Here is a 57671-nt window from a genome sequence, read left to right as displayed (position 1 = left end):
CCTAGCTGGATTAAGTATGACAGGTTTAATTGCTTTTTCTGCATCTCTGTCTCCTTTTATGCAAAAAGGAGCAAATTGGGCCAGGATGACGCATATATTGTTAAATTTCGCTATTTTAGGACTTTTTGCCTGGCAAGCTTTCTCTGGTATCGAAATCATCCAGAGAATTTTAACTAATGCTTAGATTATCATTAGTCATGGGTAATGGGTAATGGGTAATGGGTAATGGGTAATGGGTAATGGGTAATGGGTAATGGGTAATTGACTGATTTTCATTGCACCATGCACCATTTCCTATTCCACTGCGGTCAACTTCCCGATTCCTGTATCTGACTGAGATGGGAAATGGTATATTACTTGCATTTCCTTTATTTCCTTGGTGGAAACGGAATATTTAAAGATTTATAAAAGTCTTTTTTTACCTGGTGTGTGAGACGACGGGAAATTTGATGAACAATTTGATTTAGGATGCGATCGCCTGTAGACTGAATTAAAGCATGAGGTAATCGCTGAATAAATTTGGGAAAGTGTAACTCAACTACCAAATCTAATTCCCATTCCACCCGTGTAATTCCATCCACACCATCTATTAACCGTGTTAATGATTTATAATCTACCTCATAACCAGGAGCTTGATAATCAGGTAAAGGAATAGTCCGAATGTGGTATTTTCGATCTTGAAGGGTTGATAACTCCAAACCAATCTTAGGTTCTACATCATAACCAAAAGCACCGAATTTACCCACAACTAAAGCATAACTATTTTCACTCAAAGGGTTTACCTTCATAGGTTCCGCACAACGGCTAAACCATGAAGCATGATTGTTAAAATACGCCTCTACCTGCTCCATGCTTGCATATACTTCCATGCAATTTTGATAACTCCCATAGAATCTAGTTTGACTTATGTTCTCTTGTATTAATACATTATCATTAGCTGATAAGTTTCCATTCATACTTGAAATAGCCTCTTGTACTTCCAAAGATTGATATTTCCTGTTGTTTGTCACCATAAATTTGTTTTTTGTATATTTTGAAGTTTGTTTATTTTTCTATATTAATGATTTTCAATATGGCTAATGCTATCTTAGCCTACTGAAAGTTTCTCAAATATCATTAATTCAAAGGAGTTAAATTCTGAAAAGCTTTGAACTAAAAGGTGTAGAAAAACTCATTGCTCCCATAGCCTCACTTTTGGGATTTGTGTACCTGTTTCAATGGTATATTTATGGGGATATCCAATCATCCCCCGAACCTGTATTTACTAGAAAACAGCCTCCTCTAGTTATGCGGGGTGGAGATCCTTATATCCGGGCATTAATGCGAACTATTTCTGCCAGTGAAGCCAATAGTAACCGTCCCTACTCTATTCTATATGGTGGTGAACAAGTCCATGATCTGAGTCGTCACCCAGAAAAATGTGTGACTATCGTTACTGGACCAAATACAGGTAACTGTTCCACTGCTGCTGGCCGCTATCAAATTATTAACACAACTTGGCATCAAATTGCCCCCCGCTATCACCCAAAACCTCAACATAAGATATTTTGGACTAACTATAGTTTTGAAGCAGAGTATCAAGATACAGTAGTTTACCGTTGGTTAAATGACTCACGAGTTTGGGGTGTGAATATTCCGGCACTATTACGTCAGCAAAAAATAAATGACGTTTTCCGAAAACTTTCCCCGACTTGGACAAGTTTAGGATATGGTATAGAAACTAATTCTGTTAGTCGTTCTCTACCTAAGATATATCAGCAAGTCTTAAAAGAAGAATTACAGCAAAATTGAGTAAAGGAAAATTGACATACTCACCGACCTGAAGGTGCGATGATTCTTGACACTTCACTGGAACACGCCACAAGTGGTCTTATCGTCCCTCCATGTCCGTTTAAAGTCTCCCAATGCCCTATGGCGACTATAACCAAATTTTAACATAAAGCCGTCCTAAAAGCGATGCACTGAGCTTGCCGAAGTGGACGGGGCTTGTATCCCAGATTTTTGGTCAAGGTTTTTGTGCCTTTTTACTCAAAACATTAAATTAATCTATAAGAACTTTGCTTTTCGCTTTTACTGATATGGGTGTAAAAACTTTGGCATTAATTGGTTTTAGCAATTGTAACCTATTTAAATTCTGTAAACAGTCTAAAGCTGCTTCCCGAATTATTACCTCTTGTTCTTGACTGAGGAAAATTTGCAAGCATTTTATAACATCTTCTTGCAATGCTGTGTCAAGTCGCTGACGGGCAATAAACTTATTCAGCTTACCTACAGCAATTAACCGTTTTAAAGGATCTGTTTCTGTTAAATCGCTTAACAACTTATCAAGATAATCTTGCTGTTGACTTCCCTGAAAACTGAATATTTGCCACACCAACAAAATTAAAGTCAATAATGTACCTATACCCTGAATAATAGCACCAGCAGCCAACCAAGGACTAGGGGAATCAACCCAAATTGCTGAAGCCATGTAAGTGATCACAGTCGCAACACCACCACTAGCGATAGAATAAGCTAAACGAATGTTAGGACTACTAATTAACCTTCGTATTTCTAACCAGTGTAATTGCCAATTAAATTTCGGTATTAAGTAAGTAAATACCATCATACCAATACCAACAATCAGCGCTAACAATAATTGCCAATTCCATAACAACATAGCCACAATTATTGTTAATAAACCCAGGAAAAAACCCGGTTCAGAGAAATGTTTAAAAATGCGCCCTTCTCTGCTTCCTGTCTTGATTTCCGAAATTTGATTAATGAATTGTCTCCAAGAAGACGAAGCCTGTATCACAGTATTTACCCACTTGATTACAAAATTGTCGAAATTGTCAAATTCTCGCTTTTATACCTTGCTAAATCCGCCATTTTGCAAAGCCGTTTTTTACTAATTTTTTACTAATTATTACTAATTAATACTAATTATTGAGGATGAAATCGGGGAAATTTCACCTCTAACTATAATCTTTTTTATTTATCTTGTAACCGAATATCAATTACAGACGCATTGAAATTATAGTTAAAACCTTCTAATTCAAAAGTCATACCGATTTTCACCTTGTTATTACCTAAAACAGGTCCATCCTTAGTGACTGTAGCCTTATCTTGTAAAGTTAAGATAAAATCCGTGCTAAAATTATTCTTTCTAGGATCTGGTAATTCCTTCACAGAACCATCTGGTTGAGGAATGGTAAGCATTCTATCTAACTCTTTAATAGATTTAATCCCAATTTGACCATAGGGTTGATTGCGGATAATCACATTAGTTTTACCACCATTTGTGAATCCTTGTTTAAATAATTGTTCAGGGTCACGAACATTAAGGCCACGTACCACTAAATCTACCTCAATTGGTACTGTTTTCGCACCCACTTGAGCCACAGAACCGGAAGTACCAGGAAAAATAAAAATACCTACTACTACCAGCAAAATTACTAGTGCAGCGCCTAAGTCTAAGAGATTGATTTTACCAAACAAGCGACCTTTGGAATCTAAAATAGCCATAACCAGTTTTGGATAAGTTTTGGATAAGTTTTGGGTAAATTTCAGTTAAGTTTTCAGCTAAGTAATTGATTGTACTAAGAAGTTTTTTGCAAATGATCCACAATCTTGATCACTGAATCGAAATTGACAGCAGGTAAGGGTTATGGTCATGAAATAGTCTAACATGATAGTTTAACATGATTGTAGTAAGTTATTTCCACCTGATATTACAGCATCTTACATCTGTATCAGATCCAAAATTTTTCCACAAATCCATCCCAAATAAGGATTTTACCCCCAACCCCTGCTTGAAGTGGAAAATGCAACTTACTAATCTGAAAATCCGTCCTCTGATTTTAAGTTCTCGTACAAATCTCATTTGACTAGATTATGATTAACTACCAAGGGTTTCGGACAAACTACCGTTTATGGCAACGACGCTGTTTATATCCGTTAATTTCTGTAATTGTTTTTCTATCTGTCTGTTTGAGTACACCCTTACCAAGTAAAGCTATAGATTTATTACCGCTTTTATTTCAAGGGGTACAGATATTTAACTTATCTAATATATCCGATCGTCAGGAAGTTAATCTTGGTCAACAGATGAATCAGCAATTACAGCAAGAAGTCAAAATCTCTGATAACTCAGAATTAAATGACTATATTAACGAAGTAGGTAGACGGTTAGCGGCTAATAGCGATCGCCCAAATATCCCTTATACTTTTCAAGTAGTCGAAGACTCTGCTGTTAATGCTTTTGCGACTACTGGTGGTTTTATTTATGTGAATACAGGTTTATTAAAAGTCGCAGATAATGAAGCCGAGGTTGCTAGTGTATTAGCACATGAAATGGGTCACATTGAGGGTAAACATTTAATTAAACAAATCCGACAACAAGCGATTACCAGTGGTGTTGCTACCCTAGCGGGTTTAGATAAAAATAAAGCCGTAGGTATTGGTGTACAACTGGCACTAAATCTTCCCCGAAGTCGCAAAGACGAATTTGATGCCGATAAAAGAGGACTAGCAAACATTACCCGCACCGGTTATGCTCAATCAGCTATGGTTTCTTTTATGAAAAAGCTCCAGGGTAGTAGTTCAGTACCTGCATTTTTAAGTACCCATCCAGGTGCAAGCGATCGTGTTATTTCTCTTCAGCGTCAGATTAATAATCAACCAAGTAATCAAAATAACGGTTTGGATAATTTGGCCTATCAATCTAAAATTAGATCATTTTTGCACCCGTAAGAGCAATTATAATACTTCTGGCTTTGCTTAAAAACCCCCAACTTCTTTAAGAAGTCGGGGTTATCTGGGTGTGTGTTTTCTTTTTCACAGCACTCGTAATACACTAGGAATACTGTCTATAGACTCCATAGCTTGAATTTCTGCTAAAGCTTGTCTAAAGTCCCCTTCCCGGACATCATGGGTGACAACCACAATTTCCGCTAGTTCTCCCTGAAAACCAGTTTGGACAACTGACTCCAAACTTACCCCATAATTGCCAAAACAAGTCCCTAATTTCCCAATAACTCCCGCTTGGTCTTTACTCAAAAAGCGGGTATAAAACCGCGTCACTAACTCAGAAATTGGCGTAATTTGAGAGTAATGTTGATGTCTACAAGCTAGGAGAGGATTTGGTTTATTGGTATTAGTTTTGAGAGTAGCCACCAGACTTAATATATCTGATGATACAGCACTCGCGGTAGCACCAGCACCAGCACCAGGACCGAATAACATCACCTGGCCAATGGGTTCTCCTTCCACAAGAATGGCGTTATAAACACCATTAATACTAGCTAAAGGATGGTTTTGCGGTACTAAAGTAGGATGAACCCTAACTGAAAGTTGGGAATTATCTGTATCTAAGTGTTGGGCTATCCCTAATAACTTAATCACAAATCCTAACTTAGCAGCATAAGTAATATCTGTTTTTGTGACTTGGCGAATTCCTTCACAATGGACATCTTCTCGATTAATTCGCCCGTCAAACCCTAAAGATGCTAAAATGGCAATTTTATCTCCCGCATCCAAACCATCAACATCAGCAGTGGGGTCAGCTTCAGCATAACCCAATCTTTGAGCATCTGCCAAGACATCATCAAAATCACTACCTTCTGTTTGCATCCTGGTGAGGATGTAATTGGTTGTGCCATTGACAATACCCATAATAGCATTAATCCGGTTAACGCTTAAAGACTGTTTTAAAGGTTGAACCACTGGAATACCACCACCAACAGCCGCTTCTAGCATGACATAGACACCAGCTTGATTCGCAGCCGTAAATATTTCCGCACCAAATCGAGAAATTACAGCTTTATTAGCGGTGACAACGTGCTTACCATTGTTAATAGCTGCGAGAATTAATGTTCTGGCTGGTTCTAATCCTCCCATTAACTCTACAACTATATCCACCGCTGGATCATTAACAATGGCCTCTAAATCCGTCGTGATTACACCTGGAGATAATTCTACAACACGAGGTTTAGTTAGCGATCGCACCCCCACCCGATATATTTCAATTTCCTGTAACAGTGGGTGACGGCCTACCTTGTCTTGTAACAGTTGTACTGTACCCGTTCCTACTGTACCTAATCCGAGTATTCCTAATTTAACAACCACAGATTTTGCACCCACAATGAACTTATATAGAAATATAGAATAAAACAATTGTAGGCAGAGCATAAGCCCTACCTACTAATTATCTTCTTTTAATTGTCCAATGACCAATGACTAATAACCAATGACCAATGACCAATGACTAAATTAGTATGTTTCCACGTGCCAGCGGTGAGCTTTTTTCATGTCTTTTTGGTAATCACTCCAGCTTACACCTTCTTTGGCCGCCGCAGCGCTTAAAGCGGCATCAATGCCATCTTCCATACCGCGCAAACCACAGATATAAGTGTGGGTTTTGGGATTTTTAATCAATTGCCACAATTCATCAGCGTGTTCCGCTACACGGTCTTGGATGTACATTCTACCACCTTGGGGGTTATTTTGTTCCCGGCTGATAGCATAAGTAAGACGGAAGTTTTGAGGATATTTCTCCTGCATTGCTTCCAATTCTTCTTTATAAAGAATATTGGGAGATGTTGGTACACCAAACAGCAACCAGGAAAATCCTTTAAATTGATATTCTGGGTTAGCTTTTCTTTCTGCGTCCTTAAACATCCGCCACAAGTAAGTCCGCATAGGCGCAATACCTGTACCTGTTGCTAACATAATTATATTAGCTTCTGGATCTTCAGGCAACAACATTTCTTTACCAACAGGACCTGTGATTTTGACATCATCACCTGGTTTGATTTTAGTCAGATAGGTAGAACAAACACCATAAACTGTTTCACCAGTTTCGGGATGCTTGTACTCTAGCTGACGAACACACAAGGATATTGTTTTGTCATCTAGATTATCTCCGTGACGAGTCGAAGCAATCGAGTAAAGTCTTAGTTTTTCAGGCTTACCGTTTTTATCCAGACCAGGAGGGATAATCCCGATACTTTGACCTTCTAGATATCTTAAGTCACCAGTAGATATATCAAATTTGAGGTGCTGAACAATACCGATTCCGCCCTCTTTAACTAATGTTTCATTAGAGATACACTTACCAATAAACGGAGCGTTAGGACGATAAATGTTCACAGGAACGTCAGCATGGGCATCTTTTTTTGCTTTTGCTTGAGTCATGGTGTTGCTTTTTTTCTCCTTGGCCGATGATTTAGCAAAGCCTTTCGCCTCACTAGGATTAATCACAGGTGTGGCTTTACCATGTTCCTCGTTATTAGCATTCACCTCAGCTTTCACTTCTGTACTAACTTTAGTTTCGGCAGTTACCAATTCAGCTTTGTCATTGACTGTCTCTGAATCTGTACTAACTGCAACATCAGTTATACTAACCGCTACATCAGCCGTACTAACTGCAACATCATCTGTTACCAATTTAACTTGGCGATTGACTTGCTGTAAAGCTGTAACAGGTTGAATACTAACAATTTTACCACCTAAGCGAGTGATCCGTCGCATTTCTTGATTCATGCGGTTGTAAGGTACTCTGATGAATACACTGCCACTTTCACGAATTTGGTAGTTGGTTTGATCAGTTTCTTGACTCTGACGCAGACCTATCACTTCGTAAACGAAGACGCGGCTACCTGATTCTATATTGGCAGCACCCTCAACAGCACCTTGATTGTACATTCCTTCTACCACTCCGATATTTACTTAACCGTTTATCAAAAAATCATTCCCATCCTGATGCGAGCTTTAGTTTACCGGATTTTCGGATCACAAAACTGGCCATCTGGGAAAACGACATCATTATTAATTTTAATTAATTGTGATGCCGGCTCACACTCGCCCAAGACCAGTAGGCATGGCAAAAAACACACCTGTTCACCTTCTAAGTTAGAGGATAAGTCCGGGCGAGAATGTTAATAGTGAATCACTTTAATCTTTTTTTCTCGAACTATATAGTTTTAGGTTGATGAAAAAACATTTTACAGCATCTTGATACTGCAAAAACCCTGAACATGAGGACAAGCCCCTGCATTTGTTAAAATGTCCCTATGGCGTACATTATAACTTTGTCTGGATATTCCCCTAAAACCACTTATCCTATCCTACCATGACAGTGTTAACATACTTCATGATTATAAATTTCTAGAGATTTTTTCTAGAGATCTTTTGATTTCTGATTAAGTCTCGAAAAAATTGTATCATCTATGGCAGAATGTTAAGCAGACAACTGCTAAGGGAACTAGATTCTTTCTCAGGGTAAATCTTGTGAAAGTACACTCCCTTCTGTTAAAATCTAGTGCAACACTAAGATTAAATACTTACCAGCGATAAAACTAGGCTCATTCGGACGAGTAACTGCCATTAGCTTACACGTTATCCGTTGAAAGAAAGTCATCGTTATCCTGGATAGCCAGAACCTAAGGGTGTACCATAAGTGTAAGCCCCTGGATTCAAAATCTGTTGTGAGAAAAATTATTGATTGACATTTAGTATTTAGAGAGGATTTATGACAAGTAAGCCGGAACGTGTGGTACTAATTGGAGTAGCAGGAGACTCTGGGTGCGGTAAATCTACGTTTTTACGTCGCTTGATTGATTTATTTGGTGAAGAATTTATGACAGTTATCTGTTTAGATGACTATCATTGCCTAGATCGGAAACAGCGTAAACAAACAGGCATAACCGCCCTTGACCCAAGAGCAAACAATTTTGACTTGATGTATGAGCAAATTAAAGCTCTCAAAGAAGGTCAAACAATTAATAAACCGATTTATAATCACGAAACTGGCAATATCGACCCACCAGAAATAGTCAAGCCAAACCATATTATCGTAGTGGAAGGGCTGCATCCTTTATATGATGAAAGAGTTAGAGAACTCCTGGACTTCAGTGTTTACTTTGATATCAGTGATGAAGTCAAAATCGCCTGGAAAATTCAACGGGATATGGCCGAAAGAGGCCACCGCTATGAAGATGTTCTCGCACAAATCAATTCTCGGAAACCTGATTTTGAGAAATTTATCGAACCACAAAGAGAATTTGCAGACGTGGTTCTACAAGTATTACCCACCAACTTGATTAAAAACGATACAGAGCGTAAAGTTTTACGGGTACGGATGTTACAACGGGAAGGAAAAGAAGGCTTTGAACCAAGTTACCTATTTGACGAAGGTTCAACAATTCAGTGGACTCCTTGCGGACGCAAACTAACCTGTTCTTACCCAGGTATGCAACTGTACTATGGTTTTGATGTTTACTATGGTCGTTACGTCTCAGTTCTAGAAGTAGACGGTCAATTTGACAACCTCGATGAAGTAATTTACATCGAAACCCATTTAAGTAAAACTTCTACCAAGTATCAAGGTGAGATGACTCATTTATTACTGCAACACCGCGAATACCCCGGTTCTAACAATGGTACTGGTTTATTCCAAGTATTGACAGGCTTGAAAATGCGTGCTGCTTATGAACGCTTAACAGCTAAAGAAGCAAAACTAGCTGTTGAAGTCTAAAGAAGTTTAAAATAGTAGTATTTGCGTGATAAATAGGGAGGGACATTTTAAATTGTTTCCTCCTTGATCAAAATCTTACCCTGGGCGCCTCTGCGTGAGAAAAAATCATACTTTAATTTACCAAAGTCCAAAGTCCCAAATACCTAAGTCGGGACTAATTCACCAGGACGCAATTTAGACCATTTACCTATTTCGGGTTGGAAACTAAGACAACCAACAACATCCCATTCCATTTCAATTATCTCTCCCTGTGTGCGAATATTAACATTAATGGTGGGTTCGTGAGGATCAAAATCTGGTGTCTCCGTCAAGTGTAACTGTTGGTGCTGGGTTTCTACGGCGTTGTAGGTAACACAGCGGTCTACATAGTGGCAATTCACACAAATACACATATTAGAACCAACTCTCAAAACCTTTATAGTTAATATATATAGTTAATATAGCTCAGTCCAAAATAATCAGCATTAGTTATAAGGTTGATTTTGATGACAATATCCGAATTAGTTGCTTCTCGTCTATCTCCTGAAAATTGGCCTTTTAGTTGGGAATATTTGCCACAACCCGTTTATATGGTTGGTGGTGCGGTTCGTGATGGGATTTTGGGTAGAATGCGGGAATATATGGATTTGGATTTCATTATCCCATTAAATGCGGTACAGGTGGCAAAAAAGATTGCTCAACGTTATCAAGCTGGTTTTGTGTTACTTGACGCTGAAAGACAAATTGCGCGTGTCGTGTTTCCCGAAGCTACCGTTGATTTTGCTCAACAGGAGGGGGAAAGTCTCATTAATGATTTATATAGGCGAGATTTTACTATTAATGCGATCGCTTTTAATCCCCATACACAAGAAATTATTGATCCTCTTACAGGTTATAAAGACATAGAATCTGGTATTTTACGCATGATATCACCTGTCAATCTGCAAAATGATCCTTTGCGGTTAATGCGGGCTTATCGTCAAGCTGCTCAACTGGATTTTACTATTGAACCAGTTACTCAAGATACTATTCGCAGTTTAGCAACAAGTATTAGTCAAGTAGCAGCGGAAAGAGTACGGGTAGAAATTGGTTATTTATTAGCCAGTGGTCAAAGCACATTTTGGTTAAATACGGCTTGGAAAGATGGTGTTTTAACTAATTTATTCAAAAATGCTACTGATAAAAGTTTTATTAAATTAAATGCGATTGATACAGCATTTGCTTTAATTAGTCAAAAATGGCAGAAACTAGGCCAAGAATTAACTAAATATGTCCGTAATACAGTCAAAACTTCTTGGTTAAGTATTGCTAAACTTGCTTGTCTTGTTCATTCCCACCCAGAAACCGCTGAAATAGAACTACAAAAACTTACCTACAGTCGCGCAGAAATTCGCGCGGTAACAACCGCATTAAGATTATTTCCAGAAATAAAAGCAGAAAATATGTCTTTGCGGAAACAGTATTTTCTCTTTCGGGAAATGGGAATTTTATTTCCGGCGGTGTTAGTATTAGCTTTGGCAAATGATATTATAGACAAAGGTACGTTTTCCGAAAGTATGTTTCTTACTTATGAACCTTTAATCAAACGTTATCTTAACCCGAATGACGCAGTTGCACATCCTATTCCTTTACTCACTGGTAAAGAAATTATGACAGAATTAAAAATTCCCGCTTCACCATTGGTAGGGGAATTATTAATGGAAATTGGTGTTGCTCAAGCTCAAGGGAAAATTTCTACAGTAGAAGCAGCTATAGAATTAGCCAAAAATTTAGTTTAATTTAGTTTAGTTCAGGTTTAAATTTGATTTGTTTAAGTTCGATGGGGTAAAAAATGGGTTTGATTTGGCAGGCTGATTTTTATCGTAGTCCGCTGAAAAATGCTGAAGGGCAGATACTATGGGAATTATTAGTTTGTGATCAAACTCGCAGTTTTGAGTATATAGCGAGTTGTCCCCAATCACAAGCTAATTCTACTTGGGTTACTCAACAATTACAATTAGCAGCTAAGGAAAATGTACCAGATATCATTCAAGTATTTCGTCCTCAGTCTTTAAGTTTAATAGAAACTGCGGGCAATAATTTAGGTATCAAGGTTGAAGCTACTCGGAGAACTTTGGCGTTAAAACAGTGGTTAGCATTCAAGCAATATCCTATAATTGTAGATAAACCACCTCCAGTACCATTACCAGAAAATCTCTGGGGGGAAAAATGGCGTTTTGCGACCATTCTAGCTGGTGATATTGTAGATGAGTTTATAGAACGGCCAATTCCTATTTTCCAAATACCAGAATTTCTCAAACCGATAAATCTAGGTTTGGCTTCTACAGTTCCTATACCTGGTGTAATTATCTATGGTGGAAGACACTCCATGAGTTTAGCACGGTGGTTGCACAAAAGCAACCCTGTCTCATTAAACTACATGAATGGTACACCTGATGGTTTGATTTTAGAAGCTAGTTTAGTAGATAGATGGATTTTAGCGACTTTTGCAGATGAGGAGGCTAGTGCTGGGGGGAAGTTGTATGAAGAACGTAAACAGCTAAGTCAGGGCTTACATTTTTTGCTAGTGCAACCAGATGATTCGGGAATGACTTACACTGGTTTGTGGTTATTGCAGCAAGAGGAGTAAACAGTTAAAACTGTTTTCTCTGGGAAACTAGACCAACAAGAATGTAGTCAAAATAACCAGTTAATTTATTTAATTTATTTAGGCTAGAAACAGATGAGCGAAATTAGTCAGCGTAGGGTTATTATCGGTGATGTACATGGACACTATCAAGGTTTGATGTTATTGCTAAAGCAAATAGAACCCGCATCAGCAGATCAAATATATTTTTTAGGAGATTTAATTGATCGTGGTCCGCAAAGCGCGGAGGTAGTAGATTTTGTTAAAGAAAATAACTACCCTTGTTTACTAGGTAATCATGAGCAGATGTTATTAGAGATCATGACAGGTAAAAATACTCAGTCAACCAGTATGCAAGGATGGTTATATAATGGAGGACAGGCTACGGTTGCTAGTTATCGGTCTGGGAAAATTCCCCAAGGGGATTTAGATTGGTTTGAAAGTTTACCCACATATCTGGATTTGGGAGATTTTTGGTTAACTCATGCAGGTGTTAATCCTAACAAAACTGTAGCAGAACAAACACTTAACGAACTGTGTTGGATCAGAGGAGAGTTTCACAGTATGAATAAACCATATTTCCCAGATAAAATGATTATAGCCGGTCATACTATAACTTTTACCTTACCTGGTGTTGTTCCCGGTAATTTAGCCCAGGGACAGGGTTGGATAGATATTGATACTGGTGCTTATCATCCTCGTAGTGGTTGGTTAACTGGACTGGATATTACAAATAAATTAGTGTATCAGGCTAATGTATTTAGTCACGCAGTACGAACTCTACCATGGAAAGACGCAATTACAATGATTGAGCCAAAGGAATTAATAAGTAACCGTCGTCATAGGTAAAGGACTTTCCTGCTTTTCCTGCCTGGCGCCTAACCTTAGGTATCTATAAGAGAAATTGCGCGAAACAAAAACCGTCCTTCATTTACCGGCAAAATCGCTGTAATGTGTTTAATGGTGACTCACCAAACATTTCCTTATAATCTTTAGCAAAATATGCAGCATTCCCAAATCCCCACTCCTGAGCCACCTCCATCACTGTTTTTGTATTCGTGTTAGGATTCATTAAAGCGTGGCGTACCCCATTCAGCCGTTGAATTTTGATATAGGCCATGGGACTGATACCAAAAACTTCCTGAAACCCACAAGATAAGGCAGTACTGCTAGTTTCTAATTCGTTACATAGTTTTTGTAGTGTTAAAGGTTTATCTTTATAGGACTTAGAAATTTCTTCCGCTTTCTTAACCAGAGAATAACGACGAAAGGGTTTTAATATGCGTGGTTTTTTTTGGGCATTCCTACCGAAGGTATTAATTAGCAATGGCAAGAAATCCTCCCTTATTAATGATTGCATCTGTGATTGCATTAACAATGCTGGTTGATTATTGAATACATGAGTAATTTCTTGATAGAAAGCCTTGAGAGGTCGCAATGATGCAGGGTGTAGACGCATAGCATTTTGTTTGAGAGCTTTTTCCCCCTGTTGGTATCCCATTTGTTCGTATAAGGTATGAAAAGCCCGCGCATTCACACTAGCTATGACCAGATGAACATCTTTGCTAACAACTACATCTACTTCCCTAGTAGGGTCAAAACCAAATATATCATGGTTTTGAATAACGCAACCGTGAGCGCTTACTTGTGTCAACTTGGGTTGAAATGCCAACGAAAAGCCGATATCATCAACAGATTTCGTACCAGTAGCTTGAGTAGATTGATTTTGATGCAGGTGAGTAAACTTCAAATCTCCAAAGTCCGCAAAATTAATAGTTCCTAGAAAACCTCCTGGGCTTAATTGACTACCTTCTTTGATACTCAGCGGTTTTATGGCTTGTGCAAATTTATATGTATCATCAAACTGGCGAGTAAAAACCAGCGAATTACCATGAAGATTCTGTTCAGACATAGATTTACATCTCTTACACCTCCCATAATACTATAACTCCCAGATCCCCGATTTTTTAGAGAAGTCGGGTTGGAAACGATTTGATTATTGCAAATTACCTCGCAACGTTTTTGATGGTAACTCACCAAACATATCCTTATAATCCTTAGCAAAATGTGAAGCATTCCAAAATCCCCACTCCTGAGCCACATTCATCACCGTTATTGTGTTCGGATGATCACTCATTAAAGCCCGGCGTACCCCATTCAGCCGTTGAATTTTGATATAAGCCATGGGACTGATACCAAAAACTTCCTGAAACCCACAAGATAAGGCACTACTGCTAGTTTCTAATTCCTCACATAGTTTTTGTAGTGTTAAAGGTTTATCTTTATAGGATCTAGAAATTTCTTCCGCTTTCCTGACCAGGGAATAACGACGGAATGGTCTTAATATGCGTTGTTTTTTTTGGGCGTTCCTACCGAAAGTATTAATTAGTAATGGTAAAAAATCTTCCCTTATTATTGATTGCATCTGTGATTGCATCAATAATGATGGTTGGGTACTCAATATATGAGTAATTTCTTGATAGTAAGCCTTGAGAGGTCGCAATGATGAGGGATGTAAACTCAGAGCATTATGTTGGAAAACCTTTTGTCCCATTTCGTATCCCATTTGTTCACATAGGGTACGGAAAGCCAGTCCATTCACACTGGCCATGATCAGATGAACGTCTTTGCTAACAACTACATCTACTTCCCTAGTGGAATCGAAACCAAATATATCATATTTTCCAACAGCACAACCATGAGAGCTTACTTGTATCAACTTGGGGTGAAATGCCAACACAAAGGAGATATCATCAGTAGATTTCATGCCAGTGGCTTTAGCAACTTGATTTTGATATACGTGAGTAAACTTCAAATCTCCAAACTCCGTAAAATTAATAGTTCCTAGAAAGCCCCCTGGGCTTAATTGATTACCTTCTTTGATATTCAGAGGTTTTATGGCTTGTGCAAACCTATCTGGGTCATTAAACTGGTGAGTCACTACCACAGAATTGCCATGGGAATTTTCTTCAGACATAGATTAAGGGATTAACGCTGAGTAATTTAACGTGAAATGTAGTTTGAGTGAGTATCAAGCAGATAAATTTAATTATACCACCAGTAATAGCGTTTTTTTTACATACAAAAAAGTGGGAATTTTGGAATATTCATTAACAATAAATAACTATATAGTTGTTATTGCTGAGTAAACAATACCAGAACTTACACAACTAGCACATTGGTAAAGTGTATCAAAGGGCAAAAATCTGGTAAATAAACGGATTATTGATATCTGATGCACCCTACAATAGATTTTTGGTGTGACACTTGCGTAAGTCCTAGTTTAATCTGGGCATATTTACCCATAAATTTGGCATCTAATTTCACAATAACTAAACTATGATATCAAACGGAATACTATGGTTAACATCCTTTACGGGTGGTACCGTCATGTTGACAGCTTTACCCATGGGGTTGGCATCCCCAACACAATTTACAGCTAATTTAGTCAAGGATCAGGATCAATTTTTGACAAATGCTCAACAACATAAAAATGCTTGGCAAAAAATCTTCATATCCAAAACTCGCTTCACTTTTGATTGGATAAATAAACAATTATCATCACATCGAGATACCGCCACTATCCCAGATTTGACAACATTCAAGGCCAAAGAAACAAAATTTTGTTCCCCTGTGCCAGAAAATATAGCTGCACAAACTCCCTGGAAAAATATTACTAACTCTGTACTAGTTAAATTCACCCAGTTTAGTGTTCCCAAACTCGATTTTTCACCTCCTACCCTTGTGCGATCGCTCCAAAGCTTCTTTAATGTCATTAACAATCCAGTAGAGCAAAATGGCAGTTACGATTATGCACCAGTATTAATTGTCAAGCGTAGTGTATCCAATTATGAAGTATGGGTTAATAACAACTTTGTTGCTAGACTCCCTGATCGCATTACAGCTAATGCTTTACAAAACCGCTTACAGCAATTAGTGAAATCACCAAAAGTAGAACCTACAGAAATACAACCCGGTTTAGTGGATAAAACTCCGTCCCTCATGGTAGGTACTCGCTTACTATTTGCAATTGAACGAAAACTGTCCGCTCAACTTGGTCGCAGTGGTGACATATTAGCCCTGGAATGGACTAACAATCTCCGCATAGCCCTGCATACCGAACCCTTGACGCTAATACAAGGACAAATGGCAATGTATGGATTAGAGTCTTCAACCACAAAACTTTCTGGATTAGCTTCTTGGTATGGCGGCTATTTTCATGGTCGCTTAACAGCAAATGGTGAAATATATAATCAAGATGATTTCACAGTTGCCCATCGTACCCTACCTTTTAATACATACTTAAAAGTCACAAACTTAGAAAATAATAAATCCGTAATTGTGCGTGTTAATGACCGTGGCCCCTACATTGCACCCAGAAGCCTAGATTTATCTCGAACAGCGGCTCGTTGTCTCGATAGTGAACATACTGGAGTCGTAGCTTATCAAGCTGTGGTTTTACAACAAAACGCGCCACAAATGACTTTAAAACCATTGTCACCAAAAACCCAAGATCTGGCTAATACAAAAAGCGAGATCTTGGTTTTTCAATTTTAGTAAAAATCATCCTCAGATCCCCAACTTATTGAAGATGTCGGGGATCTATTTGTTGATACAGCAGTTCCCGATCTTATGAAGTACAGATATTAACAATAAAACTCTTGTGGTGCGGGCATCTTGCCTGCACAAAGTGTACTTCACTCAAGCTCAACTTGCTGTATCTGATGTACCCGGCAATAGATTTTTGGTGTGACACTTGCGTAAGTCCTACTGATGAGGAAATATTTTAAGAAATATTTATAGCCAGACTTATAGCAAGACTGATAGCAAGGCATAGATTAGGGGATTAAAGCCGAGTAATTTAACGTGAGCTGTAGTTTGAGTGAGTATCGAGCAGATAAATCTAATTATTCCACCAATAATAGCGTTTTTTTACCTACGAAAAAGTGGGAATTTTGGAATATTCATTGAAAGTACATAACTATATACTTCTAGATACTTAGCAAACAATAGATTTTAGGAGTTACGCATTGACAAAAAAACTAATCCATATCCTATGACGATGATTAATACCTTCTTTAGTAAAAGTATCAATTATTCTATTCTCACCCAAGCTAGTATGTACATAAGTAAGCATATTTTGGTGGATTTTCATGGCACTTGCAAAAAATTACGAATTTAAGGAAGTTAATGACATTTATGCCAAGTTAATTTTTTTTTCACAAATGGCTACAACCAGTTCATAGCATGATTTCCAGAATTATTCTTGATGAACTTGACTTAACTTTGTTAAATACACACATACTGTGCAGAATTGGACTAATAATATAAGGACTATTTAAGTAGGTTGGCGTTAAAAATTGTCGTTATGACAAGGGAACTCTTAACTGAGAACAGGGAGCAGGGAAGAGGTTTTGGGCAACTTGACTTTTCGTTACTTATGTCGGTTTTTTTCCGTTCACCTACTTATAGTTGATACAGATGATGGTTAATTTGGGTAGTGCGTAACGTAAGTCATAGATTTTTTTATCACAAAGACAACTAAAATTATGGCTGACCAATTTGAATGGCAATTCCATTTTCATAACTTTAACGAACATAATCTGCACGTGCGAGTGCATCATGACTGTGGTACAAAAGATCCCTGGCATGATGGCCGTCCTGGTTGTTGGGAATATAATTTACCCTATTCTCCCACAGGTAGCCTTGAAGGAGTATTTAGACCCGGTAAATGGGTGAGAAACTTTCATGACTGGTGGGATATAATCAAAGACGGGCTAAAGCTAAATTTAGATTTAGGAATATTGTTCACCGTACCTGAACCAAAAATTGATGATCTAGCTGATGTAGTATCCAATGTTTTTGGCATCGAAAGGGACATCATTGAGGCTTTGATTCGGGATATGAACGACGAAGAGATACAGCAAATACTAAATACTGCTTACCAATCCCTCGACCAAACCTGTAAAGATAATTACATGGATCCTGCTATTGTTCGACAAATGGCTAAAGACATGGATCTAGATCCCAACGCTTGGGGAATTATCGCAGGAACAACCTACAGACACTATATTTGGCATAACAGTAGTCCTCTAGTTAATCATCATGGTTGGAGTGTATTTCGTAGTTGGGGACAAAAAAACACAAACAAGAACAACTTGTTTATAGCTGAAGCCTGTTTTATTGATAAAGGACACCTCATTTATCCCTGTGATGTTTATCCTTGTGATGGAGGTGATCACCCTAAATACGGAAATACGTTCTGGCAATTTTGGAGTGGTTACTATAAACACTATAAAAATGTCTCTTTTGGAAATGTTATGGTAATTGAGGATTGCAAAACCATGACAACTTTTTCAGCAGACTCTAACTAGTTTGTTGAGTTTGTGTTTCTACTTTCTGTCCAATTTTCGGTTCTGTACCCGCAATTAATCGCTCAATATTACTGCGATGACGGATAATTATATATAAACCTCCAGCAAGACCGAGAATAATGTAGGCTAAAGGTTGATGAAAAATTACCATAAAAATAGAAACAGCCACAGCCCCAGAAATAGAACTTAAAGAAACAATTCTAGAAATAGCAATGACGACAGCAAAAACTCCCAATGTTGATAATCCTACTTGCCAATTTATCGCTAATAAAATTCCCACACCAGTAGCCACAGATTTACCACCCGTAAAGCCGAGAAAGACTGATTTACTATGTCCTAAAAGGGCAGCTAACCCAGCCAAAGTGACTAAGTAAGGTTGCCAAATTTCGATATTTATAGTTGGTGGTATTGGTATTAAATTACGAACAGAAGCAATATTAAATAAAGCGTAAACTAGATTTATTGCTAATACTCCCTTCAAAGCATCAATTAATAAGACAAATGCCCCTGGACCTTTACCCAAAGTGCGTAAAACATTAGTTGCACCAGTTGAACCAGAACCAACTTCTCGAATATCAATACCTTTTAATAGCTTACCCGCTAGATATCCAGTTGGAAAAGAACCAAATAAGTAAGCTAATAAAACCACTACACCACACAAAGTTAACCACATAAACATAAAATAACAACTAACAACTGACCACTAACAACTGACCAATGACAACTAACTAAAAATCATCATCAAGATCCCTATTTTTCATAGTTTTCGGGTCAGGAGCAAAAGCCAACCACAAAGGAAATTGTAGCAGACCTAAACTAATTTGTTCCTCAGAATCATCAATAATAATTAAAGGCATTTCATTGGCTTTAACTAATCTATCAGCTTTCTGAGCTAAGGCATTCGGTGCTTCAAATAATACCACACCTCTATCCGGTCCAAAATCAGAACGACCAATACCCAAACAATCTTGTAAACCCCTTCGCCATTCGCCTAAGCGTTCCGGTGTATTAGCTAAAATCAAAGTTCGTAAGCGATCGCCATATAGTTCATGTAATATGGAAATTGCCGAAGAAGCAATTAAAATATTTTGTAAGCGGCTACCCATTGTCCGCAAAGCACCCCGTCCCCCCAGGGTAAACAGCCAATTTGACAGTTTTTCCGCGTGAATTGGTTCAAAAGTGCGGCGTAACTGCCAAGGTGGTCCATAATAGTCTGGTTGGTTGCGATATTGGTCAAGTAAGCGGCGGATTTTTTTCGTACTATCCTGAAACTGCTGTTGTCCCAGTTGTGGAACTTCTAACTGTTCCTTCATAGATTTTACTTCCTTGGGTGCCGGCTTTTCCCGTTCCTTCACAGGTGGCAAAAGCTGCATTTGTTCCGCTGCTGCCGCCAAATCTTGTAAACTACCTGTAAGATAGTCCTTAAAACCCTGTACCCGAATTGCTATATCTTGAGATGTACCAGCAAAACTAGTCCGCATTTCCTTGCGAATTCGTTCTTGACGACGTTCTAATTGTTCTACAGAAATCTGTAAAACTTGTTTGCGTTGTTCCAACTGTGATAAAGATTCTTGGACAACCTGGGAAAGTGCGGTTTGAGTTACACTTATTTGCGTCTGAAGAGTTTTATATGTAACTTCCAATTGACCAATTTCTGCTTTTAAGTCCGATTTAACTTGCTGCAATTGGTTTACTTGTGCCGCCGCTTGTGTATTTAATAAATTTAAGTTTTCCGCTGTTAATGTTGTTGAGTCAATAGTATCTGAATTAAAAACAATTTCCTGTGTTGATACTTGAGCTTCTAATTCTAAATCAGCCAGTAGGGTTTCTGGTGGTTCATTTCCAGGAGGTTGAACTGGTATTTGTTCCAACCACTCGTCTATTGGCTCTGGAGTTTGGGATTCCTCTAAGTTCATAAAATAAATAATAATCTAAATTTTCAGTCTTGGCAAATGGAAACATATAATTCCGTCAAAAAAGTATTACCTTTGTGTCTTTGCTCCTTTGCGCCTTGGCGCGAAAAAAAATTAATATAATTAAAATATAATTAAATTGATTAGATTAATCAATTCGTGGACAACGTTGTTCCAAGCAAGATTTTAAGGTTTTAGGGTCAAATAAAATTGGTAAAAAGTGAATACTATTAATTTCCTTAAAATATAACAAAATAGGCACAGGATGCCAAAATATCCGCCAATTTTGCCATTCTTGGTAAGGAAAACGACGAATTAACTTTTCTCCTCTATACAGATCGAAATCAGTAGCAGTAAATTTAAACTTGAGTGTTACAGCTTGCAACATCAAAAACAAACCCAATAGCGTTAATATAGCCCCTATCCAGGGTTGTATTAACAGCATAGGAATAGCAACAATGACCAAGACAAGAGGAATATTGTAACTTGGTTGTAATTCTACCGTTGAAGTGGCGTTAGGCGTGAATGAACTGGTCAAAATCTGTTCTCCTTATTGACGTTAACCCTGCTCCCTGCAAATTATGCTGAACCCTGAAACATAATCCAAGAGAGAAAGAAGTTACTAATAAATATAACTAATAAAGCAGTGACAACAGCAGTTGTAGTTGATTGTCCCACACCTTTAGCGCCTCCGGTGGTTGTTAGACCCCAACTACAGCCGATAACAGCAATTAAGACCCCAAAACAAGAGGCTTTAATCATAGCATTGCCAATATCCCACATATCGAGAAAGTCACGGGCTGAGTCTAGGAATACCGTATCTGAAAGGTTGTAAATACGGGTAGCTATTAACAAACCTCCAGACATTCCTGTCACCAAGGATAGTAAAGTTAAAATAGGCAGCATAATGAAGCAAGCCAAAAGACGGGGAATGACGAGATAATCAATAGGATCTGTTTTTAACATTAACAGCGCGTCTATTTGTTCTGTAACTTTCATAGTTCCAATCTCAGCCGCAAAAGCCGAACCCACTCGTCCTGCTAAAATTACTGCTGTTAATACCGGAGTCAGTTCCCTAGTCAATGCTACCGCTAAAACGCCACCAACGAGGTTTCCCGCGCCAAAATTAATAAACTCCCTTGCTACTTGAATTGTAAATACAGCACCCACAAATATAGCTGTTAATAAGGCAATAAAGAAAGAGTCTGGCCCAACTATTGCTAATTGTTCTAAGGTATTGCGACGGTGAATTTTGCCTCGGAGGAGGTGAACCAAGACTTGTCCACCTAAAAAAATCGCGGCCAGCAATCGCTGACTCCATGATTCTAAACTGGATTTAGCCATATATATCTAAAATAGTAAATCCTGATATAGTGTAACGCAGCATTGTCAAGGATTCTGTGCGTTACGGATTTCATCAATCACGCACCGGTACAAAAAAGCTAACTAATGCTAACAATAGTCAGTTTTTTCTTCCTGCTTCATTCTAGAAGTGTCGGCACTATCTAGTCCACAGGCTAACACGGTCAACCTGACCGCTTCTTTTTCTAAATTAATCGCAGCATAGTAGAGATGTTCCATGGAACGTCTCTACAAGGGTTTGAAACTGGTTTTGGTTTTGGTTTTGGTTTTGGTTTCAGGTAACTTGTAGTACGTAAGTCATGAGATTATTAACTTAGTTTACAGCTTTTCTCATAAAATTAAGCAGGTTTTTACAGCGTTTTTACTTCTAGTCAACTGCACACTGAGATGTATTTCCTTGTGATTTCAGGGTTTTACAGATTTTCAACATCAAAAAATAGCCAATGCACTTGGGATAACTATTACCCGTGTAATTTAATGAAAACTTAAGATTCTTGACGAAATGAAGATTTAAGAGCGATCGCCAGTATTGTAGAAAGTAGCGGATAAAATTGTGGGCATTGCTCAATTGGAGTACGAAATTGAAAAATTTGCAATCTCCAACTTTGGGGCTTTGCTGTTTGCGATTCTGCGTGAAACATAATTCATGCGGCTATTACCATTACACAAAGCCAATTTTCGCCGCTGACTCCAGTTACACACTAACCTGGTCTGACAATGAACTTTTTCCGTTCCCTGGTCTTAACCACCATTTTTAGTTTTATTGCCCCCATATTCCTATTTGGTGGTATACTTTTGGTTTTATCAGTTTTTAGTTACATTCCTGGTCTACAGGGGATGATTACCGATATCTCAGTACAAGTAATACATTTTCTGGATACTTTTGGTAGTGGTAGTTCCCTCAACGGTCTATTGATAATTAGTTTAACTTGTGGTTTTGTCGGAGCGTTGTTTGATACTTACGTTTATTATCGTTCTCAAATTCTCCGTACTGACTCTTAAAACTCAAGACAGCATTGAGTTAAGTCTAAAAATGACACAATCACAAAATCAGTAATATGACTGGTGAAATGTGGCTAAATATTTCTATTTTTGTTAAAAGTTATTAGCCTTGTGCTGAGAACTGGTATTTTTAATGTCAATAATATTGACAATTAGCAAATTTTCGTTAAACTTTGCTTTTCGTACCTTTACGATACCAAATAAAACTACACACAAAATCTAAAAATTTCCTTAAGCTTTTCCAGAGTGGTTTATTTGGCGACTTTTATCAGAACTAGTTAACTAGTTAACTAGTTAATTATTTGCTAACTTTCCCCAACTTATGCTATACTTCTTTGATGGCATACATACCACTCCCAAAAGCGGTCGAATTTCTGGGATTGCATCCAAACACCTTGAGGCGATATGCAGATGAAGGGAAAATCAAAAGCATTAAAAACCCGGCAGGACAAAGATTGTATGATATTGTTTTGGATGGTTGGGAGAAAATGCTAACCTGAAAATTCAAAAACTTTGTTTTAAATTGGATAAATTAATTAGTAAAATATCCAAAGCAAAGAGCCAACAGAAGAAAAGATTAAAGAATGCAGCAACTCGACTACGGGGAAAAATCAAATATCTGGTAGATGAGTTGCACAAAAAAACAGCTAGATTTTTAGTTAATAATTTCGATGTGATTTTACTTCCTACTTTTGAGACATCTATTATGTCCAAAAAAGCCAAAAGAAGAATCAGGTCTAAATCAGTTCGACAGATGCTGACTTTAAGTCATTACAAATTCAAGCAATTCATTAAGCATAAAGCTAATGAGTTCAACAAAATAGTAATTGATGTTAATGAAGCATATACTTCAAAAACAGTAAGTTGGACTGGCGAAATTATCAGTAATCTAGAAGGATCTAAAATCATCAAATCTCGGATGGATAATAGAACTATGAACCGAGATTTGAATGGTGCGCGAGGAATTTATCTTCGTGTATTGGTTGATACGCCTTGGTTGAGAGACAATCTCAACTTATGTATTTGTTAGCATTAGTTAGCAAAAAAGTATCGGTAAAAAGAATATTTGTAAAAAGAATATTTATTGTTAGTTTTGCCTCCTGGTTTTCGATTGTTTGAGTAAGTCAAGCCCGTGAGGTTAAGGCTTTTTGGTTCTATATTAAAGATATTCAGAAAATTAGAAACTTATTTGATTGCTCATGATTTGGCCATTTAAGCCCAACTTTCGGAAACAAATTGCACGGATTGAAGTTAGCGGTGCGATCGCTGGTACAACCCGTAGACACGTACTAGAAGCATTAAAAACTGTAGAAGAAAGTAAATTTCCGGCCTTACTCCTACGCATTGATAGTCCTGGGGGTACAGTAGGGGACTCTCAAGAAATCTATAGTGCTTTGAAGAGATTGAGTAAAAAAACCAAAATTGTCGCCAGTTTTGGCAACATTTCCGCCTCTGGTGGTGTTTATATTGGTATGGGTGCAGAACATATTATGGCGAACCCAGGGACGATTACAGGGAGTATTGGCGTGATTTTGCGGGGTAATAACCTGGAGGTGTTACTGGAAAAAATTGGTGTTTCCTTTAAAGTGATTAAATCAGGACCATATAAAGATATATTAGCTTTTGATCGGGAACTAACAGAACCGGAGCAAACTATTTTGCAAGAATTGATTGATTATAGCTATCAACAATTTGTAGAAACGGTAGCAGAGGCGCGTTCACTGTCTGTAGAAAAAGTTAAAAGCTTTGCTGACGGTCGAATTTTCACCGGACAGCAGGCCTTAGAATTGGGTGTGGTAGACCGTTTAGGGACAGAAGAAGATGCAAGACGTTGGACAGCGGAATTAATAGGACTTGATCCGGAAAAAACTCTTTGCTATACGCTAGAGGAGCGAAAACCATTATTGAGTCGTGTATTATCGGGAAACAGTCAAGCTAAATCGGTTATTGGTGCGGGAATTGATTGGTTAGAATTTGAAATGTCTACAAGTGGTTTACCCATGTGGTTATACCGCCCATAGTCAATTTAATAGTCAGTGGTCAATTGACAACTGACAACTGACAAATAAGGAGGATTTTGGTAGTGAAATGGCAAATGCGAGCAATTCGTGGTGCAACAACTGTTGCAGAAAACAGCATCGAAGCAATTAGAGACTCAGTGACAGAATTATTAGATGAATTAGAACAAAGAAATAAATTGCAACCGGAGGATATGATTAGTGTGACTTTTTCCGTGACCAAGGATTTAGATGCTATTTTCCCAGCAGCGATCGCTCGCAGTCGGCCTTTGTGGGATAATGTAGTCATGTTAGATGTGCAACAAATGCACGTGGAGGGAAGTTTACCGCGTTGTATTCGCTTTCTCATTCACGCCAATTTACCAGTTTCTCAGCCAATTCACCATATTTATTTACGTCAAGCGGCTAAACTACGTCCAGATTGGAGTTTACCCCAAACGTTACAAACTACACAGCACGTCATGGAGACAAAAGTTTAAAATTAGCAGGTCAATAATATTATGTCAAAGTTAGCACTAAATGAGCTATTACAGTGGTGACGCGGCTGCTCAACCTGCTGCCATTGGTGGGAGTATTTTCACCTATCGAGGAACGGGTATATGTATAAAACTAGATACTTTTTTGAATATTCTTGCCAAAGGTGAAGAGCCGCTTGTAATTGTCACAAATGAAGGTTATTTCACAAAAATATATAAGTATGTGACAGCGTACAAGGGGTTTGTATTTTTTACAGAGTCCTTGGATAAGTTGGAGTTTGGTAGTAATATTGAGGTGATTTACGCCCAGAGTTTAAGTACGGATATTTGAAGTGACAATTGTTCTTAATTTGATGAATCCAACCATTTAAAAACTGGTTTATAACCTGTTATTACAGCACCCAATAGACCTAAAATATGCTTGAAAAAATCTCAGACAAAACTCTCTTAATTATGTCCGCATTATGTCCGCATTATGTCCACAATTTCTTCAATTTTTGATTATGAATTAAGCCTTGAGAGCTATTTACCTATAATAATCATCATTAATAAATACATTTTTTTCAGACATAAATACAGTAATTATGTCCTAACTCTTAGATCAAACCACTTGATTATCTAAAATTAATTAGTAAAAATATAAATAAGTCTAACATCTTGTAGGCTCTCTTGGTGACAACTTAACCTTATCCAATGTCCAGAGTCCGCGTGAGCGGACTTTTTTATTTATCCTGATATCCTTGAGATTTTTATCTGAGTTTTTAACTTTTCAATTTGTTTAGTAAAGTATGATTCTTGGTATTTAAGCTCTTGGGCTATTTCTAATCCTTTCTCAAATGCTGTTAATGCTTTTGCGTATTCTCGCTGTTCTAAATACAAATTACCAATTTGATCATAAGCCGACATTAAACCATAAAAATTGTTAGCTAATGTTTCTGTTTCAATAAGAATTTTGCTAGTTTCTAAAGCTGCGGTGATTTGTTTTTGGGAACGGTAAAGAGCAATTAATTTATTTAATGCTTCTCCAGCCCTAGCGTACTGTTCTAATTTCCATGCAATAGTATAAGCTTCTTGATAATTATCAAAAGCCTGTTGTCTGAAATTCGGGTTTTCTTTAGCTAAAAATTCATAATTTGCAGCTATGGCTAATTTCAAAGTTGGAATTTGAGTCAAATTCTGTTCATTAGTGGAAATTTCCACTAATTTATTCAATATATCTATTGCTGGTTGGTGTTGTTTTCCTTGAGTGTAGATATAAGCTAACTGTTGTAAATATGCTAATTCATTAGTTTTATTACCTTGATTAATTGCCAAATTTAACAACTTTTGGTAAACATTAGCAGCTTGATTATAATCAAACCAACTTAAATGTAATTCGCCAATATTCTTTAAAGTTTCTATTTCTGCAAATGAATCTTGTTGCTGTTTTCCTAAAATCAGAATTTGTTCATAAGCTGATATTGCTAATTTATAAAGACGAAGTTTTTGATAAGCATTAGCTAGGGATTTCCATAATTGTAAATCAGTGCTTTTTTGTTTGAGCATATCGCTTTGAATCACTTGCAATCGCTGACTAATATATTGCACCTCTTCCCGTTCATTTTCATTGACAGAAATTTCTCCTACCCGTGATAAAGCTTCCACTTCAGCCAATGGACCTAAAAACCGTCTTAATCTTAATTCACGGTTCCACATCTCAAAAGCTTTCTTATTATCTTCTCCTTGTAATATCTTCTGTGCTTCTTGATTTAACTCATCTAAATCCGTCTTTAATTTTTGTAATTCTACTGGTGTTAATTCCCGTTTATTTGCTAAATTTGGTAATAGTGGGTCTGGAGTAGTTATTTCCAAAGGACTGGGAGGAAATTTATCCAAATTTTCAAATTTTTTATCCTTTGCTAGGGTGCCAAAAATAGACAAATGCCAGAAAATAACAGTAGTAATGATTAAAATAAAACGTTGTAACATGATAAGTTTGCCTTTATTGGATTAATTTAAGCGTGGTACTGATGATATAGCCGATAAATAAAGAATACAACTTAGGTTATAATCAAATATAAAGTTTTACAAGTATTCTGACTCGGTAACTCTCGACTACTGATTCCTTTTTTCATGCACATGAGTAAAATAATTCCTGCCATTAGTGTCAAAAACTTTAGTTTTTACTACGACAAGAAAAAAATTCTTGACAATGTATCCATGGATATTCCGCAAAATAAAATCATTGCCATTATTGGACCTAGTGGTTGTGGTAAGTCTACCTTTTTAAAATCTCTTAATCGCATGAGTGACTTAGAGGGAGAAGTTAAAACGGAAGGAAGAATAGAATTTTTTGGACAAAATATTTATGAACGACGAATTAATGTTAATCGTCTGCGTCGTCAAATTAGTACAATCTACTCTACACCTAATCTCTTCCCTATTAGCATTTATGATAATATTGCTTATGGTGTAAAATTAACAGGATGGCGACCAAAATCAGAATTAGATGATATTGTTGAGTTAGCTCTAAAAGCTGCTGATATTTGGGAAGAGGTCAAAAATAAGCTGCATAAATCTGCTTTAGAACTAGGTTGTGGACAACAACAGCGTCTTTGTATTGCTCGCGCTTTAGCCGTCAAACCCCAAGTTATGCTCATGGATGAACTTTGTTGTGGACTTGATACCATGAACACCATGAAAATTCAAGAACTAATTGAGTGTTTGCGTTCTGAACTGACAATTATATTTATCTCTCACAATATGCAGCAAGTCTCTCGACTTGCAGATTTTACAGCCCTGTTTGAATATAATGAAAATCATATTGGCCAATTAAGAGAATTTGCACCCACCAAAAAAATCTTGACTCAATATATAGATTATCGAGTCCGTGATTATGTTGGCAGTTATTCAAGATATTAAGTCAATTTTTGAGAAATTTACAGCAGTTTCCAATATTATAACTTGCAGATATTAATGATAAAAATCTTGTGGTGCGGGCATCTTGCCCGCTAAAAGTGTACCTTGGATGACTACACCACGCGGGCTATCAGATAAAATCCGCTGTAAAATTAAGTTAAGACTTCAAAATTCCCGATTCTATTGGATTGTGATCTCAGAAGCTAAAAATGAACGCAACAAGAAAAAACTGGCAATAGATTTAGCATCTACAAATTCTCCTGTCAAAATGGCTGTTTCTAATTCTTGAGGAGTGAGTAATACCGTTTCGATATCTTCATCTTCATCTTTTGCTGGTGGTATTTCCAGCTTTTGTAAATCTCTAGCGATAAAAGCATAGATGACTTCATCGGAATAACCAGGAGCAAGAAAAAACTCCCCTAGTTTATCCCACTGACGAGCATGATAGCCGGTTTCTTCTTCAATTTCCCGTTTCACAGTCTCTAAAGGACTTTCATTGGGTTCTACAGTACCAGCAGGAAACTCTAACAATCTTCCCTGGACTGCAAAGCGATATTGACGCACAAGTACAAGCTTACCATCTGCGGTCATAGGTATAGCCAAAGCGCCGCCGGGATGACGAATACATTCCCATTCCCCTTCTGATTTGTTGGGTAAACGCAAACGATTAACTTCAAAGTTAAATTTGCGCCCTTTATAAAACAAGCGCTGCTTCAGCAACTGTGGTAATTCTCTACCTAATGGCATAGTCAGGTTCTATTAGTTGTCAATATAAAGAATTTATACGGGGCTTTTTTTTGTGATCAGTTCTTTTTAGACTAAAAAAATGGTAATTTTTTTACATCCTTACTTTCTGGAAGAGAGTAGGGAGTAATTATGAAAAATGAAAAAGCTCCCCGGTTTTTTCAACTGGGGGGCTAAAATTTTGTAGTTCACCACAACGCCGTTTTACCTAAGTTTATGACCTGGTTAAACCAGGTGGGAACCGAGGTTTCTCATTTAAAGTTTCCGGGTACAAGCCCGGTATACTGCCATGAGAAGTATTTAGCTCCCTTGTTGTTAAAGACATAGATCAAAAAACTTGATGGCAGTCACCAATCGTCGTAGTGGAACTAACTTATTATAGCCTTGAAAAATAGTTTGTGTGTTTATTCTAGAAAATTTTGACAAAGTTAGCCTGTGGATTAGATAGTGCCGACACTACTAGGGTGAAGCAGGAAGAAAAAGCCGACTTTTGTTAGCATTAGTTAGCTTTTTTGGATCGGATACCAGATGGATTCAATTTTGTGTATAATGTCGTTGATTGCACTGCGATTGTTTCGCGCTAATAAAACGGTGATATGTCCTAGTTTACGTCCCGGACGAGCTTCTGTTTTACCGTACCAGTGAACGGTAGCTTGGGGAATCTCTGCTAGTTGTTGACGTTGTTTTTGGTAGTCGCAATGGCTGGTTTCATATCCTAGTAAGTTAACCATCACAGCACTAGCACAATTTAATGTAGTATTGGTTAGTTGTAAACCACACACGGCTCTGAGGTGTTGTTCAAATTGAGAGGTTTCACAAGCGTCAAGGGAAAAATGTCCAGAGTTGTGGGTGCGTGGTGCTATTTCATTGACTAGGATTTTCCCCTCAGCGGTGAGAAATAGTTCTATACCGAAAACTCCTACATATTCCAGGCTATTTAATAGTTTATGGGCGATCGCTTCAATTTGTAAATTTTGTTCTTTAGTAATTGTAGCAGGTGCAATTACCCATCTACAAACCTGTTCTTTTTGGAGAGTCTCTACCGTTGGATAGATGACAATTTCCCCATTTACAGAACGTGCTGCAATGATAGCCAGTTCTTTTGTAAAAGGTATAAATTCTTCAACCAAAAACTGGGCGTTGCTGTGATTAATTATTTTTGATAAAGTTACAAAATCGGGAATGATAAAAGTTCCTTGACCATCATATCCATGTCTGCGGGTTTTGAGAACCAGGGGAAAACCCAAGTTTTCTACTTGTGATTCTACCTCTTTTTCCCTTGACAAGGCAAAAAACTGGGGAACTGGTAAACCTAAATCTTGTAAATAGCAACGTTGCTCATATTTATCTAATAAAGGTGCTAAAGCTGCTAAATTAGGGCGAAAGCAAACACCATTTTTTTCTAAAAGTGATAAAGCGGTGAGGTTAACAAACTCATTTTCAAAGGTAATAATATCACACTTTGTAGCTAAAATTTCTGTGGCGGCGGCTTCATCAACTGCGGCCAAAATGCTATCTTGGGCAATGGATACAGCTGGATCATTTTGACTAGGAGTTTGGACTATTAATTCTACTCCCAGCTTATTTGCTGCATCTCCCATCATCCAAGCCAGTTGTCCACCACCGATTATACCAAGTTTCATTGACATCCTAAGGAATCACGAGTTTCTACACCAGTCTGGGAATTTACACCACTGGCTTTTTGACATAGCTCTTTAATTTGCGCTTTATCTAGAATTGCGTCTGTAAAATCCGCACCTGTGATGTTAACATCCGTAAATATAGTACGGAGTAAAAGAGTTTCCTTTAAAACAGCATCAGTTAAATCAGCACCTATTAATTTTACCCCATCAACCATGGCATTTGTCAAATCTGCCCCATGTAAATTTGCTTTTGTCATTACTGAAGCACTTAAAACTGCTCCTCGCAAGTCAGCGATCGTAAAGTTAGCCATTTCCAAGTTAGCGTTAGAAAATTCCGCTGCTTGTAAACTTTGTCTAGAAAAGTCTTGTCTTGACAATTCTGCATTACTAAAAGACAGAGGATGAGTCCAGTCTGCTAATGCGGGCTGTGAAAAGCACCAAATCATAAGTACCAAAATCAATCCTAAGCATTTTTGCCAAAACATATTTTATCAGTCCAAGTTACTATGATCTAGTTTAATCTGCTCCTGGGTAATTGGTAATGGCTAATTGGGTGAATTTTGGGCAGGGCTTAATATTTTGTCATAAATTTTTGAGCGATTACTATATTCTCTAAATTGGTGAAGATTGGATAATTAGGCGATTAGGACTTGAGTATTTACAATTGTTCATAAAGTTCGATGATAAGTAAAGTTTATTATCTTTTCAATTATCACAGGTCGAACAAGTGTTAGTCTGTTAATCATGGTCATAGCTGTAGGAGCGAAGTTGCCAATATGTACATAATGTTTAATAGATATGTAGAATGATGGACTTAAATTTAATGTTATTGCTAACAGTTATCTGACTAATACCAAATCAAGATGAAGCTGCATAGAATCAGGTTTAAAGAATAATTAACCGCAGCGGTGAGTTGGTATTTAGTTTTATGCAAATTTTCGAGTTATTGAAATTGACCTAAGACACATATTCACAAGGTGAAATTGGTATTTTTATGATGGATCGTTACTCTATTCAATGGATTGAAGCGTGGTGCTTAGAAAATGGCTGGACAGATTTATTTATGGAGAGACGTGGGAATTATTGGGCGTTTCCTCCGGGGGGGGTGATGCCAGAACCAATACCAATGAATGTGTTAAGAATAATTAAAGAGGAAAATGGCTTCACTAATCAAGAAATGTACTGGGCTTGTGCTGCTATATCCACCACAATTTTAGCAGTGATTTATACTTTTTGGTTTAAATGTCCGATTCCTCTGGTGTTATCTTTTGCGTTTAATGCTGTAACTGTAGCACAATTTGAACCAGAAGATGCCTAGAGCCTTGACCCAAGAATTACAGCAGTTTCCGATCTGATGAGGTACAGATATTCATGATAAAAATCCTGTGGTGCGGGCTTCTTGCCCGCAAAAATTTTACCTCACCATTAGGGTAATATGCTGTAAGTGTTGGGTTATGGCTTCGCCACACTTCGTGAACGTTCCTCAACCCAACCTACAAAACTATAAAACTGCTATTGTTGAGAGTTTTTACCTGATAACAAATAACTACTCTAAATTTTGCAACCCCATCGCTATTTTACTGTGTTTTTCGATTTGTGTCATTACCTGTTTTGCGCGTTGAATCACTACCGGGGGTAAACCGGCTAATCTTCCGGCTTCAATACCATAAGACTTATCAGCGCCACCGGGTTGAACTTGATGTAAAAAGATAATTTGGTCTGGTAACTCCTTAACCGTAACTTGATAATTGGCGACATTAGAAATAATAGTAGCCAATTCATTCAACTCATGATAATGAGTAGCAAAAATCGTCCGGGATTTAATATCAACAGCCAAATATTCAGCCACAGCCCAAGCGATTGATAACCCGTCAAAAGTTGCTGTGCCGCGACCAATTTCATCTAACAAAACCAAAGATTTCAAAGTTGCATGATTGAGGATATTAGCAGTTTCATTCATTTCCACCATAAAAGTAGATTGACCGGTAGCCAAATCATCCACCGCACCAACACGGGTAAAAATGCGATCGCATATTCCCAATCTAGCAGAACGAGCCGGGACAAAACTCCCCACCTGCGCCATTAATTGAATTAACCCAACTTGACGCAAATAACAACTTTTCCCACTTGCATTGGGACCTGTCAAAATCACCAAATCAGGATATAAAGACAAACCCTCCGTATCCTCCGTGGCTCTGTAGTTCGTTTCCTTATCCCCTAACCGAGTAGAATTAGGGACAAAAAACCCAGAAGGTAAAGACTGTTCCACCACCGGGTGACGACCATCAATCACCTCAATCTCTCTACCTGTCAGCATTTCCGGGCGACAATAACCCTGATGTGCAGCCAATTGTGCCAAACCAGATAATACATCAGCGGCGGCCACTGCGCGGGAAACGTTGCGAATAATTTCGGCTTGATTACCCACTTCATCTCGTAAGGCGTTAAAAATCTGATATTCCAGTTGATTCAAATCATCTCGCGCTGTGAGAATGCGTGCTTCTCGTTCTTTCAAATCGGGAGTAATGTAACGTTCCTCATTTGTCAGCGTTTGTTTGCGGATGTAATTATCGGGAACTTGGTCAGATTTACTGCGGGAAATACTGATATAATAGCCAAAAGTTTTATTAAATCCTACCTTTAATGTGGGTATTCCTGTTCTGGCTCTTTCGTCAACTTCTAAATTGGCAATCCATTGTTGATCACTTTCTACAGTAGCCTTTCTTTCGTCCAAAAGCGTATTAATACCTGCGCGAATTAAACCACCTTCTTTGAGATGTATAGGTGGTGATTCTACGATATGGGCCTGTATTTTTTCTGCTAGTTCTTCTAGCACCGGAGGAACTTTTTGCAAGGCCTTCAAGAAAGGGGATTTTGCATTGGCAACTAAGCGAGATAATTCAGGTAATCGTGAGAAAGAATCAGCTAAAGCGACTAAATCCCGTGCATTTGCTCTACCAGAAGCGGCTCTAACTGTTAAACGTTCTAAATCGTAAATTTGCTTTAATAATTGCCGGATATCTTGACGTAAAGGGGTATTTTCTATTAATTCCTGAATGGTATCTTGGCGTGATTTAATCCCTTTAATTTCCAGTAGCGGTTGTAACAACCATCTCCTTAAAGCCCTGCTACCCATAGCGGTGCTAGTTCTGTCTAAAGCCCATAATAGAGAACCATGAAATGTGCCATCGCGGACAGTTTGAGTAATTTCCAAGTTACGGCGTGTTTGATGGTCTACAATCAAATAATCCGTGAGTGTATAGGTGCGTAATAATTGCAGAGATACAGGATTGGCTTTTTGTGTATCTTCAATGTAGTCTATAAGACCACCAGCGGCGCGAACAGCGAGGGGAAGATGTTCACAACCCAAACCTTCGAGCGATCGCATTTTGAATTTCTGTAATAATTTACTCCTAGCTTCTGCTTGGGAAAAGGGAACTTGAGAACGTAAACTGTAACAAAATGATGGTGGTAAACACTGAGGAAGGGATGGGGAAGTTTCTCCTGGACGCAGTAAACTACCTAAATCCGGGGCATTAGTGGGAAATAGCACCTCAGCGGGTTGTAACCGCATTAATTCTTGGGTTAGGTGTTCTAAATTACTGCCTTGAGATGTGAGAAATTCCCCAGTTGATATATCTGCATAGGCTAAACCCCAATGATTGACAGCAATTACTACAGCAGCTATGTAGTTATTACGACTTGCCTTTAGCATTCCCTCTTCCAACAATGTCCCAGGTGTGAGAATGCGCGTTACTTCTCGCTTTACCAAACCAATAGCATCAGCGGAGTCTTCTACCTGGTCACAAATCACCACAGCGTAACCTTTTTCTACCAGTTGGGTTGTGTAGCGTTCCCAAGCGTGATGTGGTACACCTGTCATGGCAACGCGACCAACATCACCACCGTGCTTACTGGTTAAAACTAGTTCTAATTCTCTGGAGACGGTTACAGCGTCTTGAAAAAAGGTTTCAAAAAAATCACCGACTCTATATAACAGCAAAGCATGAGGGTATTTATCCTTCATGTCTACGTAATGCTGATACATTTTACTCAGCTTACTGCGGTCTTCTACCAGATTTGTATCAGTAAGTGGTGTGTTTGGTGAATTTGGTTCTGGTGTCGGATTCGTCATGGTAGATGCTGAGAGTTGATTTCCACTGTTTTTGATGATAGCGTGATGTGGGAACTTGGGAGCGATCGCTTAAAGTTTATTTATTTTTTTTGTATTTTAGAGTGAATATGGCTCACGCAGAGGCGCAGAGGCGCAGAAAGGGTGAGGTTTGATGTGTTTATTTTTAGTTATGGTTATTGGTTGATACATCCATTATTGCTTGTATGGTTGTGAAAATGCGATTGCAATAGGGGGAAGCTTGACGAACTTTATTTGCATCAAGACGTTTTAAAATTTCTAAAGCATGAATAGGATTGCGTTTAGTTTGTTTAGTATATGTACCCTGCTTGGAGTTACGAGTTGCTGCTTTTAGCCATTGAAATAACGTATCTTTGGAAACTTGTTCTAGATTTTCACATTTTGCCATCTCATGCATAATTTTTTCTTCTCTAAATCCTTCCCCATAGAAATTTTTTAAAGCATCAATATCAGCAACAAACCATGCTTCCATAGTTTGTACCATCAGGTGACATTGTTCATCATTAAAACTCAATGAATCTAAAATCCAAGGTTGATCTTCTTTTCTATTTCTCAAATGTTCCCAAGGAGTATCATCAGGAGAGACAGGAGATTCAGAATCTATTAATAAAACATTAAAAGCTTCTGGATGATCTTCTAATCCCCATTTGAAACTTTGATAAGCCTTAACGCGAGAACCGCACATAATCAACCTAATTTTAATATCATTTATCTCAGCAATATCATAGAGTTCTTGGAAAAAACTATAAAAACCAGGACTTAAACTTCTAGTTGTTTCTTTTCCACTGATGATACCACTACGAAACCCAGGGCGTTGTCTAGGTATTAGTTCAGTATCATCTTCATTTCCCGCACCCTCAATATAAATGTAAATTTCCATTACCAGGGATTTCCTCCAGTTTCACCCATACGCCAAAGGTCGCCAAGAGTATATTTTTCTAACCATTTTTTTAATCTATCAGGTTGAAGACGCTTGAGATAAGAGCCTTGATTATTACGTTCACAAACTACCACAGATTCAGGATATTGACTTAAACCAGTAATTAAAGCATCGGAATGGGTAGTCACAATTAATTGGGTGCGTTGAGAAGCTTGAATTAGTAACTCAGCAATGATGTACATGATATCTGGATGTAACCCTAATTCTGGTTCTTCAATACAAATTAAAGGTGGTGGACTGGGATGACATAGTATAGTTAATAAGCATAAATAACGCAGTGTACCGTCTGAAAGCCTGGTTGCTGGAACTGCCGAAACCAATTTTTTCTCCCGCAGAAATACCTGTAATGTTGAACTTTCTACTCTAACTGTAATATCCTCTACTGCATGATAAAATTTCTGTAAATGCTGGAGTAATTCTGGTTTTTTTCCTGCATAATCTAAATTATTTAAAACATGACCTAAGTTTCTAGCATCTTCATCTAGAAAATCAATAGGTAAATCAGCAGGTTGCGCCATTCTTGGTGGTGTATATCTTCCTAAATTCCATTCTCTATAAGTACGAATTTTAGAAAATTCATTGCCTAAATAAGTTAATTCTGGATAAGAATCCAAATCTTTTTTCTGTGATAAAACGGATTGATTCGGACTAATTTCCTCTTGGCGCAAATGACGTTGAGTTCTACCTGTTTCTGTACCTGCTTGTCCATCAGGAATAGTTCTCACATTTAAAATAGGTCGCCCATTTTGATAGCGGTAGAAAAAATATACATCTTTTGCTTCTTCATTGTTTCGATGTTCATTTTCTACAACTTCATCTACTATATCTAGTCTTTGATTAACCATAGTAAACCCCAGCTTATAACGTAGAGGCATTATTCCTTGTGGGTAATTGATGATTGCTTCAATTTCCGCTGTGGGAATACCTTTTTCACCTTTCCAAAGCCACTCATTAACACCTCCTCCTTCCCGAATAGGAGCAGTTAAATTGCCTGGTGTTGCTTGTAACAATCCAATAGCTTCTATTAAATTAGACTTACCAGAACCATTGGGACCAATTAACACATTTAATGGTTGTAGTTCTATTTCTTCTCCCTCACTTCCATAGGAAAGAAAGTTTTGTAATTTGATTTTATGAATAAATCTTTTACCTTCCATTGATTTCTCCTTATATTAAAATATTTATCCGAGAATACTATTTACTTTATCATTTTTGGCGATCGCTGCGAGGGTTTGATACCCATTGAAAAATTCGTCATGGTAGATGCTGAGAGTTGATTTCCACTGTTTTTGATGATAGCGTGATGTGGGAACTTGGGAGCGATCGCTTAAAGTTTATTTATTTTTTATTTTTTTTGTATTTTAAGTGAATATGGCTCACCCAGAGGCGCAAAGAGGAGGTCAATATCTGGATTATACATTAATAAATGAAAGTAAATTTTATTTAACTGTTTAGTCATCCTAGCGTAAAGTCCGAAATATCACCCTTCCTGGATACTCTTGTTGATTGATTTTGGCATAGACTCGCAAACAAGTTAATACCTCTCCCGGAGTACCACCACAATCTAATTGCAAGTCATCTTTAGAAAACTCACAAACATCAGCATACAGTCCTGATAATTGTTTGATTCTCACTTCATTACCTGCTTTTATCGCTTTATCAGCGGCTTTTCTCAGGATACGACGGGATTCTTTTTGTAATTTTCCCCACCAGGAATAACTTTCAGCAGGAGGGATAAATACTAGAGAATTAATAGCTTCATCTATGTCAATCCAGGCACATAATTCTACAATTATATCAATATTTTCACTATATTTTTGGATACGGTAAAAGCGATCTTTTAAAGCGTCAATATATTGATGACGTTGTTCTAATTTGGAATTTAAAGAAACTACATCGAAGCTAAAAACACTTTTTAAAGCATGATGTAAGTCTGTATCTATTTCTATAAATTTAACATATAAAAGTAAAAATCCTGCAATTGAATATAAGTTTTCAGAAAGATGATTTTGGGTAATTTCTGAATTTAGTAAAGCCTTTTGAGATAAACATAGTCCTTTGGCTTTAACTGTACCATTCAACCCCGGATAAATAATTTCATCGCGGAAAAATGGTAATTCTTCAAGATTTTCATGATCTACAATTGCACCTAATTCTTGCGCTGTTTTCAAAGCAATTTCTCTCCAAAATATCGCTAGATCTTCGGGAACTCGCAGCAATTTTCTCTGAATTTCGTTCCATATTTCCCCATCATTTTGACTCTGAATTGGAGAAGTCCCTAAATAAAAATTTAATTCTGGATCGTTATTAAAAGCTGCTTTTAATTTGAATAATTTTAAGTCGTTTATTAATGGAGATTCTTTTAATTCCCCTAGATCCTCAACTTCTTCAATAAGTCGGGTATGTTGTAATAATTCATCAAGTTCTTGTAGAAGTTCTTCACTTATTCCTATTCCCGGATCAATGGGATATTCTTGATTTGCTTGGGTTAAAATTGCGACTAATCCATATAAATTAAACCGCAATATTTTGGCTAATTCTGAGTTTTCTGTATTGAGTAGTTTATGTAAATTCTGCATAATTTGACGAGGATGAAAATAGAAAATGTAGGTTTTTTTAAGCCACAGCGTAACCCAGCAAAAAAACAACTAAATGATTAATAATGTTGGGTTTCCTTGCGTCAACCCAACCTACGGAATTAAAGCTAATGAATACCGCAAAATGGATCACGTTCTTTATCAACTTCGTTGGGTTGTAATTCCAATTCTGTCCGATAAACACATCCTTCTTGTTCGAGACATTGTTGATGATTAGATGTCCAATAAGGAACAGCACCAGCGTGTATTCTTAATATTCCTGCATGATCAAGAGTTACATGATATTGACAAGGATAATCTGTGATCATATCGGGTTTATGCAGTGTACCAATTCGCAGCCATTTTTTGGTATTTGTATGACTATCAATTTGATAAATATAAAAGGTATGTTGACCACTTTGGGGAAATGGTGGTAAAGGTTTACTGATTAATCCTGTTCCTGGTTCTTTGACACCATCTTGTAAATAATGAAATGTTTCCATGGTCTTACTATCATTATTATCAACTGCAAATACTAAATGATAAGCATGAGGTTGATCAACTGTGGCTGATTCTAAAACATTAACAGCAATATCACCATCATTTAAGTTATGCTGAGGGTTTTCTATGGCTATATTCCATTTTAAATTACCATCATTAAATAAAGTATTTTCCGGCGGAGATATAACTGAATTAATGTTAATACCAGGTACATCTATTAAGTAATGGGGATTACCTCGACATAGTAAAACACTAAATTGTAAAGCTTGATCAATCTCAAATTGGATTTTGATTTTTTTGAGAAATTCCTGTTCTTCCATGCCCAATTTATCCATTAATATTTTACCATCGAAACTTCCCCACAGGCGAAAAGTTCCGTTTTCATAATCTTGACGATGGATAATATTAGTTAATTGTATACCCTGCCAAGGTGTCCGCACTTTAGCAACAGTGTCTAAAGGTGCAAGTTGATATAGTTCTTGTCCAGCACTAAAAATGGCTAATGGTTCGTTACTTTGGGTTTTGCGTTTGAAGTTACAGGGAAGATAATAAAACAGGTTTTTAACATCAATTTCTAATTGATTTGCGCCCTTGCGTAACAGATTTTTAGATTCTTCAGGATCAAATCGAAAACGGCGCAATTTTTCGGCATAACAAGCACCTGCGGAGGTGGCAAGTTTTGTAAATTCTAAAACAAAAGTAATCCGTTCTGGGTTCCAAACAAAATATGGTGATTTACTAAATTCTTCGTAAATTTGTTGTTGAACTAAATCAAGATTACAAGTTTTTCCAGATAGAATTAACCAATCTACTTTTTGATTAGGTTCTGAATTGAGACGACTTTCTATTAAACCTTTAGCAATACCAATTGCTTCTTTAATAGATGAGATGATAGCCCGTTCAAATTGCTGATTATCTAAAGTTAAGGAAATAGATTCAGGGCTTCTCACTTGAAATTTAACTGAACTTTGGGCCAGAAGTTCGCCTATTTGTTGTTCATTTAAAGTGAAGGTTAATAAAGAACCATCCTTGGGTTGTTTTTGTCCTAATTTGAGTTTAGCCGCTTCGGCATGATCCCATAAAGTGTAAAAGGTTTGCAGACGTTGAGGTGCTTGTTGCCAGCGAGTTGGTAATACTTTTTCGGCTGTATCTAGGGCATCTTTAAAAGCAACGTCACCTTCGGGATTTTCTTTATCTATACATTTTAATAAACTACCGGTTTGAAATTTTCCGTCTTCTAAAAAACGTTCGTTTAATTCGGAGTTAATTAAGTCTTCTAATTTATCACTTTCAATGTCACCTGTAGTGACTGCGGTGAGAAGAAAATCAGAAATGGCGACTTTTAATAGGCGGAAAATTCGCAATGTAATTAATTCACCACCTAGTTGTAAATGTCCTGAAGAACCTAATAATTTAGGAGTTAATTTATAGTAACGTCCTCCTAAACCTCTATCTTCATTATCTGCAAAAAATGGAGTTTTATCTTCTAGGGTAAGTTCAATTAAAGCTAAGTCTGTTGTACCACCACCAATATCTAAAACCAGAACATTTTGTGACCATTTATTCCCATTTTGACGACAACGAGTTTTGAAAGATTCAATGCCAATATTCAGATTACCGCCAAATTCTCGCCACAGAAAAAAGATAGCGACAGAAACCGCTTCATCATAAGCTGTTTGTACATCATCAATACCTAATTCTTGTACCAGTTGCTTAATTTCTTTGCGAACTATTGGCGGGGCTACGGTGGGATAAGTGACAACTGCTGTTAAAAAATCGCCTTCAGAAAACCTGCGTCTAGCCCGTTGACGATAATCTTCTGTTAACTCAATTAATTGCGCCCAAGCTGCTTGAATTAGGCGATTAACTTGAATATTCTCTTCTTCGTTTTCTAGGATAATTGGGAAAGATCGATCTTGTCCAAAATAGCGTTTGGGTGAATGATGAAATCTGCTAATAATTTCTTTGACTGAAACAGTTGTTCCCTGGGCTATTGCTTTTTTTCTGTTATCTCTTGCGTCTCTACCCATCTGTAGTTTTAATGGGATTAATTGCGATACTTCCATTTCACTGGGAATTTCTGTATTGCGTCGGTCAATATCTAAAATTACGGGAATTAAATTTTGTGATTCTAATGTAGGAACACGAAAAACTTCATGATATATAGCATAAAGTTTTTTACTAACAGCCCGACGAAATCTATCGCTTGTTCCTAAACATAATTCAATTTGTCGAATGGCTTCTAAAAATAATTCTTTGTGATCACTTTCAAAAATCTCACTTAATTGTTCTGGTTGTATTTGTAAGTTTTTGCTAATATCAACTAGGAACTTTTCCCACTCACTAGCACTAACATCTACTAAGGCTAAATCTGGAGGAGAATTTAACCATTCAGTCATGCGTTGTCTTAATCTCAGTTCTTGTTCTTTGGGTAAAATTTCCGCAATGGGGACTTCAATGGGATCAAAAAGTGTAACTGTGGAGTTAGAAGTACCAAAATCTAAAGCTAACCAACCAGGAAATCTTTTCTTTTGTTTTTCGTTGAGTTTTTCACTCAGTTGTTGACTTAAATTATTCAGATAGCTGTCAAACTGCGAATTGTTCATGGCTTGATGATTTCCTGTAAATGAATTTGGTGATTTTTGTAAGTTGGGTATAAACCAAAGATCACATTCGGCGGATATATGTTTAGATATAGACAAGTTTGGTTTTCCTGCACTGTCAGAGTCGAAATATTCAACAATTACCTTTAAGCTACAGTCAACTAATGTTATTAAAGGTGAATCTAATTGACATATATCTTGTCCTAATTGACAGATATTAATGATTTGTTTGGGTGTAGCTGAGTGAAATTGTCTATAGGTTCTTTGAATTTTTGCTGCTAATTGATTTGGTGTCCCCCTCACTATACAGTTAATTCGAGAAATGTACGGAATGTTGCTATTAACAGCAACAATTTGAATCGAAGGTAGATGCAACTGTGAGTTTTCTCTAACACCTAATTTAAAACTAGGTGGAATCTGAATTTCCACAGGCATTTTTAATGGTCCTTATTTAAGTTGATGGTTGATCACTGAATGCTGATAAATTAAATAAGGCAGAATTAATGAGGTCAGATCCCCGAATCCTAACATCAATTTATCATTTATTTACACAATTTGAAAAAGCAGTCGACGATCTTATGGGAGATTGCTATAAATAAATAATTCAGCTTCATTAATTGTAGCAATATCTGCTAAAATGTCTAACCAGGTGGGAATAGCTAGTTCCCCTTGTGAATCTCTAGCTGCAATATATCTTAGTAGTGCTTCTTGTTTGGAAAGGTTTTGCAAACTGGGAATTATTTGGTCTAAAATTCCATTGATTTCTATATTTACGTGCTGATTACTTTCACTGACATACTGTACTAAGTGGAGATTAGCACTAGCGGTAATTTCATCTCTTAGTCGCAAGACAAAAAGTTGATGATTAGCACTTCTGGATGAGGTTTGATTTTTCTCAGGAGACCAATCAAATATTTGTCCTACACTGTGTTTTTCATCTTGTCTGGCTAGGGGAAAAATACTGGCTGGGTTGATAGTTTGATCATGGTTATTGATTTCAGCAATAATGGCTTCTTTCCATTGACGAGGATCACATCCTAATAACAGTTTATAAAATAAATCAGCTTCTTCAGATCCAAATTTTTCTTCAATTTCTTGTTCCATTTCTGGCTGAAGAATGGTTTGTAGTTTTTCCCGTTCTAAGGTGATTTTATGCGCTAATGAGTTTAATAAGTCTATCACAGCTTGACGAATGCGATCGCCCGCAAAGTTTTCCAGTTCTTTAATTGTTTTCTCAAAGGCTGGATAAAAGTCATCACTCTTAGTTGGGAGGGAGGTATTCACCCGATTTCCTCGATCAAATAATTTTCCGGCTGCACCTTTAAATTCCGCTAGGGTAATTGTACCATTTTGGATTTTATTAAATAATAATGTCCACTGATTCCAATTCAAAATTCTTAAAGTTAGTTCATCTTTAATCACATCACTAACTACAATTCCCCTTCTATCTTTGAGTTGTTCTTTCCCTAAATCTTTTTGAAAGTTTCTGTAGGTTTTATCTAAACTTTCTATGGCTGATCTTAATTCTATTAAAGCCGGAGTATCGTTTGTAGGTATACCTTGTTCGTGAATTTCGGCAAGAATTTCTTGAAGATATTCTTGTTGTTGACGAATCGTATCAGCAGCCCGACGGGTATCTTCATATAATTGCTTTAATCCGTGATTAGCAACATGACTTTGAATCAATTCTCTTAATTTACTAATACCACCATCTTGAGCGAAATAACCTAATTGTCTTCCTAACTGATTACGACTATCTCCGGCAAGTAAACCCGCGCTTAAATTACCCCATTTTTCTTGTAATTTCCTCGATTTTTCCAAATAATCTGGATAATCTAAATTCGCTAGAAATTCCGCAGAACCAGCTTTAACTTGACTAGAACGTTTGGCTAATTCAGCTAACCCTAATAATGGCGATAATAAAACAATTCGGTCTTTTTGAGAAGTAAATGCTTCCGCGCCATCAATAATAGTTTTTAGAACTTTCAATTTTTGGAAAACTGTACTTATTTGTAATGGTTGATCATCAGATTGATTAGCAATTAATAAATCCAGTTCCCTTTCTCCTCCCTCACCTTCTAAAGGTAATTGATCAAAACGTCCCACTCCTACTATAATTAAATCCTTGAGGTCTTGTCCAGGGCGTTGTTGCTGCATCATGGTAAAGATTTTATTGGCGCGATCGCTCCCTGGTGATTTACCATTAAGTAAGACTAAAATTGTCTGTACCTGCGCCAATTCTCGCAATGATAAAAATGTATCCCTAGTTCCAGAATTAGCCGCACCCAAACCGGGAAAATCTAACAGCACAAATTCTTCCGCACCTGTGAGATCCCAAATTTCCCGTGATATTTTCACTTGAATATCAACACGACGAATTAAGAGAAAACTATTCCGTAGTAATTGAATAGTTAATTTTTGCGGCGCACTAGATAAGCGAATATGCGCTGGTGGTAAATCCTCAAATTTAAGAGATTGAATCGCTAGGGGCATTTCTGCCAGTTGTAAACCTTCACGGGCTGTAATACCATCAATTTGGTAAAAGCGACCGGATAAAGCCTCACCATAAGCCTGATAAGCCCGCAAAAATAGCACTAACTCCCGCAGCAAATAACGCAACTCTAAATTATTGGAACTTTTCCAAACTTCCTCACACCAAATACTAATATCTTTACCAGTCTTAATTTTATCTACCTGCAAAGGTGTGACACCAGCGGATATGGCGCGACGGTTTGCTTCTTTCAGCATGAAGTGTAAGCACTCATTTACCCCTTCATGGGATAAATATTCTACAGTGTAATTATCTACTTGAGTAGTTGCAAAACCATCCTGGGCTTGAATATGAATAGCGGTGACATTACCAGTGGTGGGATTTTCACTCACGGGTAAAGCGTCTGCATAACCAATGAGACTCCCTAGCAGCAAACTTTTACCACTACTAAATTCCCCCATGACACCGATTTTCACCGGTGAGGTTGCCAGTTCTACCGTTTTCACAGCGGCTTCTCGCAGCCGCAGCAGACAATCATCAAGGCTAATGGGAACCCAATCTTCATCTTGGGAAGGATGTTGGGGTACGGAGTCAATTTTGCGGAGGATAAATTCACCGTACTCTTTTATTCGCGCCAGCTTATCTGGTTCCATAGAGTGGTCTTTCATTCGAGTTCATTTGCACAACAGGGTTATAACACAAAACCTAAAAATTACCACTACTAGTGTAACGAAAAGCAGGCGGATAATTGGCATACAGTAATATCTAAATGTGATAATTTTTACTAATTATTTTAATTATTTTTACTAATTATTAATGATAAAAATCTTGTGGGGTGGGCATCTTGCCCGCCCTAATGCCCTAATATAAGGCTTGCTGATAGCGTAGCGTGGCGTTAGCCATATAAACCTAAAACCATTTATTAACAAAGGGTTTCGCGGATTTTTACCACAAAAAAGTGCCAGGTTTTGGCTAATGGTGTCTCAAAATGAATTGCATTTTTCTTTGTCGGATTTGGAAAATTGAGGATATCCAGACAGTTAAAACTGTTCCCAGTTAAGAGTTAAGAGTTCCCTGCCCTCACAGACAACTTTTTCAGCAAGCCCTATATATTTTTAGACTATTTGTGGTATGTTTGTGATGTTTTTTCTGGAGTGATTGGCCAATGAGCGAATCAAGATTCAGAACAAAAACAAGATTCTTAGGTCATTTATCTGCAAAATGCTATATAATTGCCTATAAATAACAAATGTCAGGGTAATTCATGAATTACATCTACTTGTGAATCAAGGAATTTTAATATAGTTAATTTTCTTACCATATTCTCAAATTAAAATGAAAGTCAATTACCACAATTTTTTCCTCTATTTCCAACAGAAATTACTTAAACCGTTATTTCGGTCTTGGTTTTTAATTTCCTTAATCACAGTTTTTTGGGTAAACACTTTGACACCTGTTAACGCCCAAGTACCACGTCAAGAAATTCGTGGTGTGTGGATCACAAATAATGATTTAAATATTCTCAAAGATCGGGCTAAAGTTCAAGAAGCTGTAAGCCAACTCAGAGAACTCAATTTTAATACTGTCTATCCCGTGGTTTGGAATGCTGGATATGTGATGTATCCTAGTAAAGTAGCCAAGGATTTAGAAATTCAACCTTTTGTATTTAAAGGACTAGATGGACATGATATTCTCGCGGATTTAATTGATAAATCTCATCGTCAAAAATTACTGGTAATTCCTTGGTTTGAATTTGGATTTATGACTCCTGATACTTCTGAATTGGCATTAAATAAACCAGGATGGTTAACACAAAAACAAGATGGTGGTACAACATCTGTGAGTGCTGCTGGTGAAGTTTCATGGTTAAATCCATTTCACCCAGAAGTACAACAGTTTATTATTGATTTGCTGGTAGAACTTACTAATAAATATGATATTGATGGTATTCAATTTGATGATCATACCAGTTTACCCCATGAATTTGGCTATGATAAATATACAGTTGACTTGTATACTAAAGAAACTCAGAAAAGTCCACCCAAAGATTATAAAGATCCAGAATGGGTAAATTGGCGAGCAAATAAGATTACAGAATTTATGGTGAGACTGAACAATACAGTTAAGCAGATAAAACCAAAAATGATTTTTTCTATCTCTCCCAATTACTATGATTATGCCTACAAATTTCAACTGCAAGATTGGTTGAATTGGGCAAGATTAAACATAGTAGATGAGTTGGTCATGCAAGTTTATCGGGAGAATTTAGATAGTTTTACCTCCAAGCTTTCCCGTCCAGAAATAGAAGAAGTTAAACAAATAATTCCTACTGGAATCGGAATTATGGCAGGTTTAAGAACTAAGCCAGTCTCAATTCAACAGATTCAATCTCAAGTCCGCGCTGTCCAACAACGTGATCTGGGAGTAGCTTTTTTCTATTATGAAAGTCTTTGGAATATTGCACCAGAATCATTAGGAGAACGCTTGGCTGGATTTAAAAATTTATTTCCATATCCTGCATTGCGTATGGCTACACCAGACCAGCTATCAGAACTAGAGTGATTAAGTCGGTTTTATTGGGCTTACTTACTCAGGAATTAGTTTGTAAATAATCAATTGCTGCTGCTAATTTAGTAGGATAACCTTGAGCAAATCTCTCAAACCATAATCCTTCTGATGATAAAGGATCTAATTTAGCTAACCATTCTTGGGCGGGTTTTTCTAAAGCTTCTCTTTGTTTGGCTTTAAGTTTTTCTTGACGAATTTTCTCCTGTATTAATTCTTCTTGTTTTCGCAGTGCTTCGGCTGCGTCTTTTTCCAGAAAATCAGCTTGTACGTCTGATAATAAGTTATCTATAAATCCATCTGACTTAGGAGGAGGTGAATTTAATTGAATTTGCGGTAAGCTATTTCTAGAGTTAGATTGTGTATATTCGGTTTTAGCTGCCAAAAAATCAGCTTGTACGTCTGATAATAGTTTATCTATTAATACATCTGATTTCGTAGTAGGTAAAACCACTTTCACAGGGTTTAAATTAGCCTGTGGCGGCGTGTTTTTGGGTTCTGTATGTTCAGTTTTGACTTCAGCTAATAGCTTATCAATGGAATCCATATTTGTCATTCCTGGAGAATCTATTGTTAATCAGTGATAGCATTTAGTAAAACTTCTGATAAACTCATATCTTCCATATCATCCATGGTGACAGTGTCGCAAATATCAAATTTAGCACCTGCACTTTGCAGTTCATCATCCAAAATTTTCAAAAAGCGAGTAGCTTGAGGATCATTACCGACTTGAATAAAGGAAATAGCCAATTCTTCATCTTTATCCAAACAACGAGAAGCTTCAATAATTACCTTCATTACAGCTTTACGATCATCTGGTTCACCGTCAGTAACTACTAAAATTGTTTCTCCATTGAGTTTAGTTTGACCTGCTGCTTTGCGTTGCAAATAATCATCAGTAGCGTGTTTGAGAACCCCAGCTAAATCTGTTGTTCCTGAAGGATCATTTTCTTTGAAAATTTGTGAAACCTTGGCAGATGTCACATTTTCATAACGTTTAAATTTTCCAGAAAATAAGTAAATAGTAATACCATCGGGATCTAGTTGTTCACATTTACTTGCTAATGCTAAAGTTGATTCTTGTGCTGCGACCCATCTACTTCTTCCACCTTTTTGATCTGGGGTAGCCATGCTACCGCTTTTATCAATAATCAAGGTATAATCACGGTTTTCTAGCATGACTAAACTCTCCAGATATTAGATATTAGTAATTTTCGTTAATTAATCTGTGATGGCATTCATTAAAACATCAGTTAAACTCATGTCTTCTAAATCATCCAAGGTTATTGTATCACAAATATCAAATTTAGCTCCCACACCTTGTAATTGATCATCTAAGGCTTTGAGAAATTTGGTGGCTTGAGCATCTGAGCCGACTTGAATCATGGAAATTCCTAATTCTTCATCTTTTTCCATTTGTCGGGTAGCTTGTATAATAACCTCAAATACAGCTTTGCGATCATCTGGTTCACCGTCAGTAATCACTAAAATTGTTTCTCCATTGGGTTTAGTGTTACCTGCTGCTTTGCGTTGAAAGTAATTATTCAGGGCATCTTGCAATACACCAGCTAAGTTAGTTGTACCGGCTGGATCATTTTCCTGAAATATCTGGGAGACTTTAGCTGTTGTCACATCATCATAACGTTTAAATTTGCCGGAAAAAACGTAAACTGTAATCCCATCAGGATCAAACTGTTCACACTTTCTAGCTAAAGCAATGGTAGATTCTTGGGCTATTTCCCATCTAGTTCTACCGCCCACTTGGTCTGGTGTGGACATACTACCACTTTTGTCAATAATCAAGGTATAATCACGATCGCTCATCATAATCTTCCTTTTGTTATTTTCTGATCTTTAGTTTAACAGATACTTCAAGCCCGGACAGTTTCATCTTAATTACGAATCAGCAGCTTTTGACTTAGGATAAGCAATGCGTTTATGATGAAATTGTTGCCAAACATCCACAAATATTTGGGCAATTTTTGGCATTTCTTCCCTAGTTAATCCCGAAGCGATTAATTGTTCATCTTGCCATTTTGCCCGTAAAATATTATTTAGCATATTGAGTGCTTTATCTGGAGTGGCATTTTTCAGACTACGTAATGCAGCTTCACAAGAATCTGCTAACATGACGATGCCTGTTTCCCGTGATTGGGGTATGGGTCCATCGTAACAAAAATCGGCTTTATTGACTACAATCTGGGGATTTTCCTGGGCTATTTGTTGGGCTTGGTGATAAAAATAAGCAATGGCCATTGTTCCTTGATGTTCGGGAATAAAAGCCTGAATGGCGGTGGGTAAACTGTGTTTTTTGGCCATTACTAACCCTTCTGTGACGTGCTTTTTAATAATTTCCGCACTTTTCCAAGGATCTTTTATTTCTGTTTCATGTTTATTGGGACTACCAATTTGATTTTCAATAAATCCCAAGGGGTCGTGCATTTTCCCAATATCATGGTACAATGTCCCGGCTCTCACCAATTCGACATTACAGCCCAATTGTTTAGCGGCAGCTTCCGCCAGGGTGGCCACTAATAAAGTATGCTGGAAAGTCCCTGGGGCTTCTGTAGCTAGACGCTTTAATAATGGACGGTTGGGGTTAGCCAATTCTGCCAAACGGATAGGGGTAATGACATCAAAGAGCGTTTCCAAATAAGGACTTAAACCCAAAGCCACAATACTCCAAGCCCAACCAGATAAAGCAAATAAACCTGCTTCTTGGATGATATACCAACCTGAACCAAATACCCCACCTGTAAAGATTTTTAATAATAAATATATACCACCTTGGGTTAATGCCGTGACAACACCTAATAATGCTAGTTCTTCGCGCGATCGCAATCTATGAGCTACATAAGCACTTAACATTCCGCCCACAGCCCCCGCCAGCAGCACTAGAATATTTGTATCTACTGTAATTGGTAGTATTAACGCCAGTAACCCTGCTACCATTACACCTATAGTTGGTCCGTAGAAACTGCCTAGTAATAAACCAATGGCGCTCCAGGTGGTATAGGGTAAACCGAGAGCCAATACTCCGGGGACAGTGAGAGTAAGTAATAAAACTAATAAGCGATCGCGTTGTCGCAAATAGTTATGACTTTTTCTTTCTAACCAGACAAAAACCCAAATAGCTACGGTGACAACCGCTACTAAAACTGTTAAACCCAGCCAATTCACTTGATGACCAATCAAACGATAATGTGCTAATATCTCAAATTTTAATTGTGTAATTTTCTCTCCTTTCCTAACAATTATCTCGCCTTTTTTTACAGGAAACATTACAGATGGTATTTCTCTGGCTAGGATTTGAGCTTGTTTTTTAGTTTGCTCTATATCTTGTTTAAGATTTGGTTGCAGTACCGCCAATAATACTTTTTTTGCCAAGGATTCAGCCTCACTAGGCACAGATAATTGTACCTGTAAACTAACTGCATTATGTAAAATACTTTTGGGCAAGCCAGCGGCTATACCTTGGGCAATAATTCGTTCTGCACTTTTACGAATTCCCGTCTGTGTTTTTGCCCAATCATTATCAGATAAGGCTAAAAGCACAGGTGCTGTATAAACTTGTTTTACTTCCTCACCAGTTTCTATTTGTGATGCTTTCTCAATTCCTTGATTATATCTTTTTCTAACTTGCGATATTTGGGTAATCAGGGCAGAAAAATTACTTTCTGTTGTCATAAATTGATAAGCTTCTAGTTCTGATAATGCTTGCAAGAAAGCAGCCTCGTCACTCACGCCATTGGACAATGATAATTGCGGCTTGGAGTTTTGTTTTTTTGTGTTTTGTTGTCTGTTACTATCCAAAATTCCTATTAACTTTTGCCATTCTAATTCAGGAAAAGACCTCAGATAACTTTGAACATAAGGCGATAAAATTGAACTATTTAAAAAAGGGAAAATACCAACTATTGACCGAATTTCATTACTTATGCCTAATATCTTTTCCAACCGTGCATGAATTTGCTGATTGATCTGATTATCAATCATTAAAACTGGCGCAGAATTATCTATAGCTGCTTTCCGTTGCAGTTCTGTTTCTTCTTTATCTTCAATATTATCCGTATAGGGAGCAATAAATGTTTGTAAGGCAATACTACCAACTTTCATTCTTGGTTGGTTATAAAAATCACTTCCTATCACACTTGTGAGTAAGAATATTGCTAATACCAAAATTGTTGAGGAGCGTTTTTGATGTACCCACCTGAAAATAACTGTATCAATGCCACTCTCTCTAGTAACTAATTTAGCAGTTAATCTTTGTGTCTGTCTGTGTTTTCCCTGTTTTCCTTGATGATTATTTGCTGATAAATACAGAAGTATATTCTTGAAAAAATGCTTATGCAGTTTCTGGTGGTACTTTCCCTTACGAAATAGCGCTTTATACTGTCCCTGCCATTGCCTTAATTGCTGTCTCAAAGACTGCAAAAATCGCTGCGTTTTCATCTTTCCTTCCGCAAAATACCCCAGATATATCCTCCTTTCCCAAGCTAGATCATCAGCTGTACTGCATTTAATTTGTATAATTATAGCGGACAGGACTTGTACTGAGCTTGGCCGTTGTATGCCCCCACCACAATATCTAGCCATATTCTGATTATACAGTTTAGCTGCGTAACAGCTTAACTTAGGGAGGGATAGCAGTTTACATTTAACCGATACTTTTTTGCTAACTAATACTAACAAATACATAAGTTGAGATTGTCTCTCAACCAAGGCCTGAATGGGGTTAAATCATAATTTTGTTCAAAAATCAAATAGTAATCCTATATCATTTCCACGCCTACGTATAATCTTAGGAGCAGCAAAGATAGTATATCCTTTCTTTGTAAATTCGCCAAAATCACCACCAAAGTTATATGCTCCAGACCACACCGCCATCATTCTATCGGCTAATTCTAACATTTGGGAAAAATTATCAAGTCCCCATGGTGAGGAGTTAGTGAATGGAGGGGAAATTTGCCAATTTACTGGTATACCAACTATACTGTTATATGCCCCTGATAATGCTCCTGCCATTGCACCCGTAATATAGTCATGAGCAAAATCATGATTTTTCGTAGCGCGGAATACGGTCAAGGAAAAATCTTCTAGGGTACTCAGAAAACAGTAAAAAGCTAAACCAATATTGTTAATTAATGTTTCTGGACTGTTCAGTTCCTTTCTTGCTGTTTCTAGTCCCACTCCTTTTTTTAATAAATCATTGACTTTTATTAATTGTTGTGGTAAAGAACTTGATGTTTGATCTAAAAAATTAACTATTTCCGAAATCAGGTTGAGAGGGTCAATTTTTTCGTTCAGGGATTTAGCGATCGCATATCCTATGATTAAACTAGCATCTGTGATCAGTGGGCTATGTTGTTGGTTCAATATGAATATTCTTTGCACTTCTAGGATATTTTCTCGCATTTTCATAAGATTTTCATGAAAAAACATCACCACTGGTAATGTAGCGAAGATTATTTGTCCCCAGGAGTGAATATTTGTTTCTAATTCAATCCCTGCTTGTTCTTGACGCTTTAACCAATCATCTACATCTAACCTCCCCAAACTGATTAAACTTTCCGTACCCAAAACGGCGATTTTACCCAAATTACAACGGTTCGGGTTAGCTAAACTCTCACCTAAAAAAGCTCCCAAAAAACTACCCTTAACCCGATTTACCAAAGAATAACGCATAATTTTGATCAGGCAATTAGTCCGTTGTCCGTTGTCCCTTGTTTCCTATTACCTATTACCTATTACCTATTACCTATTACCTATTACCTGTTACCTGTTACCTATTACCTGTTACCTGTTACCTGTTACCTATTACCTATTACCTGTTACCTGTTACCTGTTACCTATTACCTATTACCTGTTACCTATTCCCCATTCCCCATGACCTCTTACTTCCTTAAATAAGACACCAGTGCTTGCAAGCCTAACAAATAGCTTTGAGCGCCAAAGCCACTAATTTGACCAATTACCACTGGTGCGATATAAGAATGATGACGGAAATCTTCCCGACCATAAATATTACTCAGATGTACTTCCACAGTAGGTAAATTAACAGCAGCGATCGCATCTCGTAGAGCTACACTAGTATGAGTGTAAGCTCCGGCATTAATGACAATCCCCTGATGATATCCTAATGCCCCGTGAATAGCATCTACTAAAACCCCTTCATGATTTGACTGCACGGGTAGTATTTGTGTTTGTAACTCCATAGCTTTGGAATTTAACAAACGATTAATTTCTGCCAGAGTCAAAGAACCATAAATTCCGGGTTCTCTAAGTCCTAGCAAATTTAGGTTTGGCCCGTGCAGTACAAGAATACTTAAAGCTGGTAAATTCAACTCTCACACCTACAGGACTTTAGCGACGGCGCATAGAACGTTCATGGACAGGAATCGGAACTAGTTCCGGTTCCGGTTCAGCCTCCGGACCTAGCAGGCTATCAATTAACTTCCGAGCTAATTCTTTCAGCTTTTCCAGTACCTTTTCTATATAATCCATTAAACTGACCGCTCCTGAGATACTACCTCAATTTTATTTAACAGGGTGGCAGAAACCGGCGTATGATCGCACTTTAGCCTTGCTTATGGTTGACAAATTCCCATAAGTATGGTATTTACTACCACGAGATTTCAATTTTGTGTTTTGCCTTACTTATTAGATTATCACATCCTTAATTAGTCATGGGGTAATTGGTGATAGGGAATAGTTATTGATCATTAGTCATGATCAAGAATTTATTCCGCCTAACTGCTGCTAAATCTAACTTGCTGCGTCTTTTTTTTTCCCTCTAGTAGTTGTTGATTTAGTGGTTTTGCGTGGAGATTTTGTAGATGCTTTAGCTGAAAGTAATTCAACAGCCGTAGACAACGTTATATTTTCTACTGATTCACCTTCAGGAATACTGGCATTAGTTTTCCCATGTTTAATATAAGGACCATAGGGACCATCATAGATACTAACTGGTGCATCATCTTCTGGATGTGTCCCCAACTCCCGTAAAGCTTCTTTAGACTTACTCTTAGTCGTAGAACGTCCTTTTTTTGGTTCTGCGAGTAATTCTAAGGCACGATTTAGGGAAATTGTCAAGACATCATCGGTAGATTTTAGGGAACGGTAATCTTTCCCTTCCTTCCCCTGGTCATGAACTACATAGGGTCCAAACCGTCCCAAACTAGCTTGGACTTTACCACCGGTTTCTGGGTGAGTTCCCAAAGCACGGGGTAGAGACAATAAACCGACAGCCATTTCTAGGGTGAGAGTTTCGGGGGTCACACCTTTGAGTAAAGAAGCTTGTTTGGGTTTAGGGTTTTCGTCGCTTTTATCGCCTAATTGAATGTAAGGACCATAAGTACCCAGTTTAATATAAATTGGTTCGCCAGTTTCCGGGTGACGACCAAATTGGTCAGGTCCTGCGGTTTTTTGTTTCAGCAGGATTTCCACCTGTTTAGGGTTAAGATCAGCCGGAGTCAGGTTTTTAGGGATAGAAGCGGTAAATACTTCCTCCCCATTGGTAACTTCAATATAAGGACCATATTTACCAATACGGACTTTAGCATCTAAATTTTCTAATTCTACAGTTCTAGCTTTACTAGCGTCAATTTCGCTTTCTTGTTCCTTAACCAAAGTTTCTAAACCCTGCTCACCAAGATAAAATTCCTTTAAGTAGGGTAGCCACTGAGCCTCACCCGTGGAAATTTCATCTAGAGTCTGCTCCATTTTAGAAGTAAAACTAGGATCAACAATATCTGGAAAATGTTTTTCCAGCAAATCAGTAACAGCAAAAGCCGTAAAAGTGGGAATTAGGGCATTATTCACCAATTGGGCATAATCTTTATCAATTATCGTACCAATAATGCTGGCGTAGGTACTAGGACGACCAATACCTTCACTTTCTAAAGTTTTCACTAGAGTTGCTTCTGTATACCGGGCTGGAGGTTGGGTTTCATGGCTGACGGTTTCCAGTTCATGACATTGGGGATGATCTCCAACTTTCAAAGCAGGTAAAATTACCTCTTGATCTTCTAAAGCAGCATCAGGATCATCCGACCCTTCAACGTAGGCGCGAAGGTAGCCCGGAAAGTCTATGCGCTTACCCGAAGAACGAAAACCAGCATCTTCAACTTGTATTTGTACAGTAATTTGAGTTTGGCGAGAATCAGCCATCTGTGAAGCAACAGTGCGCTTCCAAATCAAATCATATACAGAAAATTCCCGTCCAGTCAAACCGGTTTCTTGGGGGGTGCGGAAACTGCTACCGGCGGGACGAATCGCTTCATGGGCTTCTTGTGCGCCCTTAGATTTAGTTGTGTATTGTCTAGGTTGGGGACTCAGATATTGTTTACCGTATTTTTGTTCTACACAAGCGCGGGCGGCAGATATCGCTTGATCAGATAAATGCACGGAATCCGTCCGCATATAGGTAATATACCCTTGCTCATACAAATTCTGAGCTACCCGCATTGTATCCCGTGCTGACAACCGCAATTTGCGGTTAGATTCTTGTTGTAATGTAGAAGTGGTAAACGGTGGCGCGGGTTTGCGGGTGACTGGACGTTCTTCTATATCGGTCACTGTCCAAGTTTTCGCTTCTAGGCGGGCTTTTAGGGCTTCCGCTTCCTCTTCATTGAGTAAGACCACATTGCGACCTGCGGTAATCCTACCAGTTGTGGGGTCAAAATCGCTGCCTGTGGCAACTTTCGTACCGCCAAGAGTCACCAGAACCGCGCTAAAAGCGCTTTTTTCCTGCTCTAGACTAGCCTTTAAATCCCAATATGTCCCTTCATGAAAAGCTCGGCGTTGACGTTCCTTAGTTACTAATAAGCGTACTGCTACAGATTGCACTCTACCAGCGGATAATCCCCAGGCAATTTTTTTCCATAGTAGCGGAGATAGAGTATATCCTACTAATCGGTCTAAAATGCGCCGGGTTTCTTGAGCGCGGACTAACTGCTCATCAATGGTACGGCAGTCTTTCAAAGCTTTTTGAATTGCTTCCTTAGTGATTTCATGAAACACCATGCGCTTTGTCGGCACTTTCGGATTGAGCAATTGGTATAAATGCCAACTAATGCTTTCCCCTTCTCGGTCTTCGTCAGTGGCTAGAATCAGTTCATTTACGCCCTTGAGGGCTTCTTTTAACTGAGTAACAATTTTCTTTTTATCTTTGGGGACTACATAAATCGGTTCAAAATCAGCTTCTACATTTACCCCAAGCTGCGCCCATTTTTCCCCTTTAACGGCTGCGGGAATTTCGCTGGCCGACTGGGGAAGGTCACGAACATGACCCATGGAAGCTTCTACCCGATAATCATTTGGTAGGTAGTTGCGAATAGTGCGAGCTTTTGTGGGAGATTCGACAATAACGAGAGTTGACATGGAAATTTAAAATAAATAATAGCTATGCAGCTAAATAGTCAAGTTGGGTTAATTTTTGCGAAATGTCAAGACGAAATATCACGCCCAAGTAGTGATTGTATACTTACACAAACTGCCCAACAGCGGGGGAATTTTCTCAAATTCAAGTCTGGTGATTGTTTTGAGCATGAGAAAAGCAACCTTTGAGAGTCAATTGTCAGTTATTTCCATCTTTAACTTATCTAGCGCATAGTTGGCGACTATAGTTTGTAAAATACCCCAGGAATTTAATAGTACAGGATTCACAGTTGTTGAAAATTGGGGAATATAAACAATTTAAAATTACCTTAATTTTGTTAATTTGCCATTTTTTTAGGGATAATGTATTATAATTAACTTACATAAACTAAGTGTTAAACTAGGCTGGGTTTCAATTTAAAGTATTAGTTATCAAGATTTTAACTATTTTAGGATGATAAACTTGACCTGCATAGTAGCTTACAACTTGATTATAATTTGTAGTATGAATGTAGAGATTGACAGTTGTAAGTATTTGTGTCACATTATTTCTATAGGAATAAATCATCAAATCCATGAATACCTTGCTCAACTCTGCCCTGACGCTGACATATAACCAACTCAGCACCTTTGCCGATTTAGACAACTTCTGGAATTTATTTGATACGGCTTTTGGTACACAATACAACCGCAGCGGTGCGGAAATTCTGCGTTTACAGTGGCTATCTGGTGATTTTAGTCAACTTCCGCAAATTGAGATTTTAGATAGTAGCATTCTTGGCAATGCCAATGGGGCTTATGCCAGTAGCAATAATCAGATTTATTTATCAGCTAATTTTCTCGCAACTTCTACAGCAGAAGCTATTAGTGCAGTTTTGTTAGAGGAAATTGGGCATTTTATTGATGCTCAAATCAATCTCAGTGATAGTGCTGGTGATGAAGGGGCGATTTTTGCCGCTTTAGTACAGGGTAACAGTCTGGATACTACAACTTTACAAGCTTTGAAGGCTGAGGATGATCACGCCACGATTACGGTAAATGGGCAACTTATTCAGGTAGAGCAGCAGAATTTTGACGGAACTGCTGGGAATGACACCATTACAGGAACTTCTGGGGATGACACTATTAGTCCCTTACGAGGAAATGATACAGTAGATGGAGCAGCAGGGGATGATGTATTAGTTGTAGATTACTCCAGTAATACCTACAGTGGAATTTCTAGCGAGGCTAATAACAATGGCAATGGTGGTTTTAATGGTTATTACCGTGCTTACTACAACACCAATTGGAACAGTGACCAAGTAAATTTCAGTAATATAGAACGGTTCCAAATTACCGGAACAATTGCTAATGACAACATCGTTACTGGGGATGGTAATGATACGATTAATAGTGGCGCTGGGAACGATAGCATTACGGCACGTGGTGGTAATGATACGATTAATAGCGGTGCTGGGAATGATAGCATTAATGCAGGTACTGGGAACGATACCATTAATACTGAAGATGGGAACGATAGCATTAATGCGGGTGATGGTAATGACACTATTGATGCAGGTAATGGAGATGACGTAATTACTGGGGGGGCAGGAATTAATGTTATTGATGGGGGTGCAGGAATTGATACCATTAACGATGGTAATCTCAGTTCAGTTACCACAGCCATAACCATAGATGAAAGTAATACGATTAAAAACTTTACCCTAGCAGATGGAACAACTTACACCAACATTGAAAGGTTTACTAGTGCAACAACAGGTAGTGGTAACGATATCATTAACCTCAGTCAACGGATTAATAACAGCTTTAATACAGGTAGTGGAGATGACACCATCAATACCGGGTTAGGATCTGACACAGTAGATGGAGCAGCAGGGGATGATGTATTAGTTGTAGATTACTCCAGTAATAC

At 37.7% G+C, this 57671-nt stretch carries 50 protein-coding genes and 1 other RNA gene (1 of these 51 running past the window's edge); 19 read left to right on the top strand and 32 right to left on the bottom strand.

Annotated elements, in window-relative coordinates:
• On the top strand, positions 1–184 hold the 3' portion of the coding sequence (locus H6F62_RS12935) for a DUF4079 domain-containing protein (RefSeq protein WP_137908249.1). It extends 287 nt beyond the left edge of the window; the window shows 184 of its 471 coding nt (coding positions 288–471); its start codon lies beyond the left edge, outside the window; its stop codon occupies positions 182–184.
• Between the two features lie 184 nt (positions 185–368).
• Here H6F62_RS12935 and H6F62_RS12930 read toward each other — a convergent pair whose 3' ends face one another.
• Complete coding sequence (locus H6F62_RS12930) at positions 369–1013, bottom strand: DUF1997 domain-containing protein (RefSeq protein WP_190372216.1); 645 nt, start codon at positions 1011–1013, stop codon at positions 369–371.
• 124 nt (positions 1014–1137) lie between these two features.
• Here H6F62_RS12930 and H6F62_RS12925 point away from each other — a divergent pair, with 124 nt between their 5' ends.
• Positions 1138–1791, top strand: a complete 654-nt coding sequence (locus tag H6F62_RS12925; RefSeq protein ID WP_199306431.1) for a glycoside hydrolase family protein — start codon at positions 1138–1140, stop codon at positions 1789–1791.
• 250 nt (positions 1792–2041) lie between these two features.
• Here the strand turns inward: H6F62_RS12925 and H6F62_RS12920 are convergent, their stop codons facing one another.
• Positions 2042–2797: an armadillo-type fold-containing protein gene (locus tag H6F62_RS12920; RefSeq protein WP_190372215.1), complete on the bottom strand. Its 756-nt coding sequence runs from the start codon at positions 2795–2797 to the stop codon at positions 2042–2044.
• A 176-nt stretch (positions 2798–2973) separates the two neighbouring features.
• Positions 2974–3507 carry a DUF4330 domain-containing protein gene (locus tag H6F62_RS12915; protein WP_028089687.1) on the bottom strand — a complete coding sequence of 178 codons (534 nt, stop codon included), beginning with the start codon at positions 3505–3507 and terminating at the stop codon, positions 2974–2976.
• A gap of 369 nt (positions 3508–3876) precedes the next feature.
• Here H6F62_RS12915 and H6F62_RS12910 point away from each other — a divergent pair, with 369 nt between their 5' ends.
• The gene (locus tag H6F62_RS12910) at positions 3877–4734 is read left to right on the top strand and encodes a M48 family metalloprotease (RefSeq protein WP_137908253.1); all 858 of its coding nucleotides are present in this window, start codon (positions 3877–3879) and stop codon (positions 4732–4734) included.
• 84 nt (positions 4735–4818) lie between these two features.
• Here the strand turns inward: H6F62_RS12910 and H6F62_RS12905 are convergent, their stop codons facing one another.
• Both H6F62_RS12905 and petH read right to left on the bottom strand, forming a co-directional pair.
• Positions 4819–6108 carry a homoserine dehydrogenase gene (locus H6F62_RS12905; protein WP_137908288.1) on the bottom strand — a complete coding sequence of 430 codons (1290 nt, stop codon included), beginning with the start codon at positions 6106–6108 and terminating at the stop codon, positions 4819–4821.
• 144 nt (positions 6109–6252) lie between these two features.
• A complete protein-coding gene (gene petH / locus H6F62_RS12900) occupies positions 6253–7686 on the bottom strand; it encodes a ferredoxin--NADP reductase (RefSeq protein ID WP_137908254.1) in 1434 nt (477 codons plus the stop codon).
• Between the two features lie 826 nt (positions 7687–8512).
• On the opposite strand from petH, the gene H6F62_RS12895 reads away from it, so the two are divergent.
• Complete coding sequence (locus H6F62_RS12895) at positions 8513–9517, top strand: phosphoribulokinase (protein WP_137908255.1); 1005 nt, start codon at positions 8513–8515, stop codon at positions 9515–9517.
• Positions 9518–9660: 143 nt separating this feature from the next.
• On the opposite strand, the gene H6F62_RS12890 is transcribed toward H6F62_RS12895, so the two are convergent.
• Positions 9661–9909, bottom strand: a complete 249-nt coding sequence (locus H6F62_RS12890) for a Ycf34 family protein (protein WP_028083119.1) — start codon at positions 9907–9909, stop codon at positions 9661–9663.
• A gap of 93 nt (positions 9910–10002) precedes the next feature.
• On the opposite strand from H6F62_RS12890, the gene H6F62_RS12885 reads away from it, so the two are divergent.
• The 3 genes from H6F62_RS12885 (at position 10003) to H6F62_RS12875 (ending at position 12971) form a co-directional block, all read left to right on the top strand.
• Positions 10003–11274 carry a CCA tRNA nucleotidyltransferase gene (locus H6F62_RS12885; protein ID WP_137908256.1) on the top strand — a complete coding sequence of 424 codons (1272 nt, stop codon included), beginning with the start codon at positions 10003–10005 and terminating at the stop codon, positions 11272–11274.
• Positions 11275–11327: 53 nt separating this feature from the next.
• Entirely contained in the window at positions 11328–12125 is a 798-nt protein-coding gene (locus H6F62_RS12880; RefSeq protein WP_190372214.1) for a Tab2/Atab2 family RNA-binding protein, read from the top strand.
• A gap of 93 nt (positions 12126–12218) precedes the next feature.
• A complete protein-coding gene (locus tag H6F62_RS12875) occupies positions 12219–12971 on the top strand; it encodes a metallophosphoesterase family protein (protein ID WP_137908258.1) in 753 nt (250 codons plus the stop codon).
• An 82-nt stretch (positions 12972–13053) separates the two neighbouring features.
• On the opposite strand, the gene H6F62_RS12870 is transcribed toward H6F62_RS12875, so the two are convergent.
• Both H6F62_RS12870 and H6F62_RS12865 read right to left on the bottom strand, forming a co-directional pair.
• Positions 13054–14034, bottom strand: a complete 981-nt coding sequence (locus tag H6F62_RS12870) for a helix-turn-helix domain-containing protein (protein ID WP_190372213.1) — start codon at positions 14032–14034, stop codon at positions 13054–13056.
• Positions 14035–14118: 84 nt separating this feature from the next.
• Positions 14119–15099, bottom strand: coding sequence for a helix-turn-helix domain-containing protein (locus tag H6F62_RS12865; protein ID WP_190372212.1), 981 nt, complete (start codon positions 15097–15099; stop codon positions 14119–14121).
• A 362-nt stretch (positions 15100–15461) separates the two neighbouring features.
• Between H6F62_RS12865 and H6F62_RS21220 the strand changes: the two genes are divergently transcribed.
• Together H6F62_RS21220 and H6F62_RS12855 are read left to right on the top strand one after the other, a co-directional pair.
• A complete protein-coding gene (locus H6F62_RS21220; RefSeq protein WP_277878595.1) occupies positions 15462–16679 on the top strand; it encodes a septal ring lytic transglycosylase RlpA family protein in 1218 nt (405 codons plus the stop codon).
• A 992-nt stretch (positions 16680–17671) separates the two neighbouring features.
• Entirely contained in the window at positions 17672–18496 is an 825-nt protein-coding gene (locus H6F62_RS12855; protein WP_190372211.1) for a hypothetical protein, read from the top strand.
• On the opposite strand, the gene plsY is transcribed toward H6F62_RS12855, so the two are convergent.
• The 6 genes from plsY to H6F62_RS12830 form a co-directional block, all read right to left on the bottom strand.
• Positions 18489–19175 (bottom strand): glycerol-3-phosphate 1-O-acyltransferase PlsY, encoded by a 687-nt coding sequence (gene plsY, locus H6F62_RS12850; protein WP_190372210.1) that lies wholly within the window; start codon positions 19173–19175, stop codon positions 18489–18491. The two genes, H6F62_RS12855 and plsY, sit on opposite strands and share 8 nt — an antisense overlap.
• A gap of 49 nt (positions 19176–19224) precedes the next feature.
• A complete protein-coding gene (locus tag H6F62_RS12845) occupies positions 19225–20412 on the bottom strand; it encodes a DUF3086 domain-containing protein (RefSeq protein WP_137908264.1) in 1188 nt (395 codons plus the stop codon).
• A gap of 145 nt (positions 20413–20557) precedes the next feature.
• Positions 20558–20947 carry a DUF3119 family protein gene (locus H6F62_RS12840; RefSeq protein ID WP_137908265.1) on the bottom strand — a complete coding sequence of 130 codons (390 nt, stop codon included), beginning with the start codon at positions 20945–20947 and terminating at the stop codon, positions 20558–20560.
• Between the two features lie 41 nt (positions 20948–20988).
• On the bottom strand, positions 20989–21753 hold the full coding sequence (locus H6F62_RS12835; protein WP_137908266.1) for an MlaE family lipid ABC transporter permease subunit: 765 nt from the start codon (positions 21751–21753) through the stop codon (positions 20989–20991).
• 108 nt (positions 21754–21861) lie between these two features.
• Positions 21862–21990, bottom strand: coding sequence for a hypothetical protein (locus H6F62_RS21215; RefSeq protein WP_255501572.1), 129 nt, complete (start codon positions 21988–21990; stop codon positions 21862–21864).
• Positions 21991–22256: 266 nt separating this feature from the next.
• Positions 22257–22412, bottom strand: a complete 156-nt coding sequence (locus H6F62_RS12830) for a hypothetical protein (protein WP_162501194.1) — start codon at positions 22410–22412, stop codon at positions 22257–22259.
• Positions 22413–22488: 76 nt separating this feature from the next.
• Here H6F62_RS12830 and H6F62_RS12825 point away from each other — a divergent pair, with 76 nt between their 5' ends.
• From H6F62_RS12825 to H6F62_RS12800, 6 genes are all read left to right on the top strand, one after another.
• Positions 22489–22773, top strand: coding sequence for a hypothetical protein (locus tag H6F62_RS12825; RefSeq protein WP_137908267.1), 285 nt, complete (start codon positions 22489–22491; stop codon positions 22771–22773).
• Positions 22774–23111: 338 nt separating this feature from the next.
• The gene (locus H6F62_RS12820) at positions 23112–23273 is read left to right on the top strand and encodes a MerR family DNA-binding transcriptional regulator (RefSeq protein WP_236097134.1); all 162 of its coding nucleotides are present in this window, start codon (positions 23112–23114) and stop codon (positions 23271–23273) included.
• A gap of 23 nt (positions 23274–23296) precedes the next feature.
• A complete protein-coding gene (locus H6F62_RS12815) occupies positions 23297–23803 on the top strand; it encodes a transposase (protein ID WP_242026005.1) in 507 nt (168 codons plus the stop codon).
• A 169-nt stretch (positions 23804–23972) separates the two neighbouring features.
• Positions 23973–24794, top strand: coding sequence for a signal peptide peptidase SppA (gene sppA / locus H6F62_RS12810; RefSeq protein WP_137908268.1), 822 nt, complete (start codon positions 23973–23975; stop codon positions 24792–24794).
• A 62-nt stretch (positions 24795–24856) separates the two neighbouring features.
• The gene (gene aroH / locus H6F62_RS12805) at positions 24857–25270 is read left to right on the top strand and encodes a chorismate mutase (protein ID WP_137908269.1); all 414 of its coding nucleotides are present in this window, start codon (positions 24857–24859) and stop codon (positions 25268–25270) included.
• Between the two features lie 40 nt (positions 25271–25310).
• On the top strand, positions 25311–25598 hold the full coding sequence (locus H6F62_RS12800; RefSeq protein ID WP_137908270.1) for a hypothetical protein: 288 nt from the start codon (positions 25311–25313) through the stop codon (positions 25596–25598).
• Positions 25599–25993: 395 nt separating this feature from the next.
• Here the strand turns inward: H6F62_RS12800 and H6F62_RS12795 are convergent, their stop codons facing one another.
• Positions 25994–27235 carry a tetratricopeptide repeat protein gene (locus H6F62_RS12795; protein WP_190372209.1) on the bottom strand — a complete coding sequence of 414 codons (1242 nt, stop codon included), beginning with the start codon at positions 27233–27235 and terminating at the stop codon, positions 25994–25996.
• A gap of 150 nt (positions 27236–27385) precedes the next feature.
• Here H6F62_RS12795 and H6F62_RS12790 point away from each other — a divergent pair, with 150 nt between their 5' ends.
• Complete coding sequence (locus tag H6F62_RS12790) at positions 27386–28168, top strand: phosphate ABC transporter ATP-binding protein (RefSeq protein WP_137908272.1); 783 nt, start codon at positions 27386–27388, stop codon at positions 28166–28168.
• A gap of 177 nt (positions 28169–28345) precedes the next feature.
• Here H6F62_RS12790 and H6F62_RS12785 read toward each other — a convergent pair whose 3' ends face one another.
• From H6F62_RS12785 to H6F62_RS12770, 4 genes are all read right to left on the bottom strand, one after another.
• A complete protein-coding gene (locus H6F62_RS12785) occupies positions 28346–28912 on the bottom strand; it encodes an NUDIX hydrolase (protein ID WP_137908273.1) in 567 nt (188 codons plus the stop codon).
• A 181-nt stretch (positions 28913–29093) separates the two neighbouring features.
• Positions 29094–29278: non-coding RNA, 6S RNA (gene ssrS, locus H6F62_RS12780), on the bottom strand.
• Positions 29279–29412: 134 nt separating this feature from the next.
• The gene (locus H6F62_RS12775; RefSeq protein WP_190372208.1) at positions 29413–30558 is read right to left on the bottom strand and encodes a 5-(carboxyamino)imidazole ribonucleotide synthase; all 1146 of its coding nucleotides are present in this window, start codon (positions 30556–30558) and stop codon (positions 29413–29415) included.
• On the bottom strand, positions 30549–31037 hold the full coding sequence (locus H6F62_RS12770) for a pentapeptide repeat-containing protein (RefSeq protein ID WP_190372207.1): 489 nt from the start codon (positions 31035–31037) through the stop codon (positions 30549–30551). The genes H6F62_RS12775 and H6F62_RS12770 overlap by 10 nt, the downstream gene beginning before the upstream one ends.
• A 509-nt stretch (positions 31038–31546) precedes the next feature.
• Between H6F62_RS12770 and H6F62_RS12765 the strand changes: the two genes are divergently transcribed.
• Complete coding sequence (locus H6F62_RS12765; RefSeq protein ID WP_028091097.1) at positions 31547–31870, top strand: hypothetical protein; 324 nt, start codon at positions 31547–31549, stop codon at positions 31868–31870.
• Between the two features lie 228 nt (positions 31871–32098).
• Here the strand turns inward: H6F62_RS12765 and mutS are convergent, their stop codons facing one another.
• The 6 genes from mutS to H6F62_RS12735 form a co-directional block, all read right to left on the bottom strand.
• The gene (gene mutS / locus H6F62_RS12760; protein ID WP_190372206.1) at positions 32099–34687 is read right to left on the bottom strand and encodes a DNA mismatch repair protein MutS; all 2589 of its coding nucleotides are present in this window, start codon (positions 34685–34687) and stop codon (positions 32099–32101) included.
• Between the two features lie 163 nt (positions 34688–34850).
• Entirely contained in the window at positions 34851–35585 is a 735-nt protein-coding gene (locus H6F62_RS12755) for a DUF4276 family protein (RefSeq protein WP_190372205.1), read from the bottom strand.
• Positions 35585–36802 (bottom strand): AAA family ATPase, encoded by a 1218-nt coding sequence (locus tag H6F62_RS12750; RefSeq protein ID WP_190372204.1) that lies wholly within the window; start codon positions 36800–36802, stop codon positions 35585–35587. The genes H6F62_RS12755 and H6F62_RS12750 overlap by 1 nt, the downstream gene beginning before the upstream one ends.
• 303 nt (positions 36803–37105) lie before the next feature.
• Complete coding sequence (locus tag H6F62_RS12745) at positions 37106–38224, bottom strand: hypothetical protein (protein ID WP_190372203.1); 1119 nt, start codon at positions 38222–38224, stop codon at positions 37106–37108.
• A gap of 125 nt (positions 38225–38349) precedes the next feature.
• Positions 38350–41760 (bottom strand): virulence factor SrfB, encoded by a 3411-nt coding sequence (locus H6F62_RS12740; RefSeq protein ID WP_190372202.1) that lies wholly within the window; start codon positions 41758–41760, stop codon positions 38350–38352.
• A gap of 141 nt (positions 41761–41901) precedes the next feature.
• Complete coding sequence (locus H6F62_RS12735; RefSeq protein ID WP_137908289.1) at positions 41902–44469, bottom strand: dynamin family protein; 2568 nt, start codon at positions 44467–44469, stop codon at positions 41902–41904.
• Between the two features lie 682 nt (positions 44470–45151).
• Here H6F62_RS12735 and H6F62_RS12730 point away from each other — a divergent pair.
• Entirely contained in the window at positions 45152–46378 is a 1227-nt protein-coding gene (locus H6F62_RS12730; protein WP_137908279.1) for a glycoside hydrolase family 10 protein, read from the top strand.
• 28 nt (positions 46379–46406) lie between these two features.
• On the opposite strand, the gene H6F62_RS12725 is transcribed toward H6F62_RS12730, so the two are convergent.
• The 7 genes from H6F62_RS12725 to topA all read right to left on the bottom strand — a co-directional run bounded on the left by H6F62_RS12725 (position 46407) and on the right by topA (position 55762).
• Positions 46407–46928 (bottom strand): hypothetical protein, encoded by a 522-nt coding sequence (locus H6F62_RS12725; RefSeq protein ID WP_306420221.1) that lies wholly within the window; start codon positions 46926–46928, stop codon positions 46407–46409.
• A 26-nt stretch (positions 46929–46954) separates the two neighbouring features.
• Complete coding sequence (locus H6F62_RS12720) at positions 46955–47560, bottom strand: VWA domain-containing protein (RefSeq protein ID WP_137908280.1); 606 nt, start codon at positions 47558–47560, stop codon at positions 46955–46957.
• A gap of 42 nt (positions 47561–47602) precedes the next feature.
• Positions 47603–48208, bottom strand: a complete 606-nt coding sequence (locus H6F62_RS12715; RefSeq protein ID WP_028083158.1) for a VWA domain-containing protein — start codon at positions 48206–48208, stop codon at positions 47603–47605.
• A 69-nt stretch (positions 48209–48277) separates the two neighbouring features.
• A complete protein-coding gene (locus H6F62_RS12710; protein ID WP_190372201.1) occupies positions 48278–50833 on the bottom strand; it encodes an HDIG domain-containing metalloprotein in 2556 nt (851 codons plus the stop codon).
• 300 nt (positions 50834–51133) lie between these two features.
• A complete protein-coding gene (locus tag H6F62_RS12705) occupies positions 51134–52066 on the bottom strand; it encodes an ADP-ribosylglycohydrolase family protein (protein WP_190372200.1) in 933 nt (310 codons plus the stop codon).
• A gap of 209 nt (positions 52067–52275) precedes the next feature.
• Positions 52276–52725 (bottom strand): type II 3-dehydroquinate dehydratase, encoded by a 450-nt coding sequence (gene aroQ, locus H6F62_RS12700; RefSeq protein WP_137908284.1) that lies wholly within the window; start codon positions 52723–52725, stop codon positions 52276–52278.
• Between the two features lie 421 nt (positions 52726–53146).
• A complete protein-coding gene (gene topA / locus H6F62_RS12695; protein ID WP_190372199.1) occupies positions 53147–55762 on the bottom strand; it encodes a type I DNA topoisomerase in 2616 nt (871 codons plus the stop codon).
• Between the two features lie 572 nt (positions 55763–56334).
• On the opposite strand from topA, the gene H6F62_RS12690 reads away from it, so the two are divergent.
• Positions 56335–57671 (top strand): calcium-binding protein (locus H6F62_RS12690; RefSeq protein ID WP_277878594.1); only part of this gene is annotated, 1337 nt, incomplete at its 3' end.

Origin of the sequence: Anabaena sp. FACHB-1391 (genome assembly GCF_014696755.1) — a bacterium.
Taxonomy (GTDB): domain Bacteria; phylum Cyanobacteriota; class Cyanobacteriia; order Cyanobacteriales; family Nostocaceae; genus Dolichospermum; species Dolichospermum planctonicum.
This window is presented reverse-complemented; position numbering and strand designations above follow the sequence as displayed.

Bases quoted from the DNA above. Each gene is read 5' to 3' on its own strand.
- H6F62_RS12930 (WP_190372216.1), bottom strand. From the start codon at position 1,013: ATGGTGACAAACAACAGGAAATATCAATCTTTGGAAGTACAAGAGGCT.
- H6F62_RS12915 (WP_028089687.1), bottom strand. From the start codon at position 3,507: ATGGCTATTTTAGATTCCAAAGGTCGCTTGTTTGGTAAAATCAATCTC.
- H6F62_RS12910 (WP_137908253.1), top strand. From the start codon at position 3,877: ATGATTAACTACCAAGGGTTTCGGACAAACTACCGTTTATGGCAACGA.
- petH (WP_137908254.1), bottom strand. From the start codon at position 7,686: ATGTACAATCAAGGTGCTGTTGAGGGTGCTGCCAATATAGAATCAGGT.
- H6F62_RS12895 (WP_137908255.1), top strand. From the start codon at position 8,513: ATGACAAGTAAGCCGGAACGTGTGGTACTAATTGGAGTAGCAGGAGAC.
- H6F62_RS12890 (WP_028083119.1), bottom strand. From the start codon at position 9,909: ATGTGTATTTGTGTGAATTGCCACTATGTAGACCGCTGTGTTACCTAC.
- H6F62_RS12885 (WP_137908256.1), top strand. From the start codon at position 10,003: ATGACAATATCCGAATTAGTTGCTTCTCGTCTATCTCCTGAAAATTGG.
- H6F62_RS12880 (WP_190372214.1), top strand. From the start codon at position 11,328: ATGGGTTTGATTTGGCAGGCTGATTTTTATCGTAGTCCGCTGAAAAAT.
- H6F62_RS12875 (WP_137908258.1), top strand. From the start codon at position 12,219: ATGAGCGAAATTAGTCAGCGTAGGGTTATTATCGGTGATGTACATGGA.
- H6F62_RS12870 (WP_190372213.1), bottom strand. From the start codon at position 14,034: ATGTCTGAACAGAATCTTCATGGTAATTCGCTGGTTTTTACTCGCCAG.
- H6F62_RS12865 (WP_190372212.1), bottom strand. From the start codon at position 15,099: ATGTCTGAAGAAAATTCCCATGGCAATTCTGTGGTAGTGACTCACCAG.
- H6F62_RS21220 (WP_277878595.1), top strand. From the start codon at position 15,462: ATGATATCAAACGGAATACTATGGTTAACATCCTTTACGGGTGGTACC.
- H6F62_RS12855 (WP_190372211.1), top strand. From the start codon at position 17,672: ATGGCTGACCAATTTGAATGGCAATTCCATTTTCATAACTTTAACGAA.
- plsY (WP_190372210.1), bottom strand. From the start codon at position 19,175: ATGTTTATGTGGTTAACTTTGTGTGGTGTAGTGGTTTTATTAGCTTAC.
- H6F62_RS12845 (WP_137908264.1), bottom strand. From the start codon at position 20,412: ATGAACTTAGAGGAATCCCAAACTCCAGAGCCAATAGACGAGTGGTTG.
- H6F62_RS12835 (WP_137908266.1), bottom strand. From the start codon at position 21,753: ATGGCTAAATCCAGTTTAGAATCATGGAGTCAGCGATTGCTGGCCGCG.
- H6F62_RS21215 (WP_255501572.1), bottom strand. From the start codon at position 21,990: ATGGAACATCTCTACTATGCTGCGATTAATTTAGAAAAAGAAGCGGTC.
- H6F62_RS12830 (WP_162501194.1), bottom strand. From the start codon at position 22,412: ATGTTTCACGCAGAATCGCAAACAGCAAAGCCCCAAAGTTGGAGATTG.
- H6F62_RS12825 (WP_137908267.1), top strand. From the start codon at position 22,489: ATGAACTTTTTCCGTTCCCTGGTCTTAACCACCATTTTTAGTTTTATT.
- H6F62_RS12820 (WP_236097134.1), top strand. From the start codon at position 23,112: ATGGCATACATACCACTCCCAAAAGCGGTCGAATTTCTGGGATTGCAT.
- sppA (WP_137908268.1), top strand. From the start codon at position 23,973: ATGATTTGGCCATTTAAGCCCAACTTTCGGAAACAAATTGCACGGATT.
- H6F62_RS12800 (WP_137908270.1), top strand. From the start codon at position 25,311: ATGAGCTATTACAGTGGTGACGCGGCTGCTCAACCTGCTGCCATTGGT.
- H6F62_RS12795 (WP_190372209.1), bottom strand. From the start codon at position 27,235: ATGTTACAACGTTTTATTTTAATCATTACTACTGTTATTTTCTGGCAT.
- H6F62_RS12790 (WP_137908272.1), top strand. From the start codon at position 27,386: ATGAGTAAAATAATTCCTGCCATTAGTGTCAAAAACTTTAGTTTTTAC.
- H6F62_RS12785 (WP_137908273.1), bottom strand. From the start codon at position 28,912: ATGCCATTAGGTAGAGAATTACCACAGTTGCTGAAGCAGCGCTTGTTT.
- H6F62_RS12775 (WP_190372208.1), bottom strand. From the start codon at position 30,558: ATGTCAATGAAACTTGGTATAATCGGTGGTGGACAACTGGCTTGGATG.
- H6F62_RS12770 (WP_190372207.1), bottom strand. From the start codon at position 31,037: ATGTTTTGGCAAAAATGCTTAGGATTGATTTTGGTACTTATGATTTGG.
- H6F62_RS12765 (WP_028091097.1), top strand. From the start codon at position 31,547: ATGATGGATCGTTACTCTATTCAATGGATTGAAGCGTGGTGCTTAGAA.
- mutS (WP_190372206.1), bottom strand. From the start codon at position 34,687: ATGACGAATCCGACACCAGAACCAAATTCACCAAACACACCACTTACT.
- H6F62_RS12755 (WP_190372205.1), bottom strand. From the start codon at position 35,585: ATGGAAATTTACATTTATATTGAGGGTGCGGGAAATGAAGATGATACT.
- H6F62_RS12750 (WP_190372204.1), bottom strand. From the start codon at position 36,802: ATGGAAGGTAAAAGATTTATTCATAAAATCAAATTACAAAACTTTCTT.
- H6F62_RS12745 (WP_190372203.1), bottom strand. From the start codon at position 38,224: ATGCAGAATTTACATAAACTACTCAATACAGAAAACTCAGAATTAGCC.
- H6F62_RS12740 (WP_190372202.1), bottom strand. From the start codon at position 41,760: ATGCCTGTGGAAATTCAGATTCCACCTAGTTTTAAATTAGGTGTTAGA.
- H6F62_RS12735 (WP_137908289.1), bottom strand. From the start codon at position 44,469: ATGGAACCAGATAAGCTGGCGCGAATAAAAGAGTACGGTGAATTTATC.
- H6F62_RS12730 (WP_137908279.1), top strand. From the start codon at position 45,152: ATGAAAGTCAATTACCACAATTTTTTCCTCTATTTCCAACAGAAATTA.
- H6F62_RS12725 (WP_306420221.1), bottom strand. From the start codon at position 46,928: ATGGATTCCATTGATAAGCTATTAGCTGAAGTCAAAACTGAACATACA.
- H6F62_RS12720 (WP_137908280.1), bottom strand. From the start codon at position 47,560: ATGCTAGAAAACCGTGATTATACCTTGATTATTGATAAAAGCGGTAGC.
- H6F62_RS12715 (WP_028083158.1), bottom strand. From the start codon at position 48,208: ATGATGAGCGATCGTGATTATACCTTGATTATTGACAAAAGTGGTAGT.
- H6F62_RS12710 (WP_190372201.1), bottom strand. From the start codon at position 50,833: ATGAAAACGCAGCGATTTTTGCAGTCTTTGAGACAGCAATTAAGGCAA.
- H6F62_RS12705 (WP_190372200.1), bottom strand. From the start codon at position 52,066: ATGCGTTATTCTTTGGTAAATCGGGTTAAGGGTAGTTTTTTGGGAGCT.
- topA (WP_190372199.1), bottom strand. From the start codon at position 55,762: ATGTCAACTCTCGTTATTGTCGAATCTCCCACAAAAGCTCGCACTATT.